The organism is Anaerococcus tetradius ATCC 35098 (genome assembly GCF_000159095.1).
GTDB classification, from domain to species: domain Bacteria; phylum Bacillota; class Clostridia; order Tissierellales; family Peptoniphilaceae; genus Anaerococcus; species Anaerococcus tetradius.
In genome coordinates, this window is record NZ_GG666297.1 from 230,355 (window position 1) to 288,025 (window position 57,671).

Below are 57,671 nucleotides of genomic sequence, written 5' to 3' on the forward strand. Positions count from 1 at the left end.
GGGTGTTAACAACTTCATAAAAGTCTTAAAGAGAATAGCATTTGGTTACAGTAATTTTGCTAATTTTAGAACAAGAATATTCATTACCAGAAATTTATTAGCTAGTTAAAAAAATCAGGGATAGAAATTTCTACCCCTGATTAAGAATTTGGTTGATTTTTATTTACCAACACGATTTGACAAAGAGCCAAAAATTTTCTAATAATCTTTACTTCTCTTGAAATTGTTAGGGATTAAAAAATAGGCAAATGAAAAACTAAAAAAATTTTCATTTGTGACTTAGGTCACATACACAAGGGTGTTTTACTCTTATAATGAAGTCAAGATAGAAAATAAAAGGAGAATTTTATGACACATAGAGCTTTTAAAGGTAGTAAATGGAAAGAAGAAATCAATGTTCGTGATTTCATCCAAGCAAATTATAGTCCTTACGAGGGAGATGATTCTTTCTTAGAGGGAGTTTCTGAAAAAACTAAAAATCTATGGGGAGAAGTTGAGGGATTAATCAACAAGGAAATCATAGATAATTATAGAAATGCAGACACCTCAAGGTTTTCATCTATAGACGGCTATGATGCTGGCTACATTGATAAGGACAATGAAGTTATTTTTGGTCTACAAACTGATGAAGTTTTAAAAAGAATAGTTAATCCTTATGGTGGCTATAGGATGGTTGAGCAATCACTAGAAGCCTATGGTCAAAAGATGGATCCTACTTTGGAGAAGACTTTCAAAGAATTTAGGAAAACTCATAACGAGGGAGTTTTTGATGCCTATACAAAGGATATGAGAACAGCCAGAACTGTTGGTCTTCTTACAGGCTTACCTGATGCCTATGGACGTGGTAGGATAATCGGTGATTATAGGAGAATCCCTCTTTATGGTATTGATAGATTAGTTGAGGAAAAGAAAAAAGACCTTGATAAAATCGAAATTGATGAAGAGAATCTTGAAAAAACAATTAGACTTAGGGAAGAAGTTAGTGAGCAAATAAGAGCCCTAGGTAAAATTAAAAATATGGCGGCTAAGTACGGAATAGATATTTCAAAGCCAGCTACTAATGCGACAGAGGCAGTTCAATTCTTATACCTAGGTTACCTTGCCGCAGTTAAGGAAAACAATGGTGCAGCTATGAGCTTTGGTAGGAACACAAGCTTTTTGGATATTTATATTCAAAGGGATTTGGATGAAGGAATACTTGATGAGCTAGGTGCTCAAGAGCTAATTGACCAACTTGTTATAAAGCTAAGATTGGTTAGACACTTGCGTACCCCAGAATATGATGAAGTATTTGGTGGCGATCCTACTTGGGTAACAGAATCTATTGGTGGTATGGGACTAGATGGAAGGACCTTGGTTACAAAAACTGCCTTCAGATTCCTTCACACTTTAATAAATCTAGGTTCAGCTCCAGAACCAAATATGACAGTATTATGGGCTGACAAACTTCCAGAAGCTTGGAAGAAGTTCTGTTCTAAGGTATCAATCAAAACAGATTCTATCCAATATGAAAATGATGACTTGATGAGAAATATGTATGGAGATGATTACGCAATAGCTTGTTGTGTTTCTGCTATGGAAGTTGGAAAAGAAATGCAATTTTTCGGAGCTAGAACAAATCTTGCTAAATCACTTCTTTATGCAATAAACGGTGGAGTTGAAGAAAAGAAGAAGGCAAAGGATGGCTCATCTATCAAAGTCTTTGATGGAATAGAAAGAATTGAAGATGAAGTTTTAGATTATGATAAGGTAATGGCAAATTACAAAAAGGTCCTATCAAAAGTAGCTGACCTTTACATCAAAACCCTAAATGTTATCCACTTCATGCATGATAAGTATGCTTATGAAGCAGGTCAAATGGCCCTCCATGATACCTATGTAAAGAGAAATCTAGCAACAGGAGTTGCAGGACTTTCAATAGCAGCAGACTCCCTATCTGCAATCAAATATGCGAAAGTTAGACCAATTAGGAACGAAGAAGGAATTGCTGTTGATTTTGAAAGAGAAGGTGATTTCCCTAAATATGGAAATGATGATGATAGGGTTGATGAAATAGCAGTAGAAATTCTAAGCTACTTCTCAAATGAGCTTAAAAAACACAAGACTTACAAGAATGCAAAGATTACCCTATCAGCCCTAACTATTACATCCAATGTAATGTATGGTAAAAAGACAGGTACAACACCTGACGGAAGAATGGCAGGAGAACCATTTGCACCAGGAGCTAACCCAATGCATGGTAGAGATGAAAATGGAGCCCTAGCTTCTCTTAACTCAGTAGCCAAACTTCCTTACGAATGTGTATGTGAAGATGGTATATCAAATACCTTTACAATAGTCCCAGACGCCTTAGGAAAAGAAAATGAAGTTAGAATAGACAATTTAGTAAATATTATGGATGGATATTTCGGTCAAGATGCCTTCCACCTAAACGTAAATGTCCTCCAAAGGGAAAAACTATTAGATGCTTATCACAATCCTGACAAATATCCAAACCTAACAATAAGAGTTTCTGGATATGCAGTTCACTTCAATAGATTAAGTGATGAGCAAAAGAGAGAGGTACTTCAAAGAACCTTCCACAGCTTTGCTTAGATAGGAGAAATTATGGCGAAATTACACTCAATAGAAACTATGGGACTGGTAGATGGACCCGGCATTAGAACTGTGTTTTTTCTATCTGGTTGTCCTCTTAGATGTGTTTTTTGCCATAATCCTGATACTCAAAGCCCAAATTATGGAAGAGATATTACAATAGAAGAAATTGTAGATAGGGCAAAGAGAATGAAGCCCTATTACAAAAATACTGGTGGGGTTACCATCTCTGGTGGTGAACCGATGAATGATGGGAAGTTTTTAGTTGATCTAATAGATGCCCTTCATAAGGAAAACATTCATGTAACGGTTGACACATCTGGGATCGGTGATAGTAAATATTACGAGGAGATTGCCCAGAAGGCAGACCTTTTTCTCCTAGATATCAAACACTATGACCCCGAAAAATTTGAGCGGATAACAAAGGCTAAGCAAGACCTTCTAGTAAAATTCATGTATCAAATATCAAAAACCAATACTAGGGTTTGGATTAGACATGTTATGATGCCACAAGTTACAGATACAAGGGAAGATATGGAAAGGCTTGTCGAATTTATTAAGCCCCTAAAGAAAAATATAGACAAGATAGAGATACTTCCATATCACACCCTAGGGGTAGAAAAATACAAAAAACTAAATAGGGATTATCCCCTAAAAGATATGCCACAGATGAATAAACAAAAGGCCAAGGAGCTTGAAAACTATGCCAACTTTATGCTAAAATCTAGCTAAGGAGAGGCTATGAGAAAAGAATTTTACAATATAGATCTGTTAGAATATATCTCGGATGAGGACTTAGATAAGTTTACCCATAAGGTTGAAATAAAAGAAGTCAAGAAGGGAACTATAATATTCAGATACAACGATTTGGCTGAATATATGTATATAATTGTAGATGGTTTCATAAAGATATCCATGTTTCTGACAGATGGTAGAGAGCAAGTTCTCTATACCTACTCCAAGGGAGAATTTGTAGGTGCTCATAATCTCTTAACCAACGAAAACTACCAATATGAGGCCAAGGCTCTTACAAAAAGTAAACTTATTTACATTCATAGATTAGATTTCTTTAATGTCATGATAAAAAATAACAAGATTCTAATCAAGATTTTGGCTCAGTCTTTTAAAAGAATTAGAAGAAGTGAGGAGCTTATAGATAGGCTAGTTGGTCTAAATGCGGATATGAAGGTAGCAAAACTCCTCCTCGACCTTGCAGAAGATGATGGGAAAAGTTGTAAGGAAAAAATAATCACCTGCTATCTAAATAGGGAAGAGCTTGGATCATATTCAGGCGTTGTAAGAGAAACTCTTTCAAGAAAATTATCCTACTTCGAGGACTTGGGTCTTATCAAGTTACTAGCAAAGGGAGAAATTCTTATAAAAAATATTGAAGCTTTGAGAAAAATTGTCAACTAAGAGGCTATTGAACTTATGGATTAGCATTTCATTCTTAGAAAATTTTCTAGGGACGATGAAAAATCATCCATAGACAATAGCTTCTTTTTTTATATGTTATTAAAAATAAATAAATCTATAAGAATAGTTATGTTTGAAAATAAATTTGAAACAAGTATTATGGTAAAACGGAGGAATTATGAATAAAAAAATAATTACTATAATGCTTGCCTATGTGGGCGTACTTACGGGAGCCGGTCTTGCATCAGGTCAAGAACTTATGCAATATTTTGTCTGTCTTGGCATATCAGGAATAGTTGGCATAACAATTGTCGCTATCCTTCATATGTTGATAGGAGGTATACTTTTACAACTAGGTAGCCACTATCTAGCGGGCGACCACTCGGAAGTATTTGATGAAATAACTAATAAATTTATAAGTAAATTTATGGACATATCTTTGATATTAACTTGCTTTATCATAGGCTTTGTAATGATAGCAGGAGCAGGTTCTAATCTTAATCAAGCCTTTGGTGCTCCTAGGTGGTTGGGGGCTGTGATTTGTACAGGCCTAATCATCGGAGTCGGCATGCTTGATTTTAACAAGGTTAGTAAGGTGATAGGATCTTTTACACCCCTTATTGTTATTTTTACCTTGCTTGCAAGTATTTATACCTTTACCAATTACAAGGTCGATTGGCAGAGTCTAAATCAAATAGCTAAATCCTTGCCCAGCAATTTCGATAGCCTAAGTTTGACTGTAATCAACTATTTTGGTATGTGTATCATGACAGCTGTATCCATGGCCCTAGTTTTGGGTGGCGATGAACTTAACACTGCCATGGCAGGTATCGGAGGCCTCCTTGGTGGTCTTTTGGTAGGAATTTTGGGAATCCTAATAGTTCTTACACTTTTTATAAGGGTTGATGAAGTAAAATCTTTGGATATACCTATGCTTTATATAATAGAAGATCTTAGTCCAGTCCTTGGATTTCTTATGGCTCTTGTGATTTTCGGCATGATTTTTAAAACAGGAATTTCACTCTTCTATGCCTTGGCACGCAGATTTGCTGGAGGAGATGAGAAGAAGTTTAAGGTTTTACTTATAGGAATTAGCTTGTCTGGCTATATTTTAAGCTTTGGAGGCTTTAAAAAGCTTGTTTCTATATATTATCCTCTGATAGGCTATGCAGGAATGATTATGTTAATTGTACTTGTCTATGCCTATTATAGGGAGAGGACTTCTATTAAATATGAGAATGTAAGAAGATTTGCCATAAATCATTATATGAGAAAAAAACTAGATGATTCTATGGAATATAGTAGGGAAGATAAGGATAAATTAAAAAAATTAATTGAAAAATCGCACATAGATAACAAAGATTTGATAGAAAAATCCAAAGAAGCTGTTATGGAAAAAATAGAAGAAGAAAATTAGCTAGGTATTGTCTTATTCTATCTTATGGATTTTTACTATGATAAAGAAAATTCGGCTAAATTAAGACCTAGCCTATAGAAAGCCTAGCTTTTATAAGAATAAGTTAAAAATAATAGCCCCTCTTAGCATGGATTTTGCTAGAGGGGCTAAATTTATTATTTAAGGGGAGAGCCACAAAATTGACAGATGTATTTATCATCCTTAACTTCATTTACCCCACCACAAGATTTACATTCTATAATTTCTGAGCTTTGATTTAGGTCACAATTCTTATAGATTGATTTATCAATTAAAGGAGTGTGAATTATTTTTTTCTTTTTGTAGCAAGGAAGGCTAAAGAGCTTGCTAAGAAAGTGGAAACAAGTCCTAGTGAAGATTCGACACCTGTTTTAGAATTAGGAGCTGCTTTCTTATCTTCCTTCTTTTGTTCCTTCTTTTGTTCTTTCTTTTCTTCTTTTTTATCCTTAGCAGTTGACTTATCCTTATTTTCAGCCTTTTCATCTTGCTTTGGACTCTCATTTATAGCAAAAACTAGATCACCATTTTCAAAAAATGTTCCATCAGCAAGTTTTTTGAGGACTATAGGCTTAATAAACTTAGTATTTTCAGGCATATGTAGGATTTCTACTACATATCCACCATCAACTTCTGTAAGCTTATAATCAGCTTCAGGAAGTTCTTGTTTATTGTATTTTGGTGTAGAAGAGCTAACTCCATCTACCTTGACAGCCTTGTAATCTTCATCAGTAACATAATTTAGTTTGATAAATTGATTTTTATTTTCACTAGCTTTCTTTAGTCCCTTTAGGCTAGATTTAATAAATATTTTATTATCATTAAGTGATGAATAATTCTTATTGTTGTGTGGATTTGTCTTTGTTCTTTGACCGAGAACTTCAAAGTCAACCAAGGCCTTGTGGGCAAATTTTCTGAGAAGTCCTTGTTTCTTTCCATTTACTTTCTTGAAAGGAATTTTTTCCATTTCACTAAGCTTTGCTTGATCAATATTTTTATCTTCAAGCAAGTCCCTTGCTCTCTTAACAGCGTCTTTAAGCTCTTGTCTGCTATCTCCTTCAAACTTTATAGAAGGATTGTCAATAGCAGTCTCATCCAAACCATCAAGGTAGGCCTTGAGTTCTTCTTTGGCCTTTTTTACTTTTTCATCAGCCACAGGATCCTTTGCTGAAGAAGTCTTTTCGGTACTTTCGCTTGGGTCAGCTTGAGGAGCTTTATTCTCATCGACCTTGCTTTCTACCTTATCTTTATCAATTTCATCTAGGACTTTTTCTATTTCATCTATATTAATAGATTCATCTGCCTTACTTGTTGGAGCACTTAAACTCATGAAATTAACAGCCAACAATAAGGCTAGGGATAAGCTAACTTTTTTACTTATTTTCATATTTCCTCCTTTACTAAGTAGGCTTGGGACAAAAGTTTTTATATTTATTTTAAGAAAACTAAAAATAAAATGACACATATTGCCCACTAGCCCTACATAAGTTAAGTTTAGTATAATAAAAAATCAAGACTTTGTCAATAATGATAATCTTTTTCAGCCTACTTTTTTTAAGATAGTTTATATAGAAAAATATAAATCTATAATATTTAAAAATAAAAATTACTTCTATAAAGCTAAAAGCTTTAAGCCAGTCTTCTTAACTCCATTATATTGTAAAAATCCATTATAATTGTAGAATATTATTTGAAAGATTTATATTTTAAAATAGAAAGAAGGGAAAGATGAGCGAGAAGAAGGAAAAATATATACCTCAAGTCCATTCCAAACTTAGAAAATCATTTATAACAGTTCCCAAGGAAATATATAAGGCAAGTGGCATCATGATTTTTGAAAAAAGAATCAAGTCCTTACTATTTACGACAGATTTGGCTATAATTAGAAATTCTAATGCAGATTCTATTATGGCTGTCTACCCATACACACCTCAAAATTCAATTTCTCAAGCAATCCTTGACGTTTCTAACGTTCCATGTTTTATTGGTGTCGGTGGTGGAACAACCAAGGGCCTAAGATCAAAATACATAGCAATTGAAGCAGAGCTTGCAGGAGCCTACGGGGTTGTAGTTAATTCACCAATCCCTAATGAGGATATCAAATCTATTTCGGATTTTATAGACATTCCAGTTATCGCATCAGTAGTTAGCTTTGAGAATGACTATATGGGAAAAATTGAAGCTGGTGCAGAAATTTTAAATGTATCTGGTGGCAAATACACAGCTGACTTGGTTAGAGAAATCAGAAGAAATATAGGCGATGAATTTCCAATTATTGCAACAGGTGGAAAGAATGGCGAACAAATACTTAAAACAATCGAAGCCGGAGCCAATGCAATTTCCTATACACCACCATCAAGTGCAGAAGTATTTGCTTCTATGATGGATGCTTACAGAAATGAGGATATCCACTGATGTATGACGGATATTTGACAGATGTAGGAGGGCTTAGGCTAGGTCATGCCCAGGATATGGAAGGGGGATGTGGTCTATCCATAGTTCTTCCTGATAAGGGCAATACTTGTGGGGTCGATGTAAGGGGTGGAGCACCTGGAAGTCGTGAAATTGCCCTACTAAATCCCCTAAATCAAGTTTCAGAAGTAAATGGCCTTATCCTTTCTGGTGGGTCTGCTTATGGCCTTGAAGCAGGATCAGTTCTCATGAAACTCTTAGAAAAAGATGGTCTAGGCTTTGATGTCGGAGTTGGCATAGTTCCTATAGTTTGCCAGGCGGTCTTATTCGACCTTGCCTACAAGAACCCTCATGCTAGACCTAATGAAGCTATGACAGAAAAAGCCTACAAAAATGCAAGTTATGAAGATAAAAGCCAGGGCATTATAGGAGCAGGAACAGGAGCGACAGTTGCTAAGGGCCTAGGTGCAGATCATTTAGTAAAGTCAGGTCTAGGTCAAGCATCAATAAGAAGGGGAGACTTAGTAGTATCTGCCATGGTCGCAGTAAATGCCCTAGGAGATGTTTTCGACTACGGCAAACAAATTCAGCTGGCAGGTCCAATGGTAGATGGAAAAATGCTAAGGACTATGGATTTTATAGATAAAATTCTAGCTTCCTTTAAGGATGTCAAGCCAACCAATACTACAATAGGTATAGTTGCAACAAATGCAAGCTTTAATAAGACAGAGCTAACCAAAATAGCAGGCATGGCCCACGATGGTTATGCTAGAAGTATTAATCCTGTCCACACCCTAATGGATGGCGATACTATCTTTAGTCTAGCCACCAACAAAATCAAAGCAGATATAAATTTAGTAGGAGCTATGGCTGCGGAGGTCATGAGCATGGCTATAGCTAATGCAATTTATTTTTCTAAAAAATAATTTTTCATAAAATTGAGCAAAACTACCATAAAAGCCTTATCTTAATTAAATAAGATAGGCTTTTTTATTACAAAAATTGTCAAATACTTTATCAAAACTTATAATTTATGACAAAAACAAACTTAGATTTTCACAAAAAAACCTTTTCTTTTATTTTCAAACATGCTATAATAAACCCAATAAATCTCTTAGCTTAATGTAGGAAATAATTAGTGATAAAAGTAAATGATTAAAGTCGATACTTTGGCGTATTAGCAAGGATTATGAAGGAAGAATAGAAAGGTTATAGCTTGTATCAATTTCATCTTTTGTATTGTTTTCTTGTTAGGGCTTTGAGTTCTGACTTCAATTGATAAACGTTATCACTAGACTTGCGGCTGATTCTTTAGAGTAAACTTTAAAGAAATATCGAAAGGAGGTAAGAAGGAAATAATTTATGTCGGCTGTTTATCAATAATTGAGCAAATTTGTTACTAATTAAATATAAGAGGAGTTTATATGAAATATTTGAAAGAATTTTGTTACTTGTTGTTTTTCTTATTGCTAGGCTTTATAGCAAAAAAAGTTACTGGCCTTCCAATTCCTGAACCAGTTTTTGGTATGATTTTCTTATTCATAGCCCTAGTAAGTAAGCTTGTTAAATTGGATGATATTCAATCTACATCTAGCTTTTTGACATCAATCCTAGCCTTTACCTTCACCCCACTTGGAGTTGGTCTAATGGTTCAATTTGATGTTATAAAAGACAATGCTATAAAAATCTTGATAGTAATGACAATATCATGCCTAATAACAATGGCAGTAACAGCTAAGGTTGTTGAATTAGTACAAAAAGCGAGGAAATAAGATGAGTGAGATTTTAAATACATATTTAGCGGACAATGATTTCTTTGGGATAATCCTCAGTATAGTAATGTTTAGAATCGGCATGATAATTAACAAAAAAACAAAAATTGCCATTCTAAATCCCCTTCTACTAGCCATAGTTTTTTCTATAGCATTTTTGAAATTGACAGGCATAAGCTATGACAATTTCAACAAGGGTGGTAAATACATATCATTTTTAATAGCACCTACAACAGTTGCCTTGGTAGTAAGTTTATATAAAAATATAGACAGATTAAAGGCTAATCTTCTACCAATCCTGATAGGAGTTATTGTAGGATCAATAGTAGCTATAATTTCAGCTTATCTCTTATCAAAAGTATTTAGTTTTGATAAGGAGCTTACTCTTGCTATGATGCCACAATCAGTAACAACACCAATTGCCAAGTCTCTAACAGAAGAATATGTAGGTAAGTTTATAACAGATGATGTAACAATCAAGACCTATGCGGCAATAACAACAATAACAGTTATCCTAAGAGGTACTGTTGGAGCAATCTTTGCACCTACCGTTATGAAAATAATGAAAGTAAAAGATGCTGTTGCTATGGGTGTTGGAATTGGTACATCAAGCCACGCTATGGGAACATCAAAAGCCATAGAGATGGGTGAAGTTCAAGGAGCTATGAGTGGTTTATCTATCGCTATAGCTGGTATTTGTACAGTAATCTTGATGCCTATCTTTGTAATGCTATTTATTGGATAAAACTGTAAGTAAGTGAATTAAATGCCTAAAAAAATATTCATGTACACAGGAAAGGGGGGAGTTGGCAAGACTAGCATAGCTAGTGCCACTTCACTCATTTCCGCAGGAAGTAATATCAAAACTATTTTGATAAGTATAGATACAGCTCACAGTTTATCTGATGTATTCGATATCAAAATAGCTGGAGATTTTAGGGAGATTAAAGAAAATTTGACTGCCATAGAACTAGATAGTTCTAAAATTTTGAAGGAAAAGTTTCCTAAGATTAAGACTAACTTAGCAGATGGCTTTAATAGGGCTGATATAGCAGGCTTACAATATAGTTCGAGTTTCGATATGCCCTTTATTGTTAATATTTTAACCTTACTTGAGATTTTAGCCATCTATGAGAACTACGATTATGAAAATATTATAGTCGATTGTCCAGCTTCTGCTTCTACTTTTGCTTATTTGAAATTTCCTGAGATGCTTTCTTGGTATTTGGAGAAATTTTTTGGAGTTGGCAAGAAGGTCATAAGGGGCCTAAGGCCTATTTCAAAATATAAGTATAAGATTGATTTACCTAGTGAAGATTCTTTAGGCCAGTTAGAAGTTATTTATAAAAGATTGCTAAAGTTAGTTAATATCTTAAAGGATCCAAATATTTCGACCATTAGGCTAGTAGGTCTTGCCGAAAAAATGGTTATAGAAGAAAGCAAGAGAGATTTATCATATCTTAGGCTTTTTGATTACAATGTAGATGGATTTTTCGTAAATAGACTCTATGAGGATGATGGAAGTGAATTTATTAAAAAAAGATTAGAGATTCAAAATAAAAATCTTAATCTCATTGATAAAATTTTCTACGATGTTCCTATTTTCAAAATCAACTTGATGAAAGAGGATATGAGAAATCTTCATGATTTAGAAAAATTCGCTATGAAAATAGAAAATAATGATAAACTTATAGAAATTAAGTCTATGCCAGATACATATATTATTGAAAAGAAAAAAGGTACTTATCTAATCAACATATATGTCGGTGATGTGGATGATGTTGAAGTTTTAAAGAATGGTCTTGACTTAAATATTAGGATAAAGGATGTAAGAAGAATTATAAGTCTTCCTAATATCCTAAAAGATTCAACTCTATCTAATTATCATATAGAAGCTTCTAAGCTTATGATTTATTTGGATAAGGAGGATCCAGGGCAAAATGATGAGAATTATAATTAATACGGGCAAAGGCGGTGTTGGTAAAACTACCCTATCTGCTCTTACAGCCATAAATATCTCAAAGAGATTAAAAACTCTTGTTGTTAGTAGTGATACAGCTCATAGCCTTAGTGATTTATTTAGAAAACCTTTATCAAACGAAGCAAGACTAATAGATGAAAATTTGTATGCACTAGAAATAAATCCTTTAGTTGAGGGCAAGAAGGCTTGGGGTAAGTTAAATTCTTATTTAAGAGAAATTATTAAGAATAATGCAATGGATGATGTTCAGACTGATGAACTCTTACTTATGCCAGGTCTAGATGATATTTTTTGCCTGCTAAAGATTTTAGAAATTTATAAAGAAGGAAAATATGAAGCCCTAGTAGTTGATTGTGGACCCAGTGGAGAAACTATATCGTTTTTATCAACTGGTGAAAAGCTAAAGAACTTAGCTGATAATCTTCTACCGACCTTAAAGCGATTTAACAATATTTTTGGGGGCTTTATTGAGAAAAAAACAGAAGTTAAAAAACCCAAGGACATAGTCTTTGATGAGTTTATAAAATTGTCTAAGGATTTATACGAGCTTGAAGAGATTCTTAGAGATAAGAAGATTACAAGTATAAGGCTTGTAAGTAAGGCGAATAGGGTTATAGCCAATGAAGCCTTTAGAACTTATAGCCTAGCTAATCTTTATGGTTTTACTACGGATTTAGTATTTATTAATATGATTTTTCCTGACCAGCTCAAGAATACAAGCTATGCTAATTTGTTAGATGAAGAAAGAGAAAATATAAAGAGAATCGAAGATTATTTCTTTGATAAGGAAATAATCAAACTTTCTTTACAAGATGATGAAGTGATTGGCATAAAAGCCTTAAATATTCTACACGATAAGGTATTTGCTAACTATAAGCTAGAAGATGTTTTTGTGGATTACGAGGTTTTCGAGATTATACAAGATAAAGCTAGCAAAATAGTTTCTATAGATATTAAAGAGGCTAGTGAAAAGGAGGTGAGTGTAGAAAAGATAGGAAATGATTTGGAAATTTCATATCTAAATTTCAAAAGGAGATTTAAATTGCCAGATAGTGTGTCTTCCAGGAAAATAAGTTCATTTTCACTGAAAGATAATAAGTTGAGAATTGTAATGGATTATGACTGAAATTGTAGAAAAAATTCTAATATTGAGAGGTTTTAAATAATGGAGAGTAGATTGGAATTATTTGATACTTTTGCCAAAAACCTAGAGGCTGTCAATGGTACTTGCTATAAGACAGATAAAGCTAATTTGGCAGAAACCATTGTAAAGATTTATAAGGATAATGGCATTGATTCAACTTGTATGCTTGAAACAGACCTAGCTAAAACAGCAGGTTTAAGTAAGGTGCTTATGGATAATGGTATCCAAGTACATAGTGATCATATCAGATTAAATAGCGAAACCGATAAGGGTGGGATTACAGAAGTTGCCTATGGTATAGCTGAACTTGGTTCTTTAATTCAAGCCAGTGATGATATAGATAATAGATTAATGGCTATTATGCCAGAATATTATATAGGCATAGTTAATGGATCAACAATTGTGGAAACATACGATGATATGTTTGACAAACTTGCTGAGCTTAAACCATTTCCTAAATATGTCGGTTTTATAACAGGACCTTCTAGAACAGCAGATATTGAATGTGTTGGTACTGTTGGTGTTCATGGACCTTTACAAATGAGCGTAGTTATAGTTACAGACTTATAGTTTAAAGATCTAAATTTATGAGGAGAAAAATATGGTTGATAGTGTAAGTTTAAAAGACGAGATAAAGGATGCGTTAGATAATGCGACCTTGGGTAGAACTTTAGGAAATTTCTGTAAAACATATCCACAAAGAAGACTAAATTCTTATGCTGGAGTTGATTTTAAGAATACTCAACAAACTATTAAGAAGGTAAAATCTTATGCTGCTGAACATGTTGATCAAATGATCGCAGAGTTTACTAAAAATTGCGAAAAAAGAGGCGGACATGTTGTTGTAGTTAAGAGCAAGGAAGAAGCAGCTGAATGGGTTAAAAACTTCATCAAAGAAAAAAATATTAAGTCAGCAGTAAAATCTAAATCAATGTGCTCAGAAGAGATACATTTTAATCATATTCTTGCTGAAAATGGAGTAGAGTGTCAAGAAACTGACCTTGGCGAATTTATCATTTCCCTAGAACATAATACACCAGTACATATGGTAATGCCTGCTCTTCACTTAAATAAGGAACAAGTAGCAGATTTATTTTCAGATTATACAAAGACCAACCACGAGCCAATAATATCTGAAGAAGTAAAGACAGCAAGAAAGGTTATGAGAGATAAATTCATTAACGCCGACTTGGGTGTTTCAGGAGCAAATGTTGCTGTAGCTGAAACAGGAACAGTCTTTACAATGACAAATGAAGGTAATGGTAGGATGGTTGGAACCCTACCTAAAAATCATCTATATATCTTTGGTATTGAAAAATTCGTAAATTCTATATCAGATGCTAGATGGATTTTCAAGGCTTTGCCACGTAATGGTACTGCACAAAGAATAACTTCTTACTTATCTATGTACACAGGTGCTTGTGAAGTTGTTACAGATAAAGAAAATGACACTAAAGAAGATAAGGGATTTTATTGTCTAATATTAGATGATCCAGGAAGAAGAGAAATTTTAGCTGAAGAAGAATATAGAGAAATCTTTAACTGCATCAGATGTGGTGCTTGTCTAGACATTTGTCCAGCTTTTGCCCTAGTTGGTGGTCACGTTTATGGTTCTAATGTCTATACTGGAGGAATTGGTACCCTACTAACCCACTTCCTAATAGATGAAAATAGAGCAAGTGAAATCGAAAGTGTATGTCTCCAATGCGGTAGATGTAATGAAGTTTGCGGTGGTGGTCTTCCAATTGCCCAAATGATAATGGGAATAAGAGAAGAAAATGTAAAGAATAATCCAAATCCTATCAAGAAATTCGCCCTAGATGCTGTTACAGATAGGAAACTCTTCCACTCACTACTAAGAATTGCTTCAATAGCTCAAGAACCATTTAGCAAGGGTGGAACTATGATTAGGCACTTACCTGATTTTGTTTCAGGCATGACTGGAGGAAAGGTCCTACCAAGTATTGCAAAAGTTCCATTAAGAGATATCTTTGATCTTATCGAACAAGATGTCAAAAATCCTAAGGGAACAGTTGCCTTATTTGCAGGTTGTTTACTAGACTTTGTGTATGTCGATACTGCCAAATCACTAGTTAAGAATATGAACTCAATTGGCTATAAGGTTGAATTCCCACAAGGTCAAGCTTGCTGCGGTTGTCCTGCAAGCAATATGGGTGATGTGGAAAATGCTAGAAAAGAAGCCGAAATTAACATCAAGGCTATGGATGCAGAAAAATATGATTACATCCTTCTTGCTTGTCCATCATGTACCCACCAACTTCAATCTTACAAGACTTTCTTCGAAGAAGGTAGCGAGATGTACAAGAGAGCAGAAATCTTGGGATCTAAGTGTGTAGATTTCTGTAAGCTATTCCACGAAATAGACGATAGCGAAAATCATGGAGATGGCAAAAATATCAAGGTAACCTATCATGATTCTTGCCACTTAAAGAGAACCTTGGGAGTATTTGAACAACCAAGAGATCTACTAAAGAATACCGACGGTGTAGAATTTGTAGAAATGGAAGATAGCGACAACTGCTGTGGATTCGCAGGATCTTACAATGTTTTATATCCAGATATTTCTTCAAAAATCCTAAAGAACAAAATTGAAAACATTAAAAAATCTGGAGCAGATGTTGTAGCTGTGGATTGTCCTGGTTGTATGATGCAAATTAGGGGCGGTCTTGAGGCAGAAGGCTTAGATATTAAGGTTAAACACACTTCAGAAATTATATCTGAAAAGAGAGGACTCATCTAAAAATGAACTTGCAAATAAGTGATGTTTTATCCAAAGAAAATCTTATAGAAGACCTAGTCATTGAAATCCATCAAGAAATAAAAAATATTTTGGGAGATTATAAGTCTAGCCAAAATCTGTATGACATTATCAAAGATGCCTTGAGATCTTCTGGAAAGATGATTAGGACAAAGCTGCTTATTTGTATAAGTCTTATGGGAGAAGAAGAAATAAGTGATAAGATTATTTCCCAATGTGCGGCAGTAGAGATAACTCATCTAGCATCGTTAATCCACGATGATATTATAGACGATTCTACATTAAGGAGATCTCACAAATCAACTCAAGCAAAATACGGCAAGGATGTAGCTGTATTTGCTGGAGATTATATGATAGCTAAAGTTTTTAGTTATCTAGCAAAAAAAGGCTATGTCGAAGAGATTTCCGTAATAGCCGACACTATTAGGGATATGTGCAACGGAGAAGTTGGACAAAATCTAAATAAGTACAAGATAAATGTAAGTACTGATGAATATTTTGAAAATATTTCCGGTAAGACTGCTTCATTTTTTAAGACTGTTTGTTATTTTGGCTCCAAAAATTGTGGCTTTGATAGGAAAGATACAGAAAAAATGGTAAGATTCGGACAAAATCTCGGCCTAATGTTTCAGCTAAAAGATGATTTGCTGGATTTATTTTCTGAAAAAGCCCTAACAGGTAAGGAAGAATTTTCAGATCTTAGGGAGGGCATATATACCTATCCAATAATCCTTGCTCTACAAAATGAAGAATATGGCAAGGATATATATGATATATTAGTGAAAAATAGACAAACTTCTCTAGATAAAAAAGACTTCCTTATCCTAAGGGACTTACTTAAAAAGGCTAGGGCGGATTTTCTAAGTTCAATGATGATTAAAAAACTTGCAGATGAAAACAGATTCATCCTAAAAAGCTTAGATTCTGGTAGAAGCACCTACCTATATAAGATTTTAGAAAAAGTTGAGAAATTCTGATGCAAGCCTATCAAAGAATGACAGTAAAAAACATAATAAATTTTGCTAATCCTAGGACTTTTGTAGCTTCAATAATACCGGCAATCTTTGGCATATTATTAAGCCTTAAACTAGGCTATAGCCTAAGTTTAGCTAGGGCCTTGGCTCTTATAATGGCTTGTGTATTTTTCCAGGCAGCTGTAAATACCATAAATGACTATAGCGACTTTGTTAATGGGGTTGACAGCTTGGATGATAATTTAGAAGAAGACGATAATGTTATGTTTTACTCTAACATTAGACCTAAGAGTGTAGAAAATTTAGCAATAATTTTTCTACTAATAGGAATCGGACTTGGATTTTTGGGCCTTGATAGGATGAATTTCCCAAGCCTTGTCATAGCTTTTATAGGCTTACTTACAGTTTTTCTTTATTCCAAGGGGCCTTTACCAATTTCATACTTACCAATTGGAGAATTAGTAAGTGGCTTTGTAATGGGTGGTCTGATACCACTTGGAGTATTCAGTGCAGTAAGCAATAGCTTTGATGGAAAGATTCTATTAGCTAGCCTTCCCTTTATGCTAGGTATTGCTCTTATCATGATGAGCAATAATGCTAGTGATATAGAAAAAGACAGGAGAGCAAAAAGATACACCCTGGCAGTTGTGATGGGTAGGCAAAAGGTAAAAGTTTTGTATAAAATATCTATTCTTCTCTGGCTAATAAGTCAATTAAGTCTAACATATTATTTGGCAGGACTTCCAATACTTGCACTAAACAGTGTCTTCTTGATCTTGAGGCTAAGATTGATAAGAAATGTTTTTACAGCAAGTCTTCTTCCAGAAGTTAGGATTGGGCAGATGATAAGTATTGTTAAGGCTAATGTTTTGATAAATGGAGTCTATTTGACTGGTATATTAATAAGTTTATTCGGAGCTTAGGATGGATAAAAGCAAAAAGGTTTATGATATATTTCAAAGAATATCGCCATTTTATGACGATGCTAACGATAGGATTAGTTTAGGTTTACAGAAAAAGTGGAAAGAAGAACTGGTTAAACTGATACTAGAAAATCCCAAAGCAAACTTGAGTCTACTAGATATATGTTGTGGAACTGGGGATATTTCTATAGGCCTTGCGAAAAATTCTCATGCAGAGATAGTCGGCTTAGACTTTTCGGAAAATATGTTAAAAATTGCCGAAAATAAAAAAGGCTCACTTACAAATCTTTCCTTTGTAAGGGGTGATGCCAAAAATCTAGCCTTTGCTGATGAATCTTTTGATGGGGTTTGTATATCTTTTGGCCTTAGAAATACAGATGACTACAAAAAAGTAATAAGCGAGATGTTGAGGGTCCTTAAAAATAATTCTTATATATATATTATGGATTCCTTTCTCGTAGAAAATAAGTTGATAAAGCCATTCTACAAGGTCTTTTTCAAATACCTAATGCCCATCTTAGGTGGGGGTATGCGACGATATAAAGATTATAGCTGGTTATATGAGTCAACCAAGAATTTTATTAGTCCTAGGGAGCTTATGGATATACTTGATAGTTTTGGTGTTAAAAATATAAGAACAAAAAAGATGTTATTTGGCGCTTGTGTTATAGTAAAAGGACAGAAATTATAGACTAAAAATAAACACATGGGGGAAAAAATGAGTGAAGATAAGTTTGATGTCATAATAGTTGGAGGAGGAGTTGCAGGTCTTGCTGCATCCATAGTCCTAGCTGAAAATGATTTTGAAGTATTGTTAGTTGAAAGAGGAGACTACTGCGGAGCTAAAAATGTTACAGGCGGAAGGCTTTATGGTCATAGTCTAGAGAAAATCATCCCAAACTTTGCAGATGAAGCTCCTATTGAAAGAAAAGTTGTAAAAGAAAAAATTTCTATGATGAGTGCAAAATCATCCCTAGACATAGGCTACTCATCAAAAGAATTAGGAAAAGATAAAGATTCTTCATCATATGTAGTCTTACATAGTAAGTTTGATCAATATTTGGCAGAAAAAGCAGAAGAAGCTGGTGTTGCAATAATCACAGGAGTTCTCGTAGATGAAATCTTAGTAGAAGATGGCAAGGTTGTTGGTATCAATGCAACAGGCGAAGAAATGTATGCTGATGCTGTAATAGTTGCTGATGGTGTAAACTCCCTCCTATCCCAACAATTAGGAGTTAAGAAAGAACTTGAACCTAACCAAGTGGCTGTAGGTGCTAAGGAAGTTATCGAATTATCAGAAGAAATAATTAACGAAAGATTTAACCTAGAAAGTGGAGAAGGAATGAGCTGGCTATCTTGTGGCGATCCAACTATGGGAGGCTTCGGTGGTGGCTTTATTTACACTAACAAAGACTCTATATCAATCGGTGTAGTAGCTACTCTTTCTGATATAGGCTACGCAAATACAAGCATTAATGACCTTCTAGAGAGATTTAAGGAACATGAAAGTGTTGCACCATTTATCAAGGGTGGAAAGACTATAGAATATTCAGCTCACTTGGTTCCAGAAGAAGGTTTACATATGATTCCAGAACTCTTCGGAGATGGCTTCCTAGTAGTTGGTGATGCAGCTGGCTTTTGTGTAAACCTCGGCTATACAGTTAGGGGTATGGACTTTGCTATAGAAAGTGGTAGACTTGCAGCCCTAAGCCTAATAGCAGCCAAAGAAAGAGGAGATTATAGCAAAGAAAGCCTAGCTATATACAAAACACTAGTTGATCAATCTTTCATCATGAAAGATTTACAAACTTTCAAGGCCTTCCCAACAATTCTAAGTAGAAGAGAAATCTTCAAAGACTTCCCAGAAATACTAAATGATGTTGCAGCTAGGGCCTTCACAGTAAATGGTGGCGACACTAAAGGCTTTATCATGGGTACAGTAAATGATCTTGCTAGCAGAATGAGTGCAGGACAAATTTCAGACTTTATTTCAACAGTAATGGAGGCAATGTAATGAAGAGAATGAGCGTTGAGGACAAGTTAGGTCTTGACATCTATCATACAGACGAACACAACTCACATATAGATGTAGATACTGACTATAAGGACGAAGAAGAAATCCATAAATTATTGATGGCTTGCCCAGCAAGCTGTTATACTTATGTAGATGGAGTATTTGGATTTAGCCACCTAGGTTGCCTAGAATGTGGAACTTGTAGGGTACTATCCCATGGCAAAATCGTAAAAGATTGGCAACACCCTCAAGGAGAAGTAGGAGTAAGCTTCAGACAAGGTTAAGTTAGACTCAATTAACTTAGAGATATAACTTGTATCAAATATCATAGAAAAGGCTGTATAAGGCCAATCACCATTTGCTTGTAGAATGATGATTGAAGACTAACAGCCTTTTTCTATGCTATATTAAGCAAAAATTTTATAAAAGAATAAAAATCTATAAAATGATATTTATAATTTATAGGAAATTCTTGACAATAAAGCTTATATGAAGTATTATACACAGGTAATGATTCTCTACTCCGTTTATATAGACGGGGTCAAAGACCACAGGGAGGTGAAAACATGAATAAATACGAAGCAGTATTGATTTTCAAAGCTGATATGGCGGATAGTGATAGAATCGCTTTACTCGATAGATTTAAAGAAATCATCGGTCAAAACGGTGAAGTAACTAGCGTTGATGATTGGGGAAGAAGAAAACTTGCTTACGAAATTAATGACCTAAAAGAAGGTTATTATTATATCGTTGACTTTAACTCAAACCCAGACCATATCAGAGAATTTGAAAGAAGACTAAGACTTTCAGATTTTATAATCAGATACATGGTTATCAGAAAAGAGGACTAATCAATGAACAGAGTTATCCTTATCGGAAGGTTAGTAAGAGATCCTGAGTTAAGATATACTCAATCTCAACAAGCTGTGTGTACTTTCACACTAGCTATAGATAAGAAACTTAGCAGAGAGAGAAGAAGCGAATTGGAAGCTTCAAATCGTCCTACAGCTGATTTCCCAAGAATAACGGTTTGGGGAAGACAGGCGGAAACCGCAAGCACATATCTCAAAAAAGGAAGTCAATGCGCTATAGAAGGTAGAATCCAAACAGGATCCTATCAAGACAAAGAAACAGGCAAGACTGTTTATACAACAGATGTTGTAGCTGATAATGTTGAATTTCTAGGTACTAGATCTGACAATATGGGAGGATCTAACTACAATTCTAGAAACAACTATGACAATCAAGACACCTATAGAAATGACTATTCACAAACAAATAACCACCAACAAAGTCAAGGCAATAATCAAGCTTTTGATGGTGGCGATGATTTTTTTGATGATGACTTTACCGAGATAGAAGACGATGGAAGAATTCCATTCTAATATAAGAAAGGATTTATGATGGCAGGAAGAAGATTCAGACCAAGAAAAAAGGTAGATCCATTTGTAAAAGATCCATCAAAAGTTATCGATTATAAAGATATTGAAACTTTAAAAAGATTCGTTACAGATAGAGGTAAGATCTTACCAAGAAGAGTAACAGGTCTAAATGCAAAACACCAAAGAGAAATCACACGTGCTATTAAACGTGCTCGTCAAGTTGCATTATTACCATACGAAGAAAACTAAGATAAGAAGAGATAATATATAAACAAATTTCAATAAGCAATATTAAGGGAGCTATCTTGTTATGAAAAAGCGTATTAATTTATTGAGCTTCCTAGAACATTTTCTGTTAAGGATTTGTTGTTAGGAAGTCCAAGAGAAAATAGCATTTCATGAGAAGACTTGCTTCTTTTTTATTATAATCATGAAAAAATGAACTTTATTTGTATATTTCTATGATTTATATTAAAATTGTATAAAAGAAAAGGAGGAAATTATGTTCGTAGAAATTTTAGCCTTGCTTGTAGCTATCCTTGCGATTTTATTTATGGGATTTACAATCAAGACAAAGATCATGCCTGTATCATCAGGTAACAAGAGAATGACAGAAATTGCTGGACATATCAAAGACGGTGCTATGACTTTCATTAGCCGTGAGTATAAGTATATAGCAATGTTTGTCGTAATCGTATCCATACTTATAGCAATATTTTTAGGTGTTAAGATTATGCTTTGCTATATTTTAGGATCTGTATTTTCAATGCTAGCAGGTTATATTGGTATGAGAGTATCAACTGCAGCTAACGCAAGATGTGCTAATATGGCTCTTGAAGAAGGTACAAGTGGTGCACTTAAAGTTGCATTTTCAGGTGGTTCTGTTATGGGCTTTGCCGTAACTGGACTAGGATTTTTAGGTATTATGATCACTTATCTCGTATTCAGAGACCCAGCAATCCTTATGGGTTATTCCCTAGGTGCTTCATCTGTTGCACTTTTTGCAAGAGTTGGTGGTGGTATCTATACAAAGGCAGCTGACCTTGGTGCAGACCTTGTAGGTAAGGTTGAAGCAGGTATTCCAGAAGATGACCCAAGAAACCCAGCAGTTATCGCTGATAACGTTGGTGATAACGTAGGTGACGTTGCAGGAATGGGTGCTGACTTATTTGAGTCTTACTCAGGTGCAATTATCTCAGCTGTTGCTCTAGGAGTTGTGGCTAGTGGAGACGCTGGAATGAAGTTTACCTTCTTCCTTGTAGCTATAGGAATCCTTGCAAGTATTTTTGCAAGTGTAATGTTCTTGACAACCAAGCACAATAACCCACAAAAATCTTTGATGAACACAATATATGTTTCAGGTGCAATAGTTCTTGTTGCATCATTGATACTATCATTTGTTTACTTCAAGAACCTAAATGCAGCTTTGGCGATTATAGTTGGTATAGTAGTAGGTATTTTAATCGGTCTTCTTACAGAGTATTACACTTCTGATAAGTATAAATATGTTAGAGCGATTGCAGAAGAATCAAAAACTGGTGTTGCTACAAACATCATCGCTGGTCTATCAGCAGGTATGCTTTCAACAGTATTCCCAATCATCCTAATAGCTATAGGTATAATGGTTGCTTACTGGGCAAATGGCGTATTTGGTATAGCCCTATCAGCTGTAGGTATGCTTTCAACAACAGCTACAACAGTTACAGTTGATGCTTATGGTCCAATCACAGACAATGCTGGTGGTATTGCTGAAATGAGCTACCTACCAAGCAATGTTAGAGATATCACAGATGAGCTTGACTCAATAGGTAATACAACAGCAGCTATTGGTAAGGGATTTGCTATTGGTTCAGCAGCCCTAACAGCCTTATCTTTATTCGTAACTTACTCAGAAACCCTAAAACTTGGTGCAATTTCAATTCTTGATGCCAAGGTAGTAGCAGGAATGTTTATAGGAGCTATGCTTCCATTCCTATTTACAGCCCTTACAATGAACTCAGTTGGTAAGGCTGCAACAGAAATGATTGAAGAAGTTAGAAAACAATTTAGATCAGACGATAGAATCCTAAAGGGAGAAGTTGAACCTAACTATGCAAGATGTATCGACATCTCAACAACAGCTTCCTTAAAAGAAATGATTCTTCCAGGAGTTCTTGCTATAATCGTTCCAATATTTGTTGGTAAAATCTTAGGCCCATATGCCCTAGGTGGATTATTGGCAGGTGCCCTAGTAACAGGCGTACTATTGGCTATCTTTATGTCAAACGCTGGTGGAGCTTGGGATAATGCGAAAAAATACATCGAAACTCTAGGAGGAGAAGATGGAAAAGGATCAGAAGCTCATAAGGCTTCAGTAGTAGGAGATACCGTAGGAGATCCATTCAAGGATACATCAGGTCCATCTCTAAACATCCTTATCAAACTTATGACTGTAGTATCAGTTGTATGCGCTAGCCTATTTATTTAATAAAAAAAATAATTTGACAAATCATCCATTAGATTGTAGAATATAATCAATCAAAGAATTTAGTTAAGAGATGTGTTGAAGAGAAGAGTAGTTGGCTTAAAGCTTAAAGCGAGTCCCGATTGGTGGAAGGGGATAAGTAGACGGTCGATGAAAAGAACCTTGGAGCATATAGGTCGATACAAGGAGACTTATACGGGAACTCCCGTTACAGAGTTAGAGTATGTTAGTACTTGATGAGGTCTATTTTGTGAGAGATAGATGAAAATGGGTGGTATCACGAGCTTTCGTCCCTGATGGGATGAGGGCTCTTTTTTTATTACTTTGAGATTCTTGGGCACTTATAACTAATTTTTAACTAAGCTTGATTAATAAATTTAAAGGAGACAATATGTTAGAGAAAGAAATAATTAAAGAAGCTAAGAAAGTTATACTTGCCTACTCAGGAGGACTAGATACTTCAGTTCTTACAACATGGCTTAAAGAAAATGGGGCAAAAGAAGTGATTTGTGTATCAGTTGACTTAGGTCAGGTCAAAGATCCTAAAAAGCTAGAAGAAAAAGCCCTAACATCTGGAGCGAGTAAATTTTATAATATCAATGTTGAAGAAGAATTTATAGAAGAATATGCTTACAAAACTTTGATGGCAGGAGCTAAATATGAGAACTTATATCTTTTGGGAACAGCTATAGCAAGGCCATTAATCGCCAAGGTCTTGGTTGATGTAGCTAAAAAAGAGGGAGCCGACCTTATAGTTCATGGTTGTACTGGCAAGGGAAATGATCAGATTAGGTTTGAGCTTTCTATAGGTTCTCTTGCACCAGAAATAAAGGTGCTGGCACCATGGAGGTTCTGGGAAATCAAGGGACGTAGTGAGGAAGAAGCTTATGCTCTAGCACATGGAATTAAGCTTGACTTTACAAAAGAAGAAGATTACTCAATGGATGAAAATATTTGGCATCTTTCCCATGAGGGACTAGATTTGGAAAATCCAGAAAATGAAGCTAAGCTAGAAAAAGTTCTTAAATGGATAGTCCCACCAGAAAAGGCCTGTGATGAAGCTGAAATTGTAGAGATTGCTTTTGACAAAGGAAAACCCCTAAGCATTAATGGAAAAAAGATGTCAGCAGCAAATCTTGTTAAAGAATTAAATAAGATTGGTGGCAAACATGGAGTTGGCATTGATGATATGGTAGAAAGCAGGGTAGTAGGTATGAAGTCAAGGGGTCTTTATGAAAATCCTGCTGCAAGTATTCTCTACTTTGCCATTGAAAAACTTGGCTCTGTAACTATCCATCCCGACGCCCTAGCCTATAAACAAAAGATGGGGCTTGATTATGCGAAACTAGTCTATGAAGGAAAATGGATGACTCCATTAAAAGAAGCTATGGATATGTTTATGGAAAAGGTCAATGAAAATTTAAGCGGAAGTGTAAAAATTAAACTATACAAAGGAAATATGTACCCAGCTGGAATATTTGCTGATAAGCCTTTATACGATGAAAACTTAGCGACCTTTGAGGATTCGTCTTATAAGCATTCAGATGCGACAGGCTTCATTAACTTGTTTGCTTTAAGCACAATAACTTACTCTAAAGCAGTAAAGAAAAATTAGGAGATGGAATGAAATTATGGAGTGGAATGCTTACAGGGGACCTGGATAAGCTAGCAGAAGAATTTAATGATTCGATAAAAATAGATAAAAGACTAGTCTTTGTTGATATAAAAGCCTCCATAGGCCATGTGAAAATGCTGGGAGCGAAAAATATCATTAGTTATGAGCAGTCCAGTCTAATAATCAAGGGTCTAGAAAATATTTACAAAAAATTAAAAGAAAAAAGCCTAGTAGTAGATGAGTCTTATGAAGACATCCACACCTATGTGGAAGCAAAGTTAATCGAAGAGATTGGCCCGGTTGCCAAGAAAATGCACACAGCAAGGTCAAGAAACGATCAGGTTACAACCGACTTTAGGCTCTATATTAGGGAAGAATGTGAAAATATAAAAAATGATCTTATTTATCTAATCAAAAGTTTACTAGACCTTGCCCAAAAAAACACAGACACAATAATGCCGGGTTATACCCACCTTCAAGCAGCTCAACCGGTAAGCTTTGCCCACCATCTTTGTGCTTATCAAATGATGGGTCTGAGGGACTTATCAAGACTTCAAGATTACAAGAAAAGACTTAACCAACTTCCCCTTGGGGCATGTGCTTTGGCAGGAACGACTTATGACATTGATAGAAATATGGTAAAAGATGAACTTGGCTTTGATTCTATAATGGAAAACTCGATAGATGCAGTAAGCGATAGAGATTATGTAATTGAGCTATCCTCAATAATTTCGATAATCGCTATCCATCTATCAAGACTCGCTGAAGAGCTTATCATTTGGTCATCTCAACCCTACTCATTTATAAGAATATCTGACAAATATTCAACAGGTTCTTCAATAATGCCCCAGAAAAAAAACCCAGACATGGCAGAACTTATCAGAGCAAAGGCAGCAAGGCTTATAGGAAACACCAACCAAGCCTTTATAATGATGAAGGCCTTAGCCCTTAGCTACTCAAAAGATATGCAAGAAGACAAAGAAAGCCTGTTCGATAGTATTGATACAATAAAGATATGTCTAAAAATTATGGCAGGTCAAATAGAAAGTCTTGAAGTCAATGAAGAAAATATGTTCGAAGCTTGCAAGAAGGGCTATCTAAATGCCACAGATGTGGCTGATTATTTGGCAAATAAGGGAGTTTACTTTAGGGATGCCCATCATATTTCAGCAAGACTAGTCAAATACGCAAGCTCCAAAGCTTTAAGTTTAGACGAACTTGACCTTGAAACTTATAAAAATGAATCGGACTTATTCGAAGAAGATATCTATAAGAAAATAGAACTTAAAACATGCGTAAACAAAAGAAAATCCTTGGGAGGACCAAACAAAACCGAAGTCCTAAGGCAGATAAATATAGTTAAAGAAAAAATTAAGGAGTATATATGAAAAAGAAACAATTTGGAATCTTGGCAATATTCTTGGCCTTTTTATTACTAGTACCAGGCAAAATATTTGCTGATGAAAAAATAGTAGATGACAATGTGATTGACCTTGGAACTAGTGCAGACTTTCCACCATATGAATACTATGAAGGAAAAAATATAGTAGGAATCGACCCAGATATAGTAAAAGCTATCGGAAAAGAATTAGGCATAGAAGTTAAGCTTCACGATATGGATTTTAACAATATCATAGCAAGTATCCAATCAGGCAAGCTTGACGGAGGAGCTTCTGGTTTTACTGTAACTGAAGAAAGAAAAAAATCAGTAAACTTTACAGAGCCTTTTGCAAAGACCAGCCAAATTATAATCAAGAGAAAGGCTGACGATATTAAATCAGTAGACGACCTTAAAAAGGGCAAAAAAATAGGTACCCAATTAGGAACTATAGGAGATACCCTAGCCAAAGGCGATTTTGGTGAGGAAAATGTCAACTCCTTTAACAAATTCCCTGATGCTATAATCTCTCTTCAAACTAAGAAGATAGACGCAATTATAATTGATAAGGAAAGTGCAAAAAGGTTTATAGCTGCTAACAAGGATCTTGAAATTGTCAATACCCCATACATGGAAGAAGAATACGCCATAGCAATAAGCAAGAACAATCCACTTCTACTTAAAAAAATGAACGAAGCGATAGAAAAACTTAAAGCCAATGGAGAAATTGATAAAATCATGGCAAAATACCAAGGAAAAGACGATGCAGAAGAATCCAAGGGTCTTGTAGGAAGGTTTAAATCAACAATAATTGACAATGGATCCTACAAATACCTCCTAGATGGACTAAAGACAACAGTTATTGTAACCGTATCATCCCTTATAATCTCATTTATCCTAGGACTTATCATAGCCCTAGTAAGGTCAGCAAAAATAGATATGGCAGACGAGCTAAGTGGATTGCCAAAATTCATTCTCCTAGCCCTTGATAAAATTCTTGGACTATTTGTAACAATAATACGTGGAACCCCTACAACTATCCAACTTTTGATAATGTTTAACGTAATACTTGCAAACCTCGATAACCTAGTCCTAGTTGCAATCATCTCCTTCGCCCTAAACTCATCAGCCTACATGGCAGAGCTCTTTAGGGGTGGAATCAACTCAGTAAACAAGGGTGAAAAAGAAGCTGCAAGAAGCTTAGGCCTATCAAACTTCCAAACTATGAAAAAAGTAGTAATGCCACAAGCTATCAAAAACTCCCTCCCAGCCCTAGGTAACGAAGTAATAACCCTCTTTAAGGAAACATCAATATCAGGCTTTATAGGCCTTGCAGACCTAACAAGGGGAGCATCAATAGTAATAAGTCAAACCTTCGATGCCGCAACTGCATACTTTTCAGCAGCTATAATTTACTTAATAATAGTAATGTTAATGGAAAAGATTTTTAAACAACTAGAGAAAGGATACCTATATGCTTAAAGTAAAAAATGTAAAAAAATCATTTGACAATCTCAAAGTCCTAAACGGCATCGACCTTGATGTCGAAAAAAAGGACGTAATCTCAATAATAGGCCCATCAGGATCTGGTAAATCTACCTTCCTTCGTTGCCTAAACCTCTTAGAAAAACCTGACTCAGGAGATATCATATTCGAAGATAAAAAAATCAACGATGAAAATGTAGATATCAACAAACTAAGAGAAGAAATAGGCATGGTATTTCAAAACTTTAACCTCTTTTCTAATATGTCTATCATTGACAACCTAACCCTCGCTCCTGTAATGAGAGGGAAAATGAACAAAAAAGAAGCAGAAGATGAGGCTTTGAAATTACTAGAAAGAATAGGCCTTGCCAGCAAAAAAGACGTCTATCCAGTAAGCCTATCAGGTGGACAAAAACAAAGGGTTGCAATAGCAAGGTCCCTTATGATGAAACCAAAACTAATGCTTTTCGATGAACCAACCAGCGCCCTCGACCCAGAAATGGTAGGAGGAGTATTGGAACTTATGAAAGAGTTAGCCAATGACGGAATGACCATGGTAGTAGTAAGCCACGAAATGGGCTTTGCAAGAGAAGTATCCAACAAGGTAATCTTTATGGATAAGGGAGAAGTAGTCGAAAGGTCAACAAACCCTGAAGAATTCTTCAAAAATCCAAAAGAAGAAAGAAGCAAACAATTTTTGTCCATGGTTTTATAAAAAAATTTGACAAAGATAAAAAATAAGTGTATTATGTAAAGGTAATACACGAGCGGGATTGGCGGAATTGGCAGACGCGCAAGACTAAGGATCTTGTGACCGATTTTAAGGTCGTGGAAGTTCAAGTCTTCTATCCCGCACCAAGATTTTAAAAGAAACGTCGAGAAATTAGCGTTTCTTTTTTTTAGGAAATTGTGCTGGGAAAGTATCATTTACTTTAACCAGTGCTATTTATTATACAGAAATTTTTAGCACTGAGATTATTTAGTTTCCCAGTGCTTTATTTACTAGTTATTAGCTGATGGATGAACGTAGTATTCATCTGATATTTCTTTGAGGTTTTCTTCTTGAAATTTTTCAAAATTAATTTTATCTGCTTCTTCTTGACTAATATAAATATGCATCATTTCTGATTTTGAATCTTTGCCATATTTATCAGTAAATGTTGAAGTTGCATTTAAGACAAAGTAATTGAATTTAATATTGTTTTCTTTCATGAGTTTTAACGCGTTTATTGTTTTTATGTTTTGTTGTTTGATTGCTGAGTTTATGTCCCATACGGTATTTGGATCAACATAAGTATTGAGTGTTACTTGCCTTATGCTACCATCTTCAGATTTGTCAATTTTTTGAGATTCAAATTGTTCTCCACCCACTCTTTTTAGGATATTTTCAATTTTTTGCTCATCAGTCATATCGCTCGTTATAGCATATTCTTCTTTTTTTTCTTCTTTCTCTTCTTTCTTTGGTTCTTCTTTCTTTACCTCTTCTTGCTTTTCTTCTACCTTCGCTGGTTGTGAATTATTTTTTTTATCCTTGTCCTTTGGACCGAATATCGCTCCTATTACGATTAGTGCGGCTATAACTATAAACCATTTTCTTTTGTAGATAGGTTTCTTCTCTACATTACTATTTTTCATAAATTCCTCCTTAATTTTTATATAAAGCCTCTCGGCTATATATCGATATTTTTTATCTCTCTGATTATTTCTTAAATATTTACAGAAAATTTTCTTTTATATAGGTTATTGGTAAAAATATTATCAAAAGCTTGATAATTATGGTGTTTTTATCTCGTTTTGCCTTGCTAATATATATTTTAACTAAAGATAAAAGAATTTCGCCTATATTTATAATAGGTAAATATTCTAATAGAAGTTATATAATTCATTTAACTTCATCTTCAAATATAAAACGATTCCTACAGTTTTCGTAAATATCCAAAAGAAAACAATAGTAATAACTTCACTAAATTTATTATAACACATTTTCTAAGAATAAAAAAAGGATTTCACTTCCCTTTATTTACTTCCCTAATACTACGAGCATGTAATTTAGTATTATAGTAAAAGAAAATTTCAAATATACTTATAACTAATACTATTCTCTAGATTTATCACATACATGTAGTACAATGTAAACAAACGAGGAGGGTTTTATGAGTGTAGTTTCATTAAGATTAAATGAAGAAGAGAATAAGCTTTTTAGAACTTATTCCAAGCATACTGGGAAAAGTCTATCTGAATTATTCAAAACTGCTTTAACTCAACAAATTGAAGATGAACTAGATTATTCAAGTGGAATAAAGGCCTTGGAGGAGTTTAATAAAAATCCTAAGACTTACAGTATTGATGATTTAATTTCGGAACTTGAAAATGACTTATAGGCTTTTGATTTCTGATGATGTAAGAAAAAAAATTAAGAAGATGGATAAGTATTTAGGCCTTATTTTAGCTAAAGATATGAAGGCTAAATTAGACGGACTTGAAAATCCCAGAAGTATAGGCAAGGCTCTTCTTGGTCAATATAAGGGACTTTGGAGATATAGAATAGGTAATTATAGGGTGATTTGCGACATAAGGGATGATGAACTTATTGTTTTAGCGATTGATATTGGACACAGAAAAGAGATTTACAAGTAGGGCAATATGCAGTTTTTTTTATAGAGTAAAAAGTAATTCTTTTAAAAAATAAGGGGAGATATAAATATTAACAGACAATCGTACTTTTTTGGTGCGATTTTTTTTGATATTTTATATTTACATTTTGTTTTTTATAATATTTATAATTTCTCAATACTAATAAGCCTTACTTATGATATAATTAATTAGAGGTATATATGGAAAGAAAATGTTATGCTAAGGTTAATCTTAGTCTGGATTCTCTTTACAAAAGAGAAGACGGTTATCACGAGATTGATAGCCTCATGACTAGGATTAGTCTTTATGATAAGTTAATAATAAATAAGAATAAGGAAAAGAAGTTTTCCTACAAGTCGAATATCGAAGGAATTTGTCCCTTGGAGGAGAATTTAATCTACAAGGCTTGGGCTCTCCTAAAGGATAGGGTTGATGATAATGGAGTTGATGTAACTCTAATTAAAAATATTCCCCTTGCAGCAGGTCTTGCAGGGGGCTCTACTGATGCGGCTGAGATGATCAAGGCCTTAAATGAGCTTTGGGATTTGGGCCTATCACAAAAGGAAATGATGGCTTATGGCAAGAGTCTTGGAGCCGACCTTCCCTTCTTTTTTATAGAAGAAAACGCTAGGGCTCAGGGCATTGGCGAGATTCTTACTCCCTTTACGAATAAGCTTAATATGAAGCTTCTTTTAGTAAATGATGGTACAGAAATATCTTCTGCCTTTGTCTATAAAAGGATGGCAGATTATGGAGTTATCGATAACGATAGGCTTGTATCCAAGCTTAGTAAGGGCGATGCTTCTGCTATTAAAGATTTTAGAAATGTGATGGAAGATGTTATTTTTGATGCCTTCCCACATTTGAAGGAGATTTGTGGAAAGTTAAGAGAACTTGGGGCGGAAAATGCCTTGGTAAGTGGGTCTGGGGCTAGTATTTTTGGAGTATTTACTGACGATGACCTCCTTGATAGGGCCTATGAAGAAATAAAAGATGACTACAAGACCGTCCTTAAAGTGGAGCTAGTAGATGACTAGGATTGGAGTGTTTGACTCAGGCCTAGGTGGCTTAACCGTCCTAAGAGAGCTTTCTAAGACTAACAAGGCCCAATATTTTTACTTTGGCGATACTTTAAGAGTTCCTTATGGGGGAAGGAGTAGAGAAGAGCTTATTGGCTTTGCTTGTGATATAGTGGATTTTTTGGAAAAATTTGATATCGACTATTATGTCATAGCCTGCAATACTCTTTCTGTTACTGCTAAGGATTTTCTGGTTGATAAGTACAAGAAGAAATTTATTCCCATCACCCAAATGGGACTTAGGGCAAGCGAGACTTATGGGGGGTCTTTCCTAGTTCTAGGGACAAAGACAACTATAAATAGTCATTTTTATAAAAATAATTTGGAAAAGATTCCTGGAAATATTGTCTATGAGAAGGCAGCTACTAAGCTTGTAGATTTCATAGAAAGTGGGAATATGGCTTCAAGTGAATTAGAGACTTACATAGATTCATATATTTCTCTTGCTAATGAGAAAGAAATTGCCAACATAATCCTTGCCTGCACTCATTATCCAATAATAAAATCCAAAATTGAAAATAGATTGACTTACAAGGCAAATATCATTGATCCAGCGATTTTTGCTGCTGACTATCTTAGAAGCGATGAGGATAATTTGGATATAAATATTTTTATGACCAAGAAGACCTTGGCGACAGAGACTTTGATTCCACAACTTATAGATGGATCCTATAAGCTAACTTATCTTGAGGAGTTTTTATGATTTTTGCAATAATGGATATAGGAAGTAACACAATTAGGTTGTCAGTTTACAAGCAAGTAGTAGATAAGGCTATTCATCTTTTCAGTGAAAAGGAGCAAGCTTCTCTGAGAAATTATGTAAAAAAGGGTCAATTAACAGAAAAAGGCATAGATAGGCTTATTTCTACCTTGAGGAAGTTTAAGTCTATTATTACGAATTTCGATGATATTGATAGCATCCATCCTTTTGCGACAGCTACCATAAGAGATGTCGCCAATAGATCAGAAATTCTTAGGAGGGTAAAGGATGAACTAGACCTTGATATAGAAATTCTTTCAGGAGAAGATGAGGCGAGGTTGTCTTTTCTTGGAGCTAGTAAGTCCGTCGATGTAAGCGAAGGAGTCCTAACAGATATAGGAGGTGGCTCATCCGAGGTCGTTATTATTGATCAAGCTAAGGTCATCAAGACTGTATCCTTGGCCATAGGCTCTCTTTCTGCCTTTAATGATTTCGTAAATGGCTTATTTACCAATAAAAAAGAAAAAAAGGCTATTGATAGGGAAGTTAAGCTTTTGCTTGGAGAAAACAAGATGTATAGGGAGGAGCAATCAGTCCTTTGCGCTGTTGGAGGTTCTGCGAGGGCTTCTCTAATTTTTTATAATGAGTTTTATAATCTATCTGCCTATAATTCAACCATGAATGCCAAGAAATTTGATAAGATGCTAAAGGAGATTCTCCTCATGCCTGAAAGAGAAATCCTAGATAAGATTCTTGAAGTTAAGGCGGACAGGGTTCATACCTTGATTCCGGGTATGGTAATACTAAATAGACTAGCAAAATATTTTTATGTAAGTGAAATAAATATCAGCCAAACAGGCGTTAGGGAAGGGTACGTATATAGCAAGTTATTAGAAAGGAAATAATATGAACGACGTATCTTTTACACAAAATAGGGAATTGTCCTGGCTTAAATTTAACGACAGAGTTCTTGAAGAGGCGGCGGATAAGTCTGTGCCCCTCCTAGAAAGATTGAAGTTTCTGTCAATTTTCGATACTAATCTTGAAGAGTTTTTCATGGTTAGGGTTGGCTCTCTTACAGACTTATCCAAACTTTCCAAAAAGGCCATTGACTCTAAGTCAAACCTTACACCAAAAGAGCAGCTAGATAAAATTCTAGCCTATTTGCCAAAATCTTACTCTAGAAAAGATGAAGTGTATTTCGATATCCTAGAGGATATGAAAAAAGCAGGTCTTTTTATATCGAAGCTTTCGGATCTAGATGAGAAAGATAGATTGGCTTGCAAGAATTATTTCGATACTAAAATCGAACCAATCCTAAATTTCCAACTAATTGATAGGACCCATCCTTTCCCTAGACTCCCCAACTTGTCCATAGTTATAATCTTTGACTTAGTTTCTCAAGAAAAAAAGAAAAAAGAAAAAATTGGCATAATCTACTTGCCAGATAGGATAGACAGGTATTTAAAGCTAGCTGACAATCATTTTGTCTTGATTGAAGATATAATAGAAGTATTTGCCTATAATTTATTTTACAAGTACCAAATAGAAAGGTCCTATGCTATATCCCTCACAAGAAATGCGGATATCAACTACAATGACGATGATTATGAAGTTGACCAAGACTTTAGGGACTATATGAAAGGAAAACTAAAGAAGAGAAAGAGGCTTCAACCTGTTAGGGTCGAAGTCGATAGACCCCTTTCTGAAACCTCCCTAAAATTCTTGACCAAGCAATTTAATTTAAGCAAGGAATCAATCTTTGTAACCAAGTCCTTGATTCAGTCTGATTTTATATATGATTTGATAAAGGACCTCCCGGAAAGCTTTAGAAGGGAAAACTCCTACGAGGAATTTTCTCCTCAAGAATCTATCTATATTGACGAAAAAGAATCCATTATTAAACAAATAGAAAAATCCGACAAGCTCCTATCCTTTCCTTATGAGTCCATGGATCCACTTATTAGACTCCTAGATGAAGCAAGTAATGATCCTGATGTTATATCTATTAAGATTACCCTTTATAGGATAGCCAAGGAAAGCGAAATCGCCAAGGCCTTGATTAGGGCAAGTGAAAATGGGAAGGATGTCATAGTCTTAATGGAGCTTAGGGCAAGATTTGATGAAGATAATAATATCCTTTGGTCTTCAAGGCTTGAAAAAGCTGGATGTAATGTTGTATATGGTTTCGAAAACCACAAGACCCACTCTAAGGTCTGTCTAATAACAAGGGTTGATAAGAATGAGGAAATTTCCTATATCAGCCAAATAGCCACAGGCAACTACAACGAAAAAACTGCCAAGCTTTATACAGACTTCTCCTTAATGACCTCCAACAGGCAAATAGGAACTGACGCCAAGGAAATTTTCGATAATATCCTAATAGGCAATCTAGATGGAGATTACAAACATCTCTTGGTAAGCCCGAAATCTATGCAAGAAGGTCTTGATAAGCTTATAGATGAGCAAATAAAGGCCCAAAAGAAGGATGGAAATGGTTATATAAGGCTAAAGATGAATTCGATTTCTGATAGGAAGTTGATAGATAAATTATCTCATGCGAGCAAGAAAAATGTCAAAATTGATATGATGGTTAGGGGGATCACTTGCCTTCTTCCTGGTATAAAGGAAAGAACTGAAAATATAGAAATTTATCAGATAGTAGGAAGATTTCTAGAACATCACAGGATTTATCAATTTGGCAAGGGGGAAGATGCCAAAGTCTACATCTCATCTGCTGATTTTATGACTAGAAATATTAGAAACAGGATGGAAGTAGCTGTTCCTATCTACGCCCCAGCCATAAAAAAACGCATAATCGACTTTCTAGACCTTATGTTTGCCGATGATGTAAAAATCAGAAGGCTTAGACCTGATGGTGACTATGAGAGAGTAGAAAATAAGAAAAAGCTCATAGCCCAAGAAAGGCTAATAGAACTAGCTAAGCAAAGAAGCAAAAAAAAGGCTTTACTCCTTGAAAAACAAATAGAAGAAAGACCTAGACCTAAGGCTATCAGTCAAAAGAAAGATATAGAAAGTCATACAAACAAAGAAAAAACCAAGGGCCAAAAGCTTAAAGATTTTTTCAAAAATTTATTCAAATAAGATAAAAAGTTAGTAGGGTAAGTTTGCTTTACTAACTTTTTTAGTGAAAACTATTTGCTGGTTGTTTAGCGAGAAATCCCTCCTATCTAATAAAATAAGTCGTTTATTAATTGAAAGAAAAAATTTTGGTGAAAACTTATCAAAATCTTTGAAAATACTTAAAATTGCCCTATTATTTTTTTCATATCCGTGTTATAATAAATATAAGAATTTAGTAATCTAAAGTAAACTTGATAGATTGAAATATATCTGTTAATTTTGCAAAGGATTGCTTATCCCAGTAGATTTTACAAGACAAATATATTGAAATAAATAGAGGAAGGTTATGTCTAACAGAGGTATCAGAGAGCTAAAGAGAAAGAAGAGAAGGCTACAGAAAAATAGAAGAAGAAAAATCCTAGTTACCGGTCTAGCTAGTCTAGCCCTAATCATAGGTTTGAAGGTTTTTACAAGCAAAGATGACGATTTCACTATCCAAAGACCAGCCGAATATAGACAAGCAGAGGCGGCAGATGGAGATGAAGAAAAAGAAGAAAAAAACATCAATGGAGATACTATCCACATAGCTACCAAGCATGGTTTTAAGGATGTCAAAATTGATGATGATAAAAGAATAGATGACGATAAGTATGAAGATACTTTGATAAAGTACGTCCAATGTGCAAAAACTCAATATGCCTACCAATATCCAAATGATTACTCCAAGACAGAAAAGTTTGTCAAGGAAGGTGATTATTTGCCTTATTATGGAACTGAAAATGGTTTTTCTAAAATTAAATTAGATGACTCTTTTTACTATGTAAACAAATATGGCCTAAGAGAGCTTGATGATGACAAAGAAATCAAGGTCGTAAATGGTATAGCCTATGTTAGCGCTGAGTATCCTCTACCGAGTGATTTCAATCCAGGAGTAGATAAAACTGCCAAGCGTGCCTTCGAGACCATGCGTCAAGATATGGAAAGAGAAGGACTAAGCCTAAAGATTGCATCTGACTACAGGGACTATGAACTAGAAAAGAAAATGAAAGATGCTGGTGAAGTCGATAGCGAAGAAGCAGGATGTAGCGAGCACCAACTAGGTCAAGCCTTCGACTTTTTCACAGAAGGAACTAAGTACAATGATAAGTTTGTAACAACAAAAGAGTACAAGTGGCTTTGTGAAAGTGCTTACAAGTATGGTTTCATAGAAAGATATCCTGCCGATAAGCAAAAGATTACAAAGCATGCTCCTATGCCATGGCACTTCAGATTTGTTGGTGTGGAAAATGCCAAGGAAATCTATGAAAATGATTTAACCCTTGAAGATTATTTAAAGATAAAATAATTGTAATTTGCGAATATTTCGATATAATATATATGTCAAAATGAAAATTAAATAAGGAGAATTATATGAAAGCAATTAATACAAATGATGCTCCAAAAGCAGTGGGAGCTTACGTTCAAGCAATCGCAACAGATAATCTAGTATTCACTTCAGGACAACTTCCAATTGATCCAAAAACAGGTGAATTGGTTACAGAAATTAAGGCTGCTACAAAACAAGCCCTAACAAATGTTGAAAACATCTTAAAAGAAGCTGGATCAGGAAAAGATAAAGTTATCAAATGCGTTGTTTATCTAAACGATATCAATGACTTTGCTGCTTTCAACGAAGTTTATGCAGAATTCTTTGGTGATCACAAACCAGCTAGATCAGCTTTTGAAGTAGCTAATCTTCCACTCAATGGATTACTAGAAGTCGAAGCTATAGCTAGTCTATAAGTAATAACGAACGGCAGTTTGACTGTCGTTTTTTTAATATAAATAAGGAGAAGCTAATGGAAGATAAATTAATAATTGATCAGATAAATAATCAAAAGCCTAAGATAATTGAAGAAAGAAGGCACTTGCATAAGCTTGCTGAAGTCTCAGCTAAGGAATTTAAGACTTCTGCCTACCTAAAAGAAGAAGTAAGAAAATTAGGTCTTCCTATAGTAGAGGTAGAGGGTACAGGCTTTTTTGCTATATTAGATACAGGCAAAGCTGGAAAGAGCCTTGGCCTTAGGACAGATATTGATGCCCTTCCGATTTGTGAAAGCAAAAATAATCTCAAAAATCCTAGATTAGTCCTATCAGATGATCCTAATGTTTTTCATGCTTGTGGCCATGATGGTCATATGGCAACCCTACTTGCTTCAATGAGAATCCTAGTCAAAAATAAGGATAAGCTAAATGGTAAGATTTATTTTATCTTTGAAGAAGGTGAAGAAAGTGGAAGTGGAATCTTTCCTATGATAGATGGCCTAAAAAACGAAAATATCGACGCCTTCTATGGCAATCACCTAGCAAGTTTTCTAAAAACTGGTGAGATTTCCTTCCATCCCGGTCCAATAATGGCTGGCTTTATTATGGTAGATTTCACAGTTAAGGGTGTAGGTGGTCATTCATCAAGACCTGATAAGGCAATTAGTCCAATTTTTGCCCAAGCTGCTATCATCCAATCCCTAGCTTCAGCATGGGTTAATAGACTTGACCCAACCAAAACTGTAACCCTTGGTCTTAGCACCATCCATGGGGGTAGTGCCCACAACGTTATAGCTAGTGAAGTAAGGGTAGATGGAACCCTAAGATACTTTGATAAGGATGAAGTAGAAAGAGCCATAGACCAAATCCAAATCATTGGAGAAAATGTCGCTAGGGCCCATGGCTGTGAATTTATAAATAGAACTGGCAGTGAAGACTTTAGCCCAGTTGTTAATGACGAAAAGCTTGCCCTCTTAATGAAAGAAGCGGTTGGTCCTTACTTTGGAGAAAATATCAAAGAAGATACAACTTGGTTTGCTTCAGAATCCTTTGAGGCCTATGGCAAGCTTGCTCCAAGCCTTTTTGCCCTAGTGGGTAGTGCCAATGAAGAAAAAGGAACAGGGGCAGAACACCATACACCAGAATTTGACATAGACGAAGATAGTCTTAATCATGCTATCTTTGCCATGGTCAAATTTGCAACAAGCTTTCTAGAAAGTTAATCAATAAGAAAATTAATCGTGTCATAGACTAGCTAAAGTTGTTTATGACACGATTATATGCTATCATTATTTTACCAGCTAATACTAGTAGCTATTTTTAGTGAATTATTATCATAGTTTTTCAAAAACACTAGGACAAATTTTATTTAATCAGTTTTTCTTTTTCAAACTAAGTAAAAGACATTTGCCTAAAAGCCCCAAGGCCAAGTAAATAAAATAGCCAAGCTTCATTTGACTATGCTTAATAAGTTAATATAATTAAAGAGTAAATTTTTTAATATTTGCAATTTTTTTATTTTAGGAGGAAAAATGAGCACACTTGTTTTTCAGTCAGACTTCGGTCTAGGTGATGGTGCAGTTTCAGCTATGCACGGGGTAAGCTTCATGGTAAATCCAGACCTTACTATTGATGATTTAACCCATGAAATTGAACCATATAATATTTTTGAAGCTTCCTATAGGATATTACAAACAATCAAGTATTGGCCTAAGGGAACAGTTTTTGTATCTGTTGTTGATCCTGGTGTAGGTTCTGCTAGAAAATCCATAGTTGTTAAAACAAAATCTGGTCATTATCTCGTTACTCCAGACAATGGAACTATCTCCCACATAGCTAAGTATATTGGTCTTGAGTCAGCAAAGATAATAGATGAAGTCAAGGATAGACTTCCTTTTTCAGAAAACTCTCATACTTTTCATGGAAGAGATGTTTACGCCTATAATGGTGCAAAACTAGCAAGCAATCCTCTTTATTATGATAGTTTGATGGAAACTGATCTAGATAGCCTTGTCTACAATGAAATAAAAGATGCTAAGATTAATGGAGATGTTATTGAAGGAACAATTGACATCCTTGATATTAGATTTGGTTCTCTATGGACTAATATTAGCCTTGATCTTTTGAAGAAAATGGATATTAAGCAAGGAGATACTATCAAGGTAACTATCTTTAATAAAACAATCAAAAAATACGAAAATCAAATGACCTTTGGTCACTCTTTCGCCGATGTTGGACTTGGAGAAACTATTGCCTATATCAATTCACTAATCAATTTGGGTATAGCTATCAATCAGGCATCGTTCTCTGATACTTATCAAATAGCTACTGGTAATGATTGGACTATTTTTATAAGAAAGGAATACTAATGAAAAAAAATAATTCTATAACAAGCATTGTAGCCATAGGTATTGGCGCAGCTGTATTTTTTATTTTGGGAAGATTTTTGTCTATTCCAATAGGCTTTATACCAAACACTTCCCTAGAAACAACCTATCCCTTCCTAGCCCTAATGTCAGTTCTCTTTGGACCTTTTGCTGGTGCCTTGATAGGTCTTATTGGTCATGCTATTAAAGACCTTTTGACTTATGGTTTGTGGTGGTCATGGGTGATTTCATCAAGTGTTACTGGCTTTGGCTATGGCCTTGTAGGCAAGAGCTTGAATGTAAATAAGGGAGAATTTTCCCTAAAAGACCTTGTTAAATTTAATCTTGGTCAAATCATAACAAATATTGTTGCTTGGGCCCTAGTAGCTCCATGTCTTGATATTTTAATTTACTCAGAACCAGCCAATAAGGTATTTACCCAAGGTATTGTATCGGCAGGACTTAATTCTATTGCAGTAGCTATACTTGGATCTATCTTGTTGACAGCATACGCTAAGAGCAAAACAGCAGACAATTCCCTAAGCAAGGACTGATATGCAGACAGGCAAAGCACCTATAGTAGACTTTAATTCTTACAATTTCAAATACAAATCCCAAAAGGACTTTTCTCTCTTTGATATCAATTTGTCTATAAAGAAGGGAGAGAAGATTGTAATTGTAGGACCATCAGGTTCCGGAAAGTCAACCCTTGCCAAGAGCCTAAATGGACAGATACCTAATAGTTTTGATGGCGATATCTTAGGTCAAATATCAATTGATGGCAAGGACCTAAAAAGCTCGTCGATTTTTGATTTATCCTTATCAGTAGGAACAGTCCTACAAGATACAGATGGACAATTTGTTGGACTTACAGTAGCAGAAGATATAGCTTTTTCCCTCGAAAACGACTGTATAAACAAGGAAGAGATGGAAAAAATTGTCCACAAGTGGGCTAAGGAGCTTAATATTTCAAAACTGCTTGAAAGAAAACCAAAGGATTTGTCTGGTGGGCAAAAACAAGCAGTTTCTATAGCAGGAGTTTTGGTATCAGATGTGCCAATTTTACTCCTAGATGAACCTCTAGCAAATCTAGACCCAAAGTCTGGCAGGGCAACCATGAAGCTTGTAAGAGACCTTGCGGAAAGACTAGGCTATACAGTTGTTGTAATCGAGCATAGGCTGGAAGAGGCACTCCTGTTAAATCCTGATAGGATAATAGCAGTTAGTGATGGTAGGATTGTTTTTGACGGATGTGTTGAAGATATTTTGAAGTCTGATAAGCTTGATCAAATTGGCATCAGAAAACCCCTATATATTGATGCCTTATCTTATGCAGGCCTCGACCTTAAAAAATATGAACGAATCTCAAAAGTCGATGACCTTGACCTATCAAAAGATGATTTGGAAATCTTAACGACTTGGGCAAGCAAGGTCAAGAAGGAAAAAATCGTAAAGTCTAGGGAAAAAATCATCGAGATAAAAAATCTAGACTTTGCCTACTCTAATGAAAATATTCTAGAAAATATTAATTTGACTATAAACAAGGGCGAGATTGTTTCAATTGTCGGACCAAATGGGGCTGGTAAGTCCACCCTAGCTAAGCTTATGTGTGGTTTTATCCGACCAAACAGGGGCGAGATTTTAATAGATGGCATAGATAGTAAAAATCTTTCCATAAAAGAAATAGCCGATAAAATTGCCTTTGTCCTTCAAAATCCGAATTCTATGATTTCCAAGACTATGATTTATGATGAAGTAGCCTTTGGTCTTAGGATAAGGGGGCTTGAAGAAGAGGAAATTCAAAAGAGAGTAGAAGAAGTCCTTAAAATTTGTGGACTTTATCCTTTTAGGAACTGGCCTATTTCAGCCCTATCTTATGGGCAGAAACGTAGGGTAACCATAGCCTCTATCTTGATTTTAAATCCTGACCTTATAATCTTGGATGAGCCTACGGCAGGTCAAGACTTTAGTCATTATACAGCTATGATGGAATTTATAAGAAGGCTAAATAGGGATTTGTCCTTGACAATCCTAATGATTAGCCATGATATGCACTTAATCCAAGAATATACGGATAGGGCCTTGGTAGTTTGTGATAAGAAAATCCTAGCTGATCTAAGCCCTGCAGAACTTTTTTCTAGGGAAAAGCTAATTGATCAGTCAAACCTAGCCCCAACTTCCCTATACAAACTAGGCAAAAAACTTGAAGCTCTTAGTGCCTTGGACTTCATAGAAAGCTTCATAGCTTATGAGAGGAGAAAAAAGAATGGATAACACACTTGGTTTTATAGACAACGATACTTGGGTACACAGACTTTCTGGTACAACCAAGCTCCTTTCCTTCCTTCTCCTATCAATCATAGTAATGACTTCCTATGATACGAGATTTCTAATACTCGTCATGGTCATATCCTTGTTTATAATGAAACAAGCCAAGATAAAATGGGACAATATCTCCATCCTGGTAAAAATTGTAGCTATATTTTCTGTGATTAATCTTTTAGCTATTTACATCTTCGAGCCAGAATTTGGAGTTAAGTTGTACTCATCAAGAACAATTATATTTAGGGGAATTGGCAGATATAGCATAAGTTTGGAACAGTTGTTTTATGAGTTCAATGTATTTTTAAAATATTTTTCAACCATACCCCTTGCTCTAATCTTTGTCCTTGCTACCAATCCCTCTGAGTTTTCGTCAAGCCTTAACAAAATTGGCCTATCCTACAAAATATCCTATGCCGTAGCCCTCGCCCTAAGATATATACCTGATATACAAAATTCCTATATGGAAATTCGACAAGCAAGCCAGGCTAGGGGGATAGAGATGAGTAAGAAAGTTAGCCTAGCTAAAAGATTAAAGGCTAGTGCTGATATAGTCATGCCCTTAATTTTTGATAGTTTGGAGAGGATAGAAACAGTTTCTCAGGCTATGGAGCTAAGACGCTTTGGCAAAAACAAAACTAGAACGTGGTATAGGCAACGAGCCTTTGGGAAAAATGATTATCTAGTCCTCTTAGGAGTACTTATTCTAATAGCAATAGGGATTTTATTATTTATTGCCAATAATGGCAGATTCTATAATCCTTTCATCTAAGCAAAGATCCTTGCTAATATAGCGAGGGTCTTTTTCTAAGCCTTAAAAGCAAAACTTGGGGGCTTATATATTATTTGGTATAATTTTTTATAAGATGATAAGGAAAAAACTTTAAGTAGCTAGGATAATCACTAAAGGAGGCTATATGAATGAATTAAAAGAAATTATAGAAGGACAAAGAGCTTTCTTCTATGGAGGAGCAAGCAAAATAGAAGCTTTTAGGAGAAAAAGTCTTGAGAAATTGGAAAGCTTACTTGAAATCTATGAGGATGACATCCTTTTGGCCTTAAACAAAGACTTGGGCAAGTCAAATTTTGAAGCCTATATAGCAGAAATTTCCTTCCTAAAACAAGAAATACCCTTTGCCTTAGCCAAGCTAAATAAATGGATGAAGCCTATTAGGGAGAAGACTCCCCTCCAAGCCATGCCCGCCACATCCTACACCCTCTATGAACCCTTGGGAGTAACTCTAATAATAGCTCCATGGAACTATCCCTTCCAGCTAGCTATAGATCCTCTTATAGCAGCAATAGCATCTGGCAATACTGCAATTATAAAGACCTCATCCAAGACTAGGGAAACTTCAAGGCTCATAAGAGCAATGATAAATGATAATTTTAGCAAAGATTATATCTATGTTGTCGATAATGACAAAACAAGTCATGAAGAACTCTTAAATGGCAAATATGACCACATTTTCTACACTGGAGGCAAAAAAATCGGCAAAGAAATAATGAAAAAGGCTAGTGAAAACTTGACCAAGGTAAGCCTAGAACTTGGAGGCAAAAGTCCATGTATAGTTGATAGTTCGGCGAATCTTGACAATGCAGCAAGGTCAATAATCTGGGCTAAAACTCTAAATGCAGGTCAGACCTGTGTTGCAGCAGACTATATCCTAGTCGATTATTCTATAAAGGATAAATTTATAGGCAAATTAATAGAAGTTATTGACGAATTTTATGGGCCTTGTCCAATAGAGTCAAAAGATTATAGCAAAATAATAAACGAAGAAAATTTGGATAGGCTCCTCGGGCTCTTAGAGGATCAAAATATAGTAGCTGGTGGCAGCTATGATAGAAAAAACCTAAAACTCGCACCTACCATAGTAGATGATGTCGATTTTTCCAACAAGCTAATGGAAGATGAAATCTTTGGACCAATACTTCCAATAATAACTTACGACAATATTAATCCCATCCTCTATAAGATAAAGACCCTGCCTAAGCCACTCGCCTTTTACCTCTTCTCAGAAGATAAGAGGCTAATAGAAAAGGTCATGTATAATATGGAATTTGGCAATGGCTGTGTCAATGATTGCATCATGCAAATAGTAAGTCCCTACCTAGAATTTGGAGGAGTTGGGGCAAGTGGCATGGGAGGCTATCATGGCTATAATGGTTTTGTAAATTTTTCTAACAAAAAAAGCATCATGCATGCCTCATCCTTCTTTAGACCAAAAATAAAATATCCTCCTTATGATGAAGGAAGGTTAAATTTAATAAAGAAATTCTAAAAAAAACAAAGCTTTCTTAAAATTTTATTTAGCAAACTATGTGTGGTAGATAAAATTTCAGGAGAGCTTTTTGCGTGGAGAAATAAAGGATTAAAGAAAATGATTGGCATTATCGATTAATCCTTTATTAATATATATACATTGAATATTAAATGTTTTTTTAAATCAAAGTCATTTCTATCATAAATATTTTATGTAAATACATAGAAAATTTGTTATAAAATATAAAGAAATCTGTATGTTGATTGTTAATTATTTGCAAACTACAAAATAAACGGCTATATAAGCTAAGCTTATCGGATGGTTCAAATCCCCGAAAAGTGTTAAAATATTTGATAATTATATTGACAATCCTATATAAAAGTTTTATAATGGTTTTCGTGATACTGAAAATTGCTATCACATTTTTATATTTTGTACATTCATATGAATTAATATTTAACATGTTAAAAAAATAATTAGTAGAGGATATGGGGAATAAATGAATAATAAAAGAATTATTAAGGCGACATTAATTGCCGCCTTGTCTATTTCATTCTTATTTAACGAGCCTTCCTTTGCCAGTAGCGAAGAAGATAAACCGCTAGAGGCAAATAGCCAAGGTCTTTTTGAAGAAAATGAATTAACTACAGAAAAAAAAGAAGAAGCAAAAGAAGAAGGAGCTTCTGATAAAGAAAGTGAACAAAATAAAGAAGATGCAAACAAAGACAAAGCTCCTAATATAGAAACTTCCCTCAAAGAAGATAAGTCTGTTGAAAAAGAAGGGAAAGCAACAGAAGATACACATAAAGCTGACCTTACTAAGGATTCATCTATTGAAGAAAAGAAAGATGATAAAGCTGTAGAAAAGAAAGATGAGGGAAGGCTCATATACATAGCCGAATTTAAAGATAAAGAGGCTGGGGAAAGGGCAATGAAGGAAATATCAAAACTTTCTTCTACAAAAGTTTTGTATGCCTATAACACAATTTTTAATGGTTGTGCAATTGAAACAAAACAAGATAATCTTGATTTGATTAAACATATCGAAGGAATCTCATCTGTAGAAAGATCCCAAAAAGTTGAACCAATGATGAATCATGCAAGGGAAGAAATCGGTGTCAACGAAGCTATCGACTACCTAAAAGCCATCAACAAAGACATGGTAATGAAGTTTGATGGTAGGGGCATGGTAATTGCAAATATCGATACAGGAACTGATTATAGACACAAGGCTATGAGAATTGATGATGATGCTAAGCCTTATATGAGATTTAAAAAAGAGGACATGCAGGGAACTGACAAGGACTTTTGGTTGAGTGATAAGATTCCTCATGCCTTTAACTATTACAATGGTGGCAAAATCACTGTCGAAAAATATGACGATGGTTCTGACTACCATGATCCACATGGTATGCATATAGCAGGAATCCTTGCCGGAAATGATACTGATGAAGATATAGCTAAGTACAATGGTATAGACGGAATAGCACCAAATGCTCAAATCTTTTCTTACAAGATGTACTCAGATTCAGGCGATGGTTTTGCTGGTGATGAGACAATGTTTCATGCTATCGAAGATGCAATCAAGCATAAGGTTGATGTAGTATCCGTATCTTCTGGATTTACAGGAACAGGTCTTATAGGTGAAAAATATTGGCAAGCAGTTAGGGCTTTAAGAAAAGCAGGTATCCCTATGGTAGTTGCTACTGGTAACTACGCAACATCAGCTTCAAGCTCCTCATGGGACTTGGCTGTTAATAACCAACTAAGGATGACCGATACAGGAAATGTAACAAGGACTGCTGCCCATGAAGATGCCATAGCTGTAGCATCAGCCAAAAACCAAATAGTAGAGTTTGATAAGGTAAATATTGGTGGCGAAAGCTTCAAGTATAGAAATATCGGAACCTTCTTCGATAAGGATAAGATTATTACAAATGAAGACGGAAGTAAGCTAGGCGACAAAGTAAAATTTGTTTATATAGGCAAGGGCCAAGATGATGATCTAGTTGGTCTTAATCTTAAAGGCAAAATTGCCGTTATGGATAGAATCTATACCAAGGATTTAAAATATGCCTTCAAAAGAGCTGCCGATAAGGGTGCTCGTGCAATCATGGTTGTAAATACAGTTAACTACTACAACAGGGATAACTGGACAGAGCTTCCAGCCATGGGCTACGAAGAAGATGAAGGAACAACTTGCCAAGTATTCTCAGTATCAGGTGATGATGGACTTAAAATTTGGAATATGATTGATCCAGCCAATAAAACAGAAGTTAAGAGAAACAAGAAAGAAGACTTCAAAGATAAGCTTGACCAATACTATCCAATTGATATGGAAAGCTTCAACAAAAACCGTCCAAAACTTGGCGATGAGAAAGAGCTTGACTTTAACTTTGCTCCTGATACAGACAAGGAACTTTACAAGGAAGAAGTAATCGTGCCAGCAGCTTCTACATCTTGGGGCCCAAGGGTTGACCTCCTCCTAAAACCAGATGTATCTGCACCAGGAAAAAACATCAAATCAACCCTAAATGTAATTGATGGCAAATCAACCTACGGCTATATGTCAGGAACAAGTATGGCAACACCAGTAGTTGCAGCATCAACAGTATTGATTAGACCAAAACTAAAAGAGATGCTCGAAAAACCTGTCTTAAAAAACCTAGAGGGTGACGATAAAATCGACTTAACTACTCTTACAAAGATTGCCCTACAAAACACAGCAAGACCTATGATGGATCCAACAGCTTGGAAGGAAAAATCACTATATTATGCTTCACCAAGACAACAAGGTGCAGGTCTAATTAACGTTGCCAATGCACTAAGGAGTGACGTTATAGCAAGCTTTAAAAATGTTGATTCTGAAGGTCTAGTAAACTCATATGGTTCTATCTCACTTAGAGAAATTAAGGGTGATAAGAGATATTTCACAATCAAGTTGATTAATACATCAGATAGGCCTCTAACATTTAAGGCTTCATCATCTGCAATCACAACAGATTCCCTAACCGATAGGCTAAAACTTGATGAAACTTACAAGGATGAAAAATCAGCAGACGGTAAACAAATTGTTCCAGAAATTCATCCAGAAAAGATCAAGGGTGCAAATATTACATTTGACCATGATGTATTTACAATTGCTCCAAACTCTTCATATGATTTGAAAGCAGTATTAAATGTAGGAGATGCCAAAGATAAGGACCAATTTGTAGAATCCTTCATCAGACTTGAATCCAAAGAAGAACTTGAGGCGATGTGTGGCGATAAAAACAAGACAGTATTCCAACCATCTCTATCTATGCCACTTATGGGCTTTGCTGGAAATTGGAACAAGGAGCCAATCCTTGACAAGTGGGCTTGGGAAGAAGGCTCTAAATCAAAAACCATGGAAGGTTATGATGATGATGGTAAACCAAAAATACCTGGAACCTTGAACAAGGGTATAGGTGGAGAACACGACATTGATAAATTCAATCCAGCTGCCGTTATCCAAAACAGAAAAGATGGAGATACTAAATCACTCGACCAAGATCCTGATCTATTTGCACTAAATAACAACCAAGGCTTATTTGATCCATCACAAAGTGAATCAAAAGTCGCAAGAGTTTATCCGCTCGACTCTAAGGGACAAACCCAAGAAGTTCAAATAGAAAGAGCATTAACCCCATCTCCACTTGTTCTAAGAAGTGCAGAAGAAGGCCAAATCTCAATAGTAAATACTGACAAAGAGGGCGAAGGTCAAAAAGACCTCAAGGTCGTAACAAGAGAGCACTTCATCAGAGGAATCCTAAACTCAAAGAGAAATGACGCTAAGGGTATTAAGTCATCCAAGCTAAAAGTATTAGGAGATTTGAGATGGGATGGTCTTATCTACAATCCTAGAGGTAGAGAAGAAGGCGCTAATGATAATAATAATAACCAAGACTTGGAAACAAAACTTAGGGGTCAATTTGAACCAATAGCTGAGGGCCAATACTTCTACAAGTTCAAATATAGACTAACCAAGAATTATCCATGGCAAGTTTCTTATATACCAGTAAAAATTGATAACACAGCTCCAAAAATTGTCGACGTTGATTTCTCTAATCCGGACAAAATCAAACTAATAGCAAAAGATACCTACCACAAGGTAAAGGATAAATACAAAAACGAAACCTTGTTTGTAAGAGATCAAAAAGACCATCCAGATAAATTCGACGAAGTAGCCAACGAAGTATGGTATGCAGGAGCAGCTATAGTTGACGAATATGGTGATGTTGAAAGAAACCTTGATGTTAAATATGCTGGAGAAGGCGAAGGAAGACACAGAAAGCTTGATAAAAATGGAAATACCATCTACGAAATTACAGGAGCTGGAGATTTAAGAGGAAAAATCATAGAAGTAATAGCCCTAGATGGTGCAAGCAACTTCACCAAAATCCATAGGATTAAATTTGCTGATAAGGCTGACAAAAATGGAATGATTTCTTATTACCTAGTAGATCCTGATAAAGATTTTTCTTCTTACAAAAAACTAGGTGAAATTTCTGAAGAAAAACTTAAAAAAGCCCAAAGTCCAGAAGCCTCAAATAAAGTAGAAGAAAAGAAAGATACTGTTGAGGAAAATCCTATAGAGGGACCTTCAAAGCTAGATTTAGACAAAGAAATCTCTACTGTAAGAGGCTTTGAAGATAAAGACCTAAAGAAACTAGTTAAAAAGAAATATAAAGAAGTAGTCGATTATGTAAATGGCGGAAAAATAAAAGTAGAGCTTGAATATCGATATGATGAAAATGGAAATATAAAAGCCTATGAAGATGGAAGTCCTATAGAATATGAAACTGAGAAACTTGATGATGTTAAATCAAGGCTTGGTGGAGTATTAAACCCATCAAAGAATGGTCATTTTGAAATTCTTGGAAAAGTAAGCAATGTATCCAAAGATGCCAAGGCTTACTATGGCAATGACTTTAAATTAATAGAAATTAAAGCAAGTAAATACGACCCACAAACAAAAACTCTAACCTTTGACTTGTTTAAAAACACCAATGATGTAGTAGATGGTCTATCCTTTACTGGAGATATGAATATTATAGTAAAAGATAAGGATAAAACAAAAGCTAAAACTATAATAAGGATGCCAGAAAAGAAGGATGAAGCCGAGGAAGCTTCACCATATGCTTCAAGTTATCCAAATATTATCGAACTAGGTGAAGGCGAACTTACCAAAGAAAAACCAAAAGATCCAAGTGCAATGGATACAAACAAGATGTACTTCGATAAGGATTCTGGTCACTATGTATTAAATGATAATATGATTGTAAGAAAAGGCTATGCCCTAAGAGTTACTACATTGAACCCAGGAAAAACTGACATGATTGATAGCAATGGTCTTTATAGTAAGGAAGATATAGAAAAAATCCAAAAGACTGCCCCTAACATCAAGGCCCTATCACAAAAAACAATCTACTGCGATAGTAGGAATGTTGAAGATGGAAGAAGCAGTCAATCAGTCCTAATGTCTGCCTTGGACGGCTTTAATATAGTTAGATATCAAGTCTTCAAATTCAAGACTAATGATAAGGGAGAAGCTATAGATAAGGATGGCAAGCTTGTTACAGATCCTTCTAAACTAGTTCTTCTTGGAAAAGATGGCAAGGAATATCTTGGAGATGATAAATCCAATGTAGAAGCCATCAAAGAAGATGGAGCTATGCTATTTATAGATGCAAAACCAGTAGATTTGACTATGGATAGAAACTATTTCAATCCAACAAAGGACAATAAAATCTATGTAAGAAAACCAGAATTCTATCTAAGAGGAAAGATAGGAGATAAGGGTGGTTTCAACTGGGAAATGAGAGTTAACGAGTCAGTTGTTGACAACTACCTAATCTATGGTGATTTACACATTGATAATACAAGAGACTTTAACATTAAGCTTGATGTAAAAGATGGAGACATCATGGACTGGGGAATGAAGGACTACAAGGCTAATGGCTTCCCAGACAAGGTCAAAGATATGGATGGAAATGTCTATCTACAAACTGGTTATAGTAATCTCAATGCCAAGGCTGTAGGTGTTCACTATCAATTCCTTTATGATAATATAAAACCAGAAATCGAACAAAAAGAAGATGGCAACACAGCTATTGAATATGAAAAAGATAAATTCATCAAATTCAATGTTACAGACAAGAGAAATGAGGATAAGGCTGGAGAAATCCAAGATAAACAAATCTTTGTAAATGGGAAAGAATACAAGTCCTTAGCTGATATCAAAGATATAAAGGATGATAAGCTAACAATTAAGTTTGTAGTAAAAGACTTTGCAAATAATACTAGGGTAAAGGAATTTAGCTTTGACAAAAAAACTGGCTCATTAACTCCTGTAGATCCACAAAAAGTCAAGATTACAATAGCTAATAAGGAAAATGAACTTGTAAAGGGAGAGGACTTCCAATTACCAGAATACAAGGGAGAAATTCCAGAAGGTAAAGGCTTTAAGGGTTGGAAAGTCAAAGGCAAAGACGGAAAAGAAGAAATCAAAGCACAAGGTTCCTTCCTATTTGCAGAGGCTGATCTAAGTGTTGAACCAGACTTCTACGAGCTTCCTAAAGAAGTTAAAGAAGAAAATAAACAAACTTTTGATGAAACAAAGAAAAAGGATGAGGATTATTCAAAGATTTGGAATATAACTTGCCCAAGTAACACAGAAGAACCATCAGTCAATCCTTGCGAAGTACCATCAGAAGAACATTCAGTAAATCCTTCAGTAATTTCTTCAGAAAATCCACAAATTCCTGAAATAAGTGTAGGTCATAAGAGTGAAAATATTTCAGATCAAAAAGGATTACTAGCGGAAGTAAGCTCTAAGACTAAAGAGCTTAAAGGAGAGCCTTCAACAGACAATGGTCAAAGTCCAAGGGAAGATAAGGATAAAGAAGAAGCTCCATCAAAAGCCCAAAAAGAAGAAGCAAGGGAAAATAAGACCCAAAGAAGTGAGGGAAAATCACAAGCAAACAATGAGAAAGCTCCAACAAGTACAAATGTTAAAACAGGAGTAGAGAGCCTATCATCAGTAGTTATGGGACTATTTGCAGCAAGCCTTGCCTTATTCAAGACTAAAAAAAGAAAATAAAAAAGACCTAATATAAGCTAAGCGAATATTAGACCTTATGCCAGAGTTAGCTTTAGGCTTGCTCTGGTATTTTTTTGGCTTAGGATTTTATATTAGAAAATCATCTCTAGGATTCTTATAAAATCATCCTAAGAAAGATTTACAAATTAAAAGCCCTCAACAAATTTGAGGACTTTCGACTCTATTTTTTGCTATCCATATCAGCCTTGATAGCCTTAGCGAGGGCTTCGATTTCTTCTACTTGTTCCATCTTCACACCAGAATTGATTTTAACATCTTCACCTACATAATCAAGCTTAGCTTGAGATAGGATTTCCTTAGAAATCTCGAGACTTCTTCCGCCCCAAGACCAGTTGTTTAGGAAAGAAACAGTCTTATTGCTAAAGCCTGTTCCAACAAGCTCTCTTAGGAAGGCATCCATCTTGTAGTAAAGGCCTGAGTTGTAGTTGATTGGTGCAAATACTGAGTGAGAGAATCTGTGGCAGTCACTAATTGGATGAGAAACATCCCAAGCAGCAACATCATAAATCTTGATATTTTCAACCCCTAGCTCAGCTAGCTTTGTTGCAAGAATATCGGCTGCTTCTTCGGTATCTCCGTACATTGATGCGTAAACTATAACCACACCTTCTTCTTCTGCTGTGAAGGTTGACCACTTGTTATACTTATCCATTATGAAGTTGATAGATTCTTCATCCTTATAAACAGGACCATGGAGAGGAAGGATGGCATTAATAGCAAGTCCGTCGATTTTCTTGAAGGCATTTTGTACCATCTTGCCAAACTTACCAACGATGTTTATATAATATCTTCTAGCTTGATCTAGCCAATCACCCTTGTGGATAACATTCTTAGCATCTACATGACCTTCTATAACATTAAAGGCACCAAAAGCATCTGCTGAGAAGAGGAGACCTTCAGTTGTTTCGTAAGTCATCATAACTTCTGGCCAGTGAACCATTGGAGTGAATACAAACTTGAGATTTCTCTTGCCAATATTTAGTTCATCCCCATCTTTTACTTCTACATATCTATCCTTAAATTCATCATTGTAGAACTGTTCATATAACTTGAAGGTCTTGGCATTGCCGACAAACTTAGCATTTGGCCATTCTCTCAAACAAAAATCAATATTTCTGCAGTGGTCTGGTTCCATATGCTCAACAATTAAATAATCCAAGTCTTCTCCGTTAAGAGCTGCCTTGACATTATCTATATATCTTCTAGTAAAGGCTGCATCTACTGAATCAAACAAAACGTTCTTTTCGTCCTTAATAAGGTAAGAGTTGTAGGAAACTCCATTTGTCAATTCGAACATATTTTCGAATCTGTCAATCCTTCTGTCGTTAACTCCAACCCAATAGATATTATCTAATATTTCTACTATATTGTGCATCTTATCTCCTTTGAAACTCCTTTTATCTGTTTTGTTACATTATTAACTATACCAGCTATTTAGGAAAATTAAATTATATATTAATGATTATTATTATCGGTAATAATCTAAAAAAAATTAAATTTTATAATTTAACAAAAAATTATGTTAGAAATAATTTGTTTGGGTATAAATAGGGTGAAAACAATTACAAAAACTTGCCAAACATATACAATTCGGCTGATATAATTTATAAATTTTAAATTAAGGAGAAATAATGTCATATAATTTACCAAGAGATTTAGAAGAATTTAGAAAAGTAGTTAGGGATTTTGCTGAGGAAAAAATTAGACCCATAGCATTTCACTTAGACCAAAGCAAGGAATTTCCAAAAGAAATAGTGAGACTTATGGGCGAGATGGGCCTAATGGGAATTCCATTTCCAGAAGAATATGGGGGAGCAGGTTTAACAAATGAGCATTACGCCATAGCTGTTGAAGAATTATCAAGAGTAGATGGTGGAGTCGGTGTAATTTGTTCAGCCCACACCTCACTGGGTACTTGGGGAATTAACGAATTTGCGAATGAAGAACAAAAAGAAAAATATCTAAGACCCCTTCTTACAGGTAAGTCAATAGGTGGTTTCGGTCTAACAGAAGAAAACGCTGGTTCAGACTCTGCAGGAACTCAAACTACAGCAGTCCTAAAAGGAGATCACTACATCCTAAATGGTAAGAAAATCTTTATAACCAACGCCCCAGAAGCTCAAACTTATCTAGTAACAGCAGTTACTACTCCGGGCAAGGGCAACCATGGCATATCCATGTTCATAGTAGACAAGGACTTTGAAGGTTTTACCTTTTCCGAGCCTTACGACAAGCTAGGTATCAGATCATCAGTTACAGCAGAGCTTCACTTTAACAATGTTAAAGTTCCAAAAGAAAATCTTCTTGGTGAAGAAGGTAAGGGCTTCAAATACGCTATGATGATTCTTGATGGTGGTAGGATTGGTATAGCTTCCCAAGCCCTAGGTATAGCCCAAGGAGCTTACGAATCTGCCAAAGATTACGGACTAAATCGTGAACAATTCGGACAAGCTATTGCAAGGATGCAACACAATGCCTTCATCCTAGCAGATATGGCAACTGAATTAAAGGCTGCAAGATTGTTAATTTATGATGCAGCAAGGAAGAAAGACAAACATGAACCATATGGTAAGGATGCTGCTATGGCTAAGCTTTTTGCATCAGATATGGCAGAAAAACTTACCAGCAAGGCCCTCCAACTCTACGGTGGCTCAGGCTTCATCAAGGGAGTAGATGTAGAAAGATATTACAGAGACTCAAAGATAACTCAAATCTATGAAGGAACAAATGAGATTATGAGATTAGTTATCTCATCCTATATCCTACCTAGAGAAGAAAAGAAGGAAGTTAAGAAAGAAACTGTAAAGAAAAACAAATCTCAAGTTGGCGAAAGAAAACTTCAAATCTTTAAGGGTGATGAAAAACAAGCAGCTAAGAAATTAGTAGAAGCCCTAAAGGCTCAAGGATTTATTTTTGATAAAAAAGACATAGACCTTGAAGGTGATATAGACACTGCCCAATCAGCTGTAGGAGCAGGTATGGGAATTGGCGAAGAGCAAAACCTAGAGATGATTAAAGAATTGGCAAAGGAAACTGGCTCAGTTCTAGTATCATCAAGACCAGCTGCCCAAGTTAGAGGATATGTTTCTAGCGATAGATTTATCGGCCTATCTGGCAAGAAATTTAAGGGTAAACTCTACATCGCTGTTGGTATATCTGGAGCTATGCAACACCTAAGAGGAATAACAGATGCTGGAACAATAGTAGCTATAAATAATGACGAAAGCGCAAACATCTTTAACAACTGTGACTTTGGAATAGTAGGCGACTTCCACAAAGTAGTACCTGCCCTAATAGAAGAAATCAAAAATGCATAGATAGAAGATCCATAAGAAGGGGCTGTTGCAGAATGAATAAATCGTCCCAATATCATTAGAAGAACCTCCACGGAAAGTCTCATAACGCCGACGAGCTAACCGCCTCCATCAGTCGGCAGGCACTAATCTGCCCACCGGCAAGGAGAGGCAAAATTTCCTAAGAGAACCTTCTAATGATGGGACGATGATTATTCATAATTTTGCAACAGCCCATTAACTTGTAAAAAATTCAGGGATTGGCTTTTATAGATTAGAGTTAGTAAATAGATATTGCTAGTAAGGCAATATATGCAAATGATTATTATAAGAAAACTCTTCGCTATTATTGACAAAGAAAATACTTGAGTTTATAATGGAGAAAACATTATCATAAATTTTGCCGGCAATGATATGTTTTTACTAAAGTTATATAATCTCATAATCTGGATGAGAGTTTCTACGACTTACCGTAAATAAGTGGCTATGGCTTTTAGTTGAATCGATAATAAGAAATCGATTCTATGTACTTAATTACAATTTAGAAAAATTATGAAGGAGGATCCTTATGGACTCAAAAACAAATGGTTTTCTAAGTAGGTTTTTTCATCTTGATAAAAACAATACTAACGTAAAAACAGAAATAATCGCTGGAATCACAACTTTTATCACTATCGCTTATGTTTTGATAATTAACCCTCAAGTTCTCGCAACCCCTTTTAATATAATGGGTGATGCAAGTATGGCTGAAAAAGTATCTAATGGGGTCTTTATTGGAACATGTCTCGGTGCCTTTATCGGTACAATTCTCGTAGCTCTTTATGCAAAACTACCTTTCGCCCAAGCTCCAGGCATGGGACTAAGTGCATTTTTCGCCTACACTACTATGCTTGGAATGGGATATACATATCCTCAAGCTCTCGTTATAGTTTTCATTTCTGGTCTACTTTTCATAGTAATAACTGCCCTCGGTATTAGGGAGGCTATTATCCGTGCCATTCCTGATGCTATAAAACTCGCCATGACTCCAGGTATAGGCTTGTTTATTACCATAATCGGCCTAAAAAACGCAGGTCTTGTCGTTAAAAACGAAGCAACCCTTGTCGCTCTAGTCGATTTTGCCAAATGGACAGGTCAGGAAAAAGAGTTGATTTTTGGGGCTGTTTTATCTCTAATCGGCTTATGTCTGATTACAGTCCTAAGTCATAAGAAGGTAAAGGGAGCGATTTTAATTTCAATAATCTTAACTACTCTCATAGGAATCCCTATGGGCATAACCCACATTTCCAATTTTAGTCTTGATATAGCTTCAAAGCTTAACGATTTTTACGAAATATCCTTCTTTAATTTAGACTTTGCAGGTCTCTTTAAGGGCTCTGATATGTGGACAAATATTTTTACAGTAACTATGCTTGTTCTAAGCTTTTCTCTTGTAAATATGTTTGACTCCCTTGGTACCCTCCTTGCAGCTGCCAAACAATCAGGTTTAGTTGATAAAGATGGAGAAGTCATTAATTTAAAGCAAGCACTTATGAGTGATGCGATTTCAACTGCAGCTGGTGCCTTGGTTGGAACATCAACCGTAACAACAGTTGTAGAATCATCAGCAGGCATAGCAGAGGGTGGAAGGACAGGACTTACCTCGCTTACAACAGCGACCCTATTCTTGTTATCTATAATCTTCGTTCCACTAATTGCTATAATCCCAGCCCAAGCGACAGCTCCAGCTCTAATTTTTGTTGGCGTATTGATGTTATCAGGTGTTAAGGATATAGACTTTGATGATTTGACAAATGCCCTTCCAGCTTTTTGCACTATCGTCTTTATGCCTTTTACCTATTCCATAGCAAATGGTATAGCCCTCGGTCTGATAACTTTCTGTATAGTAAAGGCATGCACAGGTCAAAGCAAGGAAATAAAACCACTAACCTTAATTATAGCTCTAACTTTTGTCTTTAGATATGCCTTTATAACCTTAGGATAGGAGAATAAATGACAAATTTTGTTTTAAAGGGAAATATTTTATATAGTAGAAATAAGGATGAGATTAACTTTTTTGAAAATTCATATCTAGTTTGCCAAGAAGGCCTAAGTAAGGGAGTTTATGAAAACTTACCTGACGAATACAAAGACTATGAGCTTATTGATTATTCAGGAAAAATCATCATGCCTGGTCTAGTCGACCTTCACATCCACGCCCCTCAGTACAATTTTAGAGGCTGTGGTATGGACTTAGAGCTACTAGACTGGCTAAATACTTACACCTTTGTAAGTGAGGCTAAGTTTAAGGATACAAACTATGCTAGAAAATCCTACGAGAGATTTGTTGATTATATAAGGAAGGGACCAAATACTAGATCAGTTATCTTTGCAAGCCTTCATGTCGAATCGACCATAATTCTAATGGATCTTTTGGAAAAATCAGGCCTAGTTAGTTTCGTAGGCAAGGTTAATATGGACAGGAATGGAGGGGTAGACCTCGAAGAAGCCGATGCTGATTTTTCAGCGAAGGCTACCCTTGACTGGCTTAACGCTACAAAAAATAAGTACGAAAACACTTATCCGATACTCACTCCAAGATTTATCCCATCATGCACAGATGAGCTTCTTAAAAAGCTACAAAAAATCAAGGATGACTACAAGCTTCCTATCCAATCCCACCTATCAGAGAATTTAGGGGAAATCCAATGGGTAAAGGAACTTATCCCAGAGTCCAAATTTTACGGGGATGCCTATGATATGTTCGACTTGTTTGGAAAGACCAACAAGACTGTCATGGCCCACTGCGTTTATTCTAAGGAAGATGAACAAAAACTTATAAAAGACAACGGAGTTTTCATAGCCCATTGTCCAGACTCAAATACCAACCTCACATCAGGTATAGCTCCAGCAGGAAAATACCTAAGGGATGGTCAAAAAATAGGCCTTGGCTCTGATGTAGCTGGAGGAAGCCACGCTTCAATCTTTAAGGCCATGGCAGATGCAATCAAGGTTTCAAAATTAAGATACAGACTTCTTGATGATTCAATTAAGGCCCTTAGCCTAGAAGAAGCCTTCTATATGGGGACACTAGGAGGGGGAGAATTTTTCGGAAAAGTCGGCTCCTTTGATAAGGATTACGAATTTGATGCAATAGTAATTGATGATCGAAGATTTCTAGAAGAAGACTATTTTAGCCTAATTCAAAGGCTAGAAAGAATAATCTATCTATCA

46 protein-coding genes, 1 tRNA gene, 1 riboswitch and 1 other annotated feature (1 of these 49 only partly in view) are annotated in these 57,671 nt (G+C 35.4%); of the genes, 44 read left to right on the forward strand and 3 right to left on the reverse strand.

The window, feature by feature from the left end; genetic code table 11:
* Positions 1–348 precede the first annotated feature (348 nt).
* From pflB to HMPREF0077_RS06400, 4 genes are all read left to right on the forward strand, one after another.
* Positions 349–2,595 carry a formate C-acetyltransferase gene (gene pflB, locus HMPREF0077_RS06385; RefSeq protein ID WP_004837181.1) on the forward strand — a complete coding sequence of 749 codons (2,247 nt, stop codon included), beginning with the start codon at positions 349–351 and terminating at the stop codon, positions 2,593–2,595.
* A 12-nt stretch (positions 2,596–2,607) separates the two neighbouring features.
* Entirely contained in the window at positions 2,608–3,327 is a 720-nt protein-coding gene (gene pflA, locus HMPREF0077_RS06390; protein WP_004837182.1) for a pyruvate formate-lyase-activating protein, read from the forward strand.
* 9 nt (positions 3,328–3,336) lie between these two features.
* Positions 3,337–4,011: a Crp/Fnr family transcriptional regulator gene (locus tag HMPREF0077_RS06395; protein WP_004837183.1), complete on the forward strand. Its 675-nt coding sequence runs from the start codon at positions 3,337–3,339 to the stop codon at positions 4,009–4,011.
* A 178-nt stretch (positions 4,012–4,189) separates the two neighbouring features.
* On the forward strand, positions 4,190–5,428 hold the full coding sequence (locus HMPREF0077_RS06400) for a YkvI family membrane protein (protein WP_004837184.1): 1,239 nt from the start codon (positions 4,190–4,192) through the stop codon (positions 5,426–5,428).
* A gap of 304 nt (positions 5,429–5,732) precedes the next feature.
* On the opposite strand, the gene HMPREF0077_RS06405 is transcribed toward HMPREF0077_RS06400, so the two are convergent.
* Complete coding sequence (locus HMPREF0077_RS06405) at positions 5,733–6,830, reverse strand: sortase (protein ID WP_040349527.1); 1,098 nt, start codon at positions 6,828–6,830, stop codon at positions 5,733–5,735.
* A 341-nt stretch (positions 6,831–7,171) separates the two neighbouring features.
* Here HMPREF0077_RS06405 and HMPREF0077_RS06410 point away from each other — a divergent pair, with 341 nt between their 5' ends.
* The 22 genes from HMPREF0077_RS06410 (at position 7,172) to HMPREF0077_RS06515 (ending at position 28,624) form a co-directional block, all read left to right on the forward strand.
* A complete protein-coding gene (locus HMPREF0077_RS06410; RefSeq protein ID WP_004837186.1) occupies positions 7,172–7,858 on the forward strand; it encodes a hypothetical protein in 687 nt (228 codons plus the stop codon).
* Positions 7,858–8,781: a P1 family peptidase gene (locus tag HMPREF0077_RS06415; RefSeq protein ID WP_004837187.1), complete on the forward strand. Its 924-nt coding sequence runs from the start codon at positions 7,858–7,860 to the stop codon at positions 8,779–8,781. The genes HMPREF0077_RS06410 and HMPREF0077_RS06415 overlap by 1 nt, the downstream gene beginning before the upstream one ends.
* Before the next feature lie 498 nt (positions 8,782–9,279).
* Complete coding sequence (locus tag HMPREF0077_RS06420) at positions 9,280–9,627, forward strand: CidA/LrgA family protein (protein ID WP_004837188.1); 348 nt, start codon at positions 9,280–9,282, stop codon at positions 9,625–9,627.
* 1 nt (position 9,628) lies between these two features.
* Positions 9,629–10,372, forward strand: a complete 744-nt coding sequence (locus HMPREF0077_RS06425) for an LrgB family protein (RefSeq protein ID WP_004837189.1) — start codon at positions 9,629–9,631, stop codon at positions 10,370–10,372.
* A 21-nt stretch (positions 10,373–10,393) separates the two neighbouring features.
* Positions 10,394–11,587, forward strand: coding sequence for an ArsA family ATPase (locus tag HMPREF0077_RS06430; RefSeq protein WP_004837190.1), 1,194 nt, complete (start codon positions 10,394–10,396; stop codon positions 11,585–11,587).
* The gene (locus tag HMPREF0077_RS06435) at positions 11,568–12,734 is read left to right on the forward strand and encodes an ArsA family ATPase (RefSeq protein WP_004837191.1); all 1,167 of its coding nucleotides are present in this window, start codon (positions 11,568–11,570) and stop codon (positions 12,732–12,734) included. Before HMPREF0077_RS06430 ends, HMPREF0077_RS06435 begins: the two co-directional genes overlap by 20 nt.
* Positions 12,735–12,773: 39 nt before the next feature.
* Complete coding sequence (locus tag HMPREF0077_RS06440; RefSeq protein WP_004837192.1) at positions 12,774–13,322, forward strand: LutC/YkgG family protein; 549 nt, start codon at positions 12,774–12,776, stop codon at positions 13,320–13,322.
* 31 nt (positions 13,323–13,353) lie between these two features.
* Positions 13,354–15,513: an L-lactate dehydrogenase (quinone) large subunit LdhH gene (gene ldhH, locus HMPREF0077_RS06445; RefSeq protein WP_004837193.1), complete on the forward strand. Its 2,160-nt coding sequence runs from the start codon at positions 13,354–13,356 to the stop codon at positions 15,511–15,513.
* 2 nt (positions 15,514–15,515) lie between these two features.
* Entirely contained in the window at positions 15,516–16,508 is a 993-nt protein-coding gene (locus HMPREF0077_RS06450) for a polyprenyl synthetase family protein (protein ID WP_004837194.1), read from the forward strand.
* Positions 16,508–17,428 (forward strand): prenyltransferase, encoded by a 921-nt coding sequence (locus tag HMPREF0077_RS06455; protein ID WP_004837195.1) that lies wholly within the window; start codon positions 16,508–16,510, stop codon positions 17,426–17,428. Before HMPREF0077_RS06450 ends, HMPREF0077_RS06455 begins: the two co-directional genes overlap by 1 nt.
* Before the next feature lies 1 nt (position 17,429).
* Positions 17,430–18,119: a ubiquinone/menaquinone biosynthesis methyltransferase gene (locus HMPREF0077_RS06460; protein WP_004837196.1), complete on the forward strand. Its 690-nt coding sequence runs from the start codon at positions 17,430–17,432 to the stop codon at positions 18,117–18,119.
* 27 nt (positions 18,120–18,146) lie between these two features.
* A complete protein-coding gene (locus HMPREF0077_RS06465; protein ID WP_040349529.1) occupies positions 18,147–19,442 on the forward strand; it encodes an FAD-dependent oxidoreductase in 1,296 nt (431 codons plus the stop codon).
* Positions 19,442–19,726, forward strand: a complete 285-nt coding sequence (locus HMPREF0077_RS06470) for a ferredoxin family protein (RefSeq protein WP_004837198.1) — start codon at positions 19,442–19,444, stop codon at positions 19,724–19,726. Before HMPREF0077_RS06465 ends, HMPREF0077_RS06470 begins: the two co-directional genes overlap by 1 nt.
* Positions 19,727–20,008: 282 nt before the next feature.
* Positions 20,009–20,293 carry a 30S ribosomal protein S6 gene (rpsF, locus tag HMPREF0077_RS06475; protein ID WP_004837199.1) on the forward strand — a complete coding sequence of 95 codons (285 nt, stop codon included), beginning with the start codon at positions 20,009–20,011 and terminating at the stop codon, positions 20,291–20,293.
* 3 nt (positions 20,294–20,296) lie between these two features.
* Positions 20,297–20,827, forward strand: a complete 531-nt coding sequence (locus tag HMPREF0077_RS06480) for a single-stranded DNA-binding protein (RefSeq protein ID WP_004837200.1) — start codon at positions 20,297–20,299, stop codon at positions 20,825–20,827.
* Between the two features lie 18 nt (positions 20,828–20,845).
* Positions 20,846–21,073 carry a 30S ribosomal protein S18 gene (rpsR, locus tag HMPREF0077_RS06485; protein ID WP_015777443.1) on the forward strand — a complete coding sequence of 76 codons (228 nt, stop codon included), beginning with the start codon at positions 20,846–20,848 and terminating at the stop codon, positions 21,071–21,073.
* Positions 21,074–21,326: 253 nt separating this feature from the next.
* Complete coding sequence (locus HMPREF0077_RS06490; RefSeq protein WP_004837202.1) at positions 21,327–23,291, forward strand: sodium-translocating pyrophosphatase; 1,965 nt, start codon at positions 21,327–21,329, stop codon at positions 23,289–23,291.
* Positions 23,292–23,357: 66 nt separating this feature from the next.
* Positions 23,358–23,586 (forward strand) — a binding site (T-box leader).
* Between the two features lie 93 nt (positions 23,587–23,679).
* Positions 23,680–24,903 carry an argininosuccinate synthase gene (locus HMPREF0077_RS06495; protein WP_004837203.1) on the forward strand — a complete coding sequence of 408 codons (1,224 nt, stop codon included), beginning with the start codon at positions 23,680–23,682 and terminating at the stop codon, positions 24,901–24,903.
* A gap of 8 nt (positions 24,904–24,911) precedes the next feature.
* Positions 24,912–26,291: an argininosuccinate lyase gene (gene argH / locus HMPREF0077_RS06500; RefSeq protein ID WP_004837204.1), complete on the forward strand. Its 1,380-nt coding sequence runs from the start codon at positions 24,912–24,914 to the stop codon at positions 26,289–26,291.
* Entirely contained in the window at positions 26,288–27,763 is a 1,476-nt protein-coding gene (locus tag HMPREF0077_RS10460) for an ABC transporter substrate-binding protein/permease (protein WP_004837205.1), read from the forward strand. The genes argH and HMPREF0077_RS10460 overlap by 4 nt, the downstream gene beginning before the upstream one ends.
* Positions 27,756–28,481, forward strand: a complete 726-nt coding sequence (locus tag HMPREF0077_RS06510; RefSeq protein WP_004837206.1) for an amino acid ABC transporter ATP-binding protein — start codon at positions 27,756–27,758, stop codon at positions 28,479–28,481. Before HMPREF0077_RS10460 ends, HMPREF0077_RS06510 begins: the two co-directional genes overlap by 8 nt.
* 52 nt (positions 28,482–28,533) lie before the next feature.
* Positions 28,534–28,624: transfer RNA gene (locus HMPREF0077_RS06515), tRNA-Leu, on the forward strand.
* Between the two features lie 144 nt (positions 28,625–28,768).
* On the opposite strand, the gene HMPREF0077_RS06520 is transcribed toward HMPREF0077_RS06515, so the two are convergent.
* A complete protein-coding gene (locus tag HMPREF0077_RS06520; protein WP_004837207.1) occupies positions 28,769–29,401 on the reverse strand; it encodes a hypothetical protein in 633 nt (210 codons plus the stop codon).
* A gap of 518 nt (positions 29,402–29,919) precedes the next feature.
* Here HMPREF0077_RS06520 and relB point away from each other — a divergent pair.
* The 15 genes from relB (at position 29,920) to HMPREF0077_RS06595 (ending at position 51,144) form a co-directional block, all read left to right on the forward strand.
* Positions 29,920–30,147 carry a type II toxin-antitoxin system RelB family antitoxin gene (relB, locus tag HMPREF0077_RS06525; RefSeq protein WP_004837208.1) on the forward strand — a complete coding sequence of 76 codons (228 nt, stop codon included), beginning with the start codon at positions 29,920–29,922 and terminating at the stop codon, positions 30,145–30,147.
* Positions 30,137–30,403, forward strand: a complete 267-nt coding sequence (locus HMPREF0077_RS06530; protein WP_004837209.1) for a type II toxin-antitoxin system RelE family toxin — start codon at positions 30,137–30,139, stop codon at positions 30,401–30,403. Before relB ends, HMPREF0077_RS06530 begins: the two co-directional genes overlap by 11 nt.
* A gap of 197 nt (positions 30,404–30,600) precedes the next feature.
* A complete protein-coding gene (ispE, locus tag HMPREF0077_RS06535) occupies positions 30,601–31,437 on the forward strand; it encodes a 4-(cytidine 5'-diphospho)-2-C-methyl-D-erythritol kinase (RefSeq protein WP_004837210.1) in 837 nt (278 codons plus the stop codon).
* Positions 31,430–32,182 (forward strand): glutamate racemase, encoded by a 753-nt coding sequence (gene murI, locus HMPREF0077_RS06540; protein WP_004837211.1) that lies wholly within the window; start codon positions 31,430–31,432, stop codon positions 32,180–32,182. Before ispE ends, murI begins: the two co-directional genes overlap by 8 nt.
* Positions 32,179–33,084 (forward strand): Ppx/GppA phosphatase family protein, encoded by a 906-nt coding sequence (locus HMPREF0077_RS06545; RefSeq protein WP_004837212.1) that lies wholly within the window; start codon positions 32,179–32,181, stop codon positions 33,082–33,084. Before murI ends, HMPREF0077_RS06545 begins: the two co-directional genes overlap by 4 nt.
* 1 nt (position 33,085) lies before the next feature.
* Positions 33,086–35,284 carry an RNA degradosome polyphosphate kinase gene (locus HMPREF0077_RS06550; RefSeq protein WP_004837213.1) on the forward strand — a complete coding sequence of 733 codons (2,199 nt, stop codon included), beginning with the start codon at positions 33,086–33,088 and terminating at the stop codon, positions 35,282–35,284.
* A 325-nt stretch (positions 35,285–35,609) separates the two neighbouring features.
* Complete coding sequence (locus HMPREF0077_RS06555) at positions 35,610–36,608, forward strand: M15 family metallopeptidase (RefSeq protein ID WP_004837214.1); 999 nt, start codon at positions 35,610–35,612, stop codon at positions 36,606–36,608.
* Between the two features lie 65 nt (positions 36,609–36,673).
* Positions 36,674–37,045 carry a RidA family protein gene (locus tag HMPREF0077_RS06560; protein WP_004837215.1) on the forward strand — a complete coding sequence of 124 codons (372 nt, stop codon included), beginning with the start codon at positions 36,674–36,676 and terminating at the stop codon, positions 37,043–37,045.
* 56 nt (positions 37,046–37,101) lie between these two features.
* Positions 37,102–38,289: an amidohydrolase gene (locus tag HMPREF0077_RS06565; protein WP_004837216.1), complete on the forward strand. Its 1,188-nt coding sequence runs from the start codon at positions 37,102–37,104 to the stop codon at positions 38,287–38,289.
* 309 nt (positions 38,290–38,598) lie between these two features.
* Positions 38,599–39,435, forward strand: coding sequence for an SAM hydrolase/SAM-dependent halogenase family protein (locus HMPREF0077_RS06570; RefSeq protein ID WP_004837217.1), 837 nt, complete (start codon positions 38,599–38,601; stop codon positions 39,433–39,435).
* Entirely contained in the window at positions 39,435–39,986 is a 552-nt protein-coding gene (locus HMPREF0077_RS06575) for an ECF-type riboflavin transporter substrate-binding protein (protein ID WP_004837218.1), read from the forward strand. Before HMPREF0077_RS06570 ends, HMPREF0077_RS06575 begins: the two co-directional genes overlap by 1 nt.
* Before the next feature lies 1 nt (position 39,987).
* Positions 39,988–41,706: an ABC transporter ATP-binding protein gene (locus HMPREF0077_RS06580; protein WP_004837219.1), complete on the forward strand. Its 1,719-nt coding sequence runs from the start codon at positions 39,988–39,990 to the stop codon at positions 41,704–41,706.
* On the forward strand, positions 41,699–42,526 hold the full coding sequence (locus tag HMPREF0077_RS06585; RefSeq protein ID WP_169304255.1) for an energy-coupling factor transporter transmembrane component T family protein: 828 nt from the start codon (positions 41,699–41,701) through the stop codon (positions 42,524–42,526). Before HMPREF0077_RS06580 ends, HMPREF0077_RS06585 begins: the two co-directional genes overlap by 8 nt.
* 145 nt (positions 42,527–42,671) lie before the next feature.
* Positions 42,672–44,039, forward strand: coding sequence for an aldehyde dehydrogenase family protein (locus HMPREF0077_RS06590; protein WP_004837221.1), 1,368 nt, complete (start codon positions 42,672–42,674; stop codon positions 44,037–44,039).
* Positions 44,040–44,520: 481 nt separating this feature from the next.
* Complete coding sequence (locus HMPREF0077_RS06595; protein WP_004837222.1) at positions 44,521–51,144, forward strand: S8 family serine peptidase; 6,624 nt, start codon at positions 44,521–44,523, stop codon at positions 51,142–51,144.
* Positions 51,145–51,325: 181 nt separating this feature from the next.
* Here the strand turns inward: HMPREF0077_RS06595 and HMPREF0077_RS06600 are convergent, their stop codons facing one another.
* Positions 51,326–52,540 (reverse strand): FprA family A-type flavoprotein, encoded by a 1,215-nt coding sequence (locus HMPREF0077_RS06600; RefSeq protein WP_004837223.1) that lies wholly within the window; start codon positions 52,538–52,540, stop codon positions 51,326–51,328.
* 256 nt (positions 52,541–52,796) lie between these two features.
* Between HMPREF0077_RS06600 and HMPREF0077_RS06605 the strand changes: the two genes are divergently transcribed.
* The 3 genes from HMPREF0077_RS06605 to HMPREF0077_RS06615 form a co-directional block, all read left to right on the forward strand.
* The gene (locus HMPREF0077_RS06605) at positions 52,797–54,482 is read left to right on the forward strand and encodes an acyl-CoA dehydrogenase family protein (RefSeq protein ID WP_004837224.1); all 1,686 of its coding nucleotides are present in this window, start codon (positions 52,797–52,799) and stop codon (positions 54,480–54,482) included.
* Positions 54,483–54,867: 385 nt separating this feature from the next.
* Positions 54,868–54,965: riboswitch (purine riboswitch) on the forward strand.
* Between the two features lie 61 nt (positions 54,966–55,026).
* Entirely contained in the window at positions 55,027–56,442 is a 1,416-nt protein-coding gene (locus HMPREF0077_RS06610; protein ID WP_004837225.1) for an NCS2 family permease, read from the forward strand.
* Between the two features lie 8 nt (positions 56,443–56,450).
* Positions 56,451–57,671 carry the 5' portion of an amidohydrolase family protein gene (locus HMPREF0077_RS06615; protein ID WP_004837226.1) on the forward strand. 51 nt of this gene lie beyond the right edge of the window, so 1,221 of the gene's 1,272 nt are visible here — the first part of the coding sequence; the start codon lies at positions 56,451–56,453; the stop codon falls past the right edge of the window.

Excerpts from the sequence above, each read along its gene's own strand:
- pflB (WP_004837181.1), top strand. The coding sequence starts at position 349 with ATGACACATAGAGCTTTTAAAGGTAGTAAATGGAAAGAAGAAATCAAT.
- pflA (WP_004837182.1), top strand. The coding sequence starts at position 2,608 with ATGGCGAAATTACACTCAATAGAAACTATGGGACTGGTAGATGGACCC.
- HMPREF0077_RS06395 (WP_004837183.1), top strand. The coding sequence starts at position 3,337 with ATGAGAAAAGAATTTTACAATATAGATCTGTTAGAATATATCTCGGAT.
- HMPREF0077_RS06400 (WP_004837184.1), top strand. The coding sequence starts at position 4,190 with ATGAATAAAAAAATAATTACTATAATGCTTGCCTATGTGGGCGTACTT.
- HMPREF0077_RS06405 (WP_040349527.1), bottom strand. The coding sequence starts at position 6,830 with ATGAAAATAAGTAAAAAAGTTAGCTTATCCCTAGCCTTATTGTTGGCT.
- HMPREF0077_RS06410 (WP_004837186.1), top strand. The coding sequence starts at position 7,172 with ATGAGCGAGAAGAAGGAAAAATATATACCTCAAGTCCATTCCAAACTT.
- HMPREF0077_RS06415 (WP_004837187.1), top strand. The coding sequence starts at position 7,858 with ATGTATGACGGATATTTGACAGATGTAGGAGGGCTTAGGCTAGGTCAT.
- HMPREF0077_RS06420 (WP_004837188.1), top strand. The coding sequence starts at position 9,280 with ATGAAATATTTGAAAGAATTTTGTTACTTGTTGTTTTTCTTATTGCTA.
- HMPREF0077_RS06425 (WP_004837189.1), top strand. The coding sequence starts at position 9,629 with ATGAGTGAGATTTTAAATACATATTTAGCGGACAATGATTTCTTTGGG.
- HMPREF0077_RS06430 (WP_004837190.1), top strand. The coding sequence starts at position 10,394 with ATGCCTAAAAAAATATTCATGTACACAGGAAAGGGGGGAGTTGGCAAG.
- HMPREF0077_RS06435 (WP_004837191.1), top strand. The coding sequence starts at position 11,568 with ATGATGAGAATTATAATTAATACGGGCAAAGGCGGTGTTGGTAAAACT.
- HMPREF0077_RS06440 (WP_004837192.1), top strand. The coding sequence starts at position 12,774 with ATGGAGAGTAGATTGGAATTATTTGATACTTTTGCCAAAAACCTAGAG.
- ldhH (WP_004837193.1), top strand. The coding sequence starts at position 13,354 with ATGGTTGATAGTGTAAGTTTAAAAGACGAGATAAAGGATGCGTTAGAT.
- HMPREF0077_RS06450 (WP_004837194.1), top strand. The coding sequence starts at position 15,516 with ATGAACTTGCAAATAAGTGATGTTTTATCCAAAGAAAATCTTATAGAA.
- HMPREF0077_RS06455 (WP_004837195.1), top strand. The coding sequence starts at position 16,508 with ATGCAAGCCTATCAAAGAATGACAGTAAAAAACATAATAAATTTTGCT.
- HMPREF0077_RS06460 (WP_004837196.1), top strand. The coding sequence starts at position 17,430 with ATGGATAAAAGCAAAAAGGTTTATGATATATTTCAAAGAATATCGCCA.
- HMPREF0077_RS06465 (WP_040349529.1), top strand. The coding sequence starts at position 18,147 with ATGAGTGAAGATAAGTTTGATGTCATAATAGTTGGAGGAGGAGTTGCA.
- HMPREF0077_RS06470 (WP_004837198.1), top strand. The coding sequence starts at position 19,442 with ATGAAGAGAATGAGCGTTGAGGACAAGTTAGGTCTTGACATCTATCAT.
- rpsF (WP_004837199.1), top strand. The coding sequence starts at position 20,009 with ATGAATAAATACGAAGCAGTATTGATTTTCAAAGCTGATATGGCGGAT.
- HMPREF0077_RS06480 (WP_004837200.1), top strand. The coding sequence starts at position 20,297 with ATGAACAGAGTTATCCTTATCGGAAGGTTAGTAAGAGATCCTGAGTTA.
- rpsR (WP_015777443.1), top strand. The coding sequence starts at position 20,846 with ATGGCAGGAAGAAGATTCAGACCAAGAAAAAAGGTAGATCCATTTGTA.
- HMPREF0077_RS06490 (WP_004837202.1), top strand. The coding sequence starts at position 21,327 with ATGTTCGTAGAAATTTTAGCCTTGCTTGTAGCTATCCTTGCGATTTTA.
- HMPREF0077_RS06495 (WP_004837203.1), top strand. The coding sequence starts at position 23,680 with ATGTTAGAGAAAGAAATAATTAAAGAAGCTAAGAAAGTTATACTTGCC.
- argH (WP_004837204.1), top strand. The coding sequence starts at position 24,912 with ATGAAATTATGGAGTGGAATGCTTACAGGGGACCTGGATAAGCTAGCA.
- HMPREF0077_RS10460 (WP_004837205.1), top strand. The coding sequence starts at position 26,288 with ATGAAAAAGAAACAATTTGGAATCTTGGCAATATTCTTGGCCTTTTTA.
- HMPREF0077_RS06510 (WP_004837206.1), top strand. The coding sequence starts at position 27,756 with ATGCTTAAAGTAAAAAATGTAAAAAAATCATTTGACAATCTCAAAGTC.
- HMPREF0077_RS06520 (WP_004837207.1), bottom strand. The coding sequence starts at position 29,401 with ATGAAAAATAGTAATGTAGAGAAGAAACCTATCTACAAAAGAAAATGG.
- relB (WP_004837208.1), top strand. The coding sequence starts at position 29,920 with ATGAGTGTAGTTTCATTAAGATTAAATGAAGAAGAGAATAAGCTTTTT.
- HMPREF0077_RS06530 (WP_004837209.1), top strand. The coding sequence starts at position 30,137 with ATGACTTATAGGCTTTTGATTTCTGATGATGTAAGAAAAAAAATTAAG.
- ispE (WP_004837210.1), top strand. The coding sequence starts at position 30,601 with ATGGAAAGAAAATGTTATGCTAAGGTTAATCTTAGTCTGGATTCTCTT.
- murI (WP_004837211.1), top strand. The coding sequence starts at position 31,430 with ATGACTAGGATTGGAGTGTTTGACTCAGGCCTAGGTGGCTTAACCGTC.
- HMPREF0077_RS06545 (WP_004837212.1), top strand. The coding sequence starts at position 32,179 with ATGATTTTTGCAATAATGGATATAGGAAGTAACACAATTAGGTTGTCA.
- HMPREF0077_RS06550 (WP_004837213.1), top strand. The coding sequence starts at position 33,086 with ATGAACGACGTATCTTTTACACAAAATAGGGAATTGTCCTGGCTTAAA.
- HMPREF0077_RS06555 (WP_004837214.1), top strand. The coding sequence starts at position 35,610 with ATGTCTAACAGAGGTATCAGAGAGCTAAAGAGAAAGAAGAGAAGGCTA.
- HMPREF0077_RS06560 (WP_004837215.1), top strand. The coding sequence starts at position 36,674 with ATGAAAGCAATTAATACAAATGATGCTCCAAAAGCAGTGGGAGCTTAC.
- HMPREF0077_RS06565 (WP_004837216.1), top strand. The coding sequence starts at position 37,102 with ATGGAAGATAAATTAATAATTGATCAGATAAATAATCAAAAGCCTAAG.
- HMPREF0077_RS06570 (WP_004837217.1), top strand. The coding sequence starts at position 38,599 with ATGAGCACACTTGTTTTTCAGTCAGACTTCGGTCTAGGTGATGGTGCA.
- HMPREF0077_RS06575 (WP_004837218.1), top strand. The coding sequence starts at position 39,435 with ATGAAAAAAAATAATTCTATAACAAGCATTGTAGCCATAGGTATTGGC.
- HMPREF0077_RS06580 (WP_004837219.1), top strand. The coding sequence starts at position 39,988 with ATGCAGACAGGCAAAGCACCTATAGTAGACTTTAATTCTTACAATTTC.
- HMPREF0077_RS06585 (WP_169304255.1), top strand. The coding sequence starts at position 41,699 with ATGGATAACACACTTGGTTTTATAGACAACGATACTTGGGTACACAGA.
- HMPREF0077_RS06590 (WP_004837221.1), top strand. The coding sequence starts at position 42,672 with ATGAATGAATTAAAAGAAATTATAGAAGGACAAAGAGCTTTCTTCTAT.
- HMPREF0077_RS06595 (WP_004837222.1), top strand. The coding sequence starts at position 44,521 with ATGAATAATAAAAGAATTATTAAGGCGACATTAATTGCCGCCTTGTCT.
- HMPREF0077_RS06600 (WP_004837223.1), bottom strand. The coding sequence starts at position 52,540 with ATGCACAATATAGTAGAAATATTAGATAATATCTATTGGGTTGGAGTT.
- HMPREF0077_RS06605 (WP_004837224.1), top strand. The coding sequence starts at position 52,797 with ATGTCATATAATTTACCAAGAGATTTAGAAGAATTTAGAAAAGTAGTT.
- HMPREF0077_RS06610 (WP_004837225.1), top strand. The coding sequence starts at position 55,027 with ATGGACTCAAAAACAAATGGTTTTCTAAGTAGGTTTTTTCATCTTGAT.